A 57671-nucleotide genomic window follows, 5' to 3' on the forward strand; every position below is an offset into this window, starting at 1 on the left:
CTGGCGAAGCACTGAAACCCGGTGCCGTGCCGGTGCCGCTGAGCGCTACTGTCGGTGCAGTCCCAGGAGCATTGCTGTTGATGGTCAGCGTCGCGCTCCGCGCCCCCGTCGCCGACGGCGTGAACGTCACGTTGATGGTTGCAGTACTGTTGGGATTGACCGTAAGTGGCAAAGTGCCGTTGGGCGTCGCTGCAAACTCCGACGCGTTGCTTCCATTAATCGGCACGGCAGAGATGACCAGCGGCGCTGTGCCGGTATTCGTCACCGTTACCGCAGTCGTCGTACTCGTTGTCCCCACCTGCTGGTTATCGAACGAAATTGTCGGTGGGGCGGCGCTGATCCCCGGAGCAGTGCCCGTGCCCGAAAGCGAAATATTGAACGGACTCCCGCCGGGAATGTTGTTAGTCAGCGCTAGAGTCGCCGAACGTGCTCCCGTCGCGGTGGGGGTAAACACGACACCGATCGTGGTGTTCTGGCCCGGCTGCACTGTGATGTTCTGTGCGCCATTCGGTGTGGGCACAAATTCGGACGCATTGGCTCCGGTAACCGCGATGTTGCTGATGTTCAGCGGAGCCTGCCCTGTGTTGGTGATCGCGGCAGTTAGCGCGCTGCTGGCCGTGTCGATCAGCTGATTCCCGAATGCCAGGGTGCACGTATTACCGCAACTGACGCCCGCCACCGTCCCGGTTCCCGAGAGCTGGATCGTGTGCGGGCTGCCACTGGCGCTGTCCACTACGGTTAGAGTCGCTCCCTCGCCTCCAGCCAACGAAGGCTTGAAGGTCATACCAAAAGTGACGCTCCCACCCGCTGCTACATTGAAAGGAACCGCGGGAGCCGATGGGCTGAATGCGAAGTCGCTCTGGTTGTTGCCGCCGAGAGAAATACTGGTTACCGCCAGCGGCGCGGTACCTGTGTTGTTGATGGCGACCGCCGTGACTGCGCTTGTCGTCCCGACTGGCTGGCTGCCAAAGCTAACTGGGTTGCTGCTAAAGACCGGAGCAATGCCGGTGCCCGAGAGTGCGACCGTATGCGGGCTACCCGCCGCGGTGTCGGTAAACGTCAGCGTGGCCGTGCGCGCGCCCGCTGCCGCCGGCGTGAACGTGACATTCACCGTAACGCTCGCGTTGGCATGGATCACGAGGTTCTGTGCGCCACTGGGTGTGGCGGCGAAGTCTCCCGCGTTTGTCCCCGTAATGGCGATATTAGAGAGCGTCAGATCGCTGGCGCCCGTATTGGTAACCGTCACCGGGATGGCCGCGCTCGTCGTACCCACTACTTGCCCCGGAGCCGGAAAGGTCACGGTCGCTGGCGAAACGCTAAACACCGAGCTTGTGCCGGTACCGCTGAGTTGAACCGTAGCGGGACCGACGCTGCTGTTCACGGTCATGGTAGCCGAGCGTTGGCCTGTCGCCGTTGGGCTGAAGCTGACGTTAATCGTTGTGCTGTCCCCGGCGGTCACCGTCGCCGAAGCCAGGCTAGCTTTGAAATCACCCGCATTGTTGCCTGCAAGCGAAACACCGCTGATCGTGAAGTCAGCGCTCCCGGTGTTGTTAACCGTAACCGTCTGCGCGGCGCTGGTGGTGTTCACCACCTGATTGCTGAAAGACAACGAATTCGGGTTGACCCCGATGACGCCCGCCTTGGCTTTTCCAGTGCCTGATAGCGCAATCGAATGCGCCCCTTGTGCCTGATAGCTGAGCAGCAGGTTGGCCGAGCGGTTTCCCACATCCGAAGGTGTAAACGTCGCATTGATCGTGGTTGTGCCACCGGCGGAAACCGTCACTGGTAGATCCGGCTTGGTGAAAGCAAAATCCGATGCATTGCTGCCGCTGAGCTTGACATCCGTGAGACTCAGATCGGCATTGCCATTATTCGTGATCGTGATCTTCCGACTATCAGTTGTTGTCCCAACCGTAACTGTTTCGAAATCGAGGCTGCTCGGATCCACACCGGCCGCCGCCGTCGTTCCCACCACCAGCACGGTGCTCGGCAAGCTGCTGAGCGGAACGCTATCGGTCACGATCAATTGCGCTACATAGTCACCCGCCAGATCGGCGGTGAACGTTGGGTTCGCGCTGGTCGCTCCTCCCAGACTGGCTGCGCTCCCAGCCGGCTTCGCCAGCATCACCCACGAATAGTTCAATGACAAACCGTTGGGATCGGACGATTGGCTGCCATCCAAGGTGACGTTCGCCCCCGGAGCCACGAATTGCGACGGCCCGGCATTGGCAAAGGGAAGAATGTCGTCGGTGCTGACCAGCACCGTCGCAGTCGAATTCCTGTTGTTACTGTCGCCAATCTGCAATTCCAGCGCGTACGTGGCCGACGCGTCGGCCTGAAATGTCGGATTGGCAATGTTTGGATTCGACAAAACCGCCTGGCTTGACGCCGGCAGCGCGGTGAAGCTCCAGGCATAGGTGAGCGCCTGCGATCCAGAACCATTCGCCGCACTTAGTGCGGATGATCCATTCTCGCCGGTAACTGTCACAAACGCCGATTGGCTGGCATCGAGTTGAACGGTAGCATTGGGCGCGATTTTCTGATTCTGCCCGGCATTGGCTATCGGCGGCACAGCGCTCGTACTGATCGTGACCGCAGCCGTCGAATTGTTTCCTTTGCCGTCATTGACCGTCAGTTCCGCCACATAGTCGCCGGGCAGATCAGCAGTAAACGTCGGTGTAACGATCGCGGCGCTTGAAATTGTCGCGCTGCTGCCGGAGGGCTTGGTGACGAGCACCCAACTGTAGCTAAGGGCATTTCCGGAAACATCGGTAGATCCGCTGCCGTCCAGTTGTACCTTACTGGCGGCCGGCACGACCTGATTGGGTCCTGCGTTCGCCAACGGTGGCGCTAATATCGTCGACACCAGCACCGCTGCTGACGTACTACTCCCGCTGCCATCACTGACCGTCAGCTTCACTATGTAATCGCCAGCTTTGTCGGCGACGAAGGTTGGATTCACGGCTCCCGTGCCGGTCAATGCCGCTGCGCTGCCGGAGGGTGTGCTCAGCAATGTCCAGGCGTAGGTGAGTTGTTTGCCGCTGGGTGTGGTTGAGCCGCTTCCATCCAGGTGAACTGTGCTGCCGACCGACACCAGTTGGTTAGGGCCCGCATTCGCCACCGGCACCGGACTGGAAGAAGTAACGAAGAAGGTGGCGGCAGAGTTATGGCTGCCCGTGCTGACGATGATGAACCGCGGTCCCGGTGCCGCAGATGTGCCAATTGTGACCTGCGCCGTGGCGCTGGTCTGGCTATTCACAGTAACCGCTGTGAAAGCAGCATCTCCGCCAGAGCCGACGCTGGTGCCGGGACCGAAGCTGGCCGTGGTGGAGCCGGCAACAAAATTCGTCCGGTCACCCGTGATCGTTACGGTGACCGTGCTCCCGGTCGCTCCCGTATTCGGACTTAATGAGACATTGGCCGCCGGGTCCTGAGTGAGGTTTGGAGGCGGTGGCGGAGGAGGCGGCGCTTGCTGCTGCTGCTCAGAACTGGAGGACCCGCAAGCTATAAGGCCACATATAAGCAGACTTAGGGCGAGACCCGTAGCCGCTCGAACCCAACTTTTGGTCATGAAGTGGCACCTCGGCGCAGAGGCCTAACATCGGCAGATACCTCCTTAACCGCCCGCAGGCAGTGTTTATCGGCCGAGAGTAATTGCCGAGGAGACTACATCGTGAATCGAGGCGGGATAATTGCCCGGAAGAATTAAACCATCGGGTTAGTCAGGCGGCGTAGTTCACTGGCCCCATGAAGGTTAATCGACAGAGTTCGTACGCGCACACACTTGCGGCCGGAAGTTCCAGCGTTCACGCTGTCCGGCTGTTCAATAGCGATCCCAGCTGAAAGCTGTTGCCATCATCGGACCTGAGATGTTCAAGCTGTTCGCGATTTGTCGATCGTAGTGCAGTGTGCTGGCGCCATTTATGCTCACAGTGTTGCCATAAAGCGCACCCATCAGCCCTGCACTGCCGGTTACGATCACATCCGAATTCGGCGCATAAAAGACCACTTGCGCAGTTCCGTTCCCCACGATGCTGGAGCTGCCGCCTCCCCCGTAGAGGATCTGGAAATTTACCGGCGCATCGCCCGTCCCGATATTCGAAATTCCATTGCCGGCAATAACGGGTCCGCTGCTCCCCAGGATATACATGACAATGGCAGATCCCGGCGGGCTAACGTGAATCTGTGCCTGATTTGAAACCGAAAGCCCATCCAGGTAGTACGTGCCGCTGCCCAGCGTAAGCAGTTGCGTACCGCTCAACGCGATGTTTCCGTAGTGCGTGCCGGGGGTAAGCGTGCTGCAGGTGCCGCCGCACGGCACGGCTGCGCCTAACCCCGTCGGAGTGGGCACGGACGGCAAACTAAGCTGCGATATCTGAATCACGTTACCTGCATTCGGACCAGATGGGGCCGAACAAGTTCCGCCCACGTTGGCGTAGGCATCGTTTCCGTGGATCACCGCTCCCAGTAAACTCACCGAGCCATTACTCCCCACGTTTCCCTGAGTATCCGAGTGATTTGTGCTGGCATTCCACGGACCCTGGCTGGAATCGTAGCTGTCCGTTCCGGCAAGACTCCCCATGGAAATGGCGCTACAGGCACTCGAGTTGCCGAAAGCACCATAGCTAAAGATCGGACTCGGAAAATTCTCGACCGTCAAACTCACTTGCGCCTGCGCATTGTGAATGCCGCTGACGTTTCCCTGAGAAGTAATTTTCCACGAGTGCACCAGGCTGGTGCCGCCGCCCAGCAGCTTGAATACTTTGACGTTCATCATCTGCGCTTGCACGTTATAGTTCCCACCTGGCATATCGGTGATCTGGTTCCCATTGCTGCTGGAGTTGAAGAAATTCGAAAAACTGGCCGCCGCAGTCGAGTCCACCGAACTGTAGGTTCCACTTCCCAGTCCGGCTGATAAAACGACGCACCCGGATGTGTCACTAGAACTGCAGGTTCCATTCTTGAGCGTCGCCGGGTACTTGGTGAGATCGAGCTTCGTGGTGTCCGGTGCCGGAAGATTGTTCTTCAGCCAGTCCACAGCCGCTTGCGCACCCGACTCCGCCACATAACGCGCCTGCGTAGTCTGTCTATAGGTAGAAGCCGAGGAAACCTCGATTTGGGTTACGAACACGAGCGACGCCGCCAGCGCCGACAACACCGCCATCAAAATCAAGGCGATTATCAGCGCAGATCCCCGCTCCCTCGGATGGCTTTTAGACACTAAGAACCCAGTCAGCATGACTCCGCTCCTGAACCTGGGTTTGAGGATTTTCTGTTAGAAGCCCGGTCTTGTCAATTCATCCCTGAAGACTATCTAGTGTCATATTGAGCGTGAACAGCACTCTGATCCAGTGGGTGAGAGGCCGATCGGCTGGGAATCGCGCACCTCAGCCTATGACGTCGACCTTGTTTGAAACCTCGCCATTTGAAACTTCGCCGAACTATTTGAACCGCGCGCCTCCTAGGTTTGACACTCCTCTCCGTCGCTGTTATCACTCCATGACCATCATCTTTGGCCTCCGGAGCTGCACTTGGTATCTTCCCGATTCTCCCGAGTTCCGTCCCTGCTCGTCTTGCTGATTCCATTTTTCTCCGTCACTTCCCTCTTCGGTTGGGGCAACGAAGGCCACACTGCCATCAACAAGACCGCTGCACTCAAGGTCCCGGCCGACATCCCTTCTTTCCTGCGCAAGGCCGCTGACCGGATTGCCTACCTCGGGCCCGAACCCGATCGCTGGCGCGAAAGGAGCGAATACGCCCTCAAGAACGCCCAGGAACCGGATCACTACATCGACCTGGAGCGCGTGTCAGACATTCAGGAATTCCCCCAGGGGCGTTACGAGTTTTATCAGCTGTTGTACGCCAAGCGGGCTCGTGCCGGCGAACATGCCGATGACTACCTGCCCGAACATGTCGGGTTGCAGCCCTACATCACCATGGAGATTTATGGCCGCCTGAAGGCCGCCTTCCGCCAGTATCGTCAGCTCAAGCAGGAGCACAAATCAACTTCGGCGGTGGAACAAAATATCGTCTTCTATGCCGGCTGGCTAGGTCACTACGTGGCCGACGCCTGCAACCCTCTGCACACCACCATTCACTACAACGGCTGGATCGGCGACAATCCCAACGGCTATTCCACCAGCAAAGACATTCACTGGAAGTTCGAGGGCACCTTTGTCGCAGACCATCTCTCGCGCTTGAAGTTTGATGATCTGCTCTCGCCTCCGAACCGGCTGAGCGATCCTTTTCACGACTACCTCGGCTATCTGCGCCATTCCAACACACTGGTAGAACGCGTCTACCAGATCGAAAAAAATCACGGCCTGGAAGGAGACGGATCCGCGGAGGCCATCGACTTCATTCGCCATCGCCTGGCCGCAGGCTGCCAGATGCTGCTGAATCTCTGGTACACGGCATGGCTGGAGAGCGGCGAGCCTTTACCCGAAGCGAACAAGACTCCTTGATGAAGCGGAATGCAGTACATGACAGTGGAAGCCACTCAAAGATCGTCACCACGAGCAGCCACGAGGCTCCGAGGAATCTGCGGTAACTAACTGAACGCTAAGAATCTATCTCATAAATCGGTTTTGAAAGGGCGCGGCTTCAGCCGCGCCGTCCGGAGCCGCATAAATCCTGGGCTTTAGTCCCCGAGGGAAACACCACTTACCCGATTACAACTTGTTGTGTCATCGCCCGTACTTGCCCATCACCTCGGTCTGCGCCAGCACTCGTGCTTGCTTCATGGCCGCGTCCACTTCTTTGCGCGTGGCGCCGGCCTTCAAACCCAGCGGTGCTTCCAGGGCGAACAGTTTGAAATAGTAACGATGCGGTTTTCCTGGCGGCGGGCAGGGACCGTTATATCCGATCTTGCGGAAATCATTTTGTCCTTGACGCCCGCCGTCGGCCAGATCGCGGTCTTTGGGGAAGCCCTGCTGCAATTGCCGCTTCTCGGCCGGAAGGTCGTAGATCAGCCAGTGTGTCCACAAGCCGACCGGAGCGTCCGGGTCGTCTGCGATGAGCACCAGGGCGCGAGTCCCCTTCGGCGGCTCACCCCAGGAAAGATCGGGGGAGATATCGGCTCCATCGCAGGTGAACTGTTTGGGAATATTGCCCTGGGGATTGAAAGCAGTGGTCGAAAGTTGAAGACCAGTGGAAACTTGAGAGCTCATCGTCGATGCTCCTTTCCAGTGCGGTGGTGGAAGTTGCGAATGGGTGGAGGGGACGGACGAAACGCAAGCCAATACCAGCAACACAAGCTGGGAGAACCTTGGAGTAACACTCGCGCGGCTCACCCGCCTATTGTCACCCGGAAGCTTGGCCAATTCCAGGGGTCCAATCCCGCAGGACAGCGGAAGAAATCCGGTAGAGGCGAACCACCAGGAAACTCCCTCTTCGCGCACCGCAACTGCCTTCCGGTTGCGGCTGGCGGATTCGCCATCGCCTGGAACCGGAAAGTCAGCCCGCTCACAACTACATGTGAGATTGATCACAGCTATCCCTTCCAGCCCGGCGGACACTAACCTCGTGATACTGATCACAAGTGGGTTGCCCGAGCGGAAAAATCCTGCGCGCCGGCCTCGCTGCGGCGCGGCGGGATCTGCTTCGTCGCCTGCTCGAGTTGGACTCGCTGGCCTTTATTACGGAACGCGTGGCTGTCCTCGGGCGTTAGTGTCACAGGAGGTTGTGCCGTGCTTTCACCTTACGGACTGGACATCATAGAGAGTTGTTTTACCTGTAAGCTGCGGGCCGAGCGGCTATTCTGCGACCTTCCCACCGCTGCCCTGCAATCCTTTGAGGCGATCAAGTATGCGACGGCCTACCCCAGAGGCGCAGTGTTGTTTGTGGAAGGCCAGGCTCCCCGCGGAATCTACGTGCTGTGCAAAGGCCGAGTGAAACTTTCCATCTGCTCCACCGATGGCAAGACTCTGATCCTCAAGGTCGCCGAACCGGGAGAGGTCCTGGGACTGAGCGCTACCGTTTCCGGCAAAGCCTACGAGCTGACCGCCGAGACCCTGGACCCCTGCCAGGTCAATTTCGTGAAACGGGAAGATTTCCTGCGCTTCCTGCGTGAGCATGCGGACGCTTGCTTCCGCGTGGCCGAGCAGTTGAGCGACAAATACAATGCCGCCTGTCACGAGATTCGTTCTCTGGGCCTGTCGCATTCTGCAGCGGAGAAATTAGCCAAACTGTTGCTTGACTGGACCTCCAAAAATGGCGAGCAGAATAAACAGGAGCCCCGTCTCAAGCTGGCGCTGACGCATGAAGAAATCGCGCAGATGATCGGTACCTCACGCGAGACGGTGACTCGGCTGTTTGCCGATCTCAAGAAAAAGCAGATTGTGCAGGCGAAGGGCTCAACCCTGCTCATCCGCAACAAGGGCGCGCTGAAAGCGCTGGCCAGCAATTCCTGACAGTTTTCTTCCTCAAGTGGGCTGCCACGGTCCTCGTGGCGCCCTCCTTTTTTCGCATCACGAAAAATAGTGACTGCAGTCACTGTGTGGTTACCCCTAGGGGACTATCTACAAGTCATGGAAAGCGCAAATCAACCCAGCTGTTTTGCATGTGAGCTGCGCCCGACGCGGCTGTTTTGCGACCTTCCGGCCAATGCACTAGATGCCCTTGACCACATCAAGGACATCTGCAGCTTTGCGCGAGGAGCTACTTTGTTCCAGGAGGGCCACCCCGGCCGAGGCGTTTTTCTTCTATGCCGGGGACGGGCTAAGCTCTCCATCTCCTCCGATCGCGGACAACGTCTGCTGCTTCGCATCGCGGGTCCGGGCGAGATCCTCGGCTTGAGCGCCAGCCTGGCGGGTCTGGATTACGAACTCACTGCCGAAGCCCTCGACCCTGTCCAGGTCGCTTTCATCCGGCGCAAGGACTTGCTCAACTTCCTTCGCCAGCATCGACAAGCCTGCATGCAGGTAATCCATTTCCTCAGCGAGGATCTGCACTCCGCCTACGAGCGAGTCCGCTCCATGGGCTGGGCTCACACCCGCATTCGCACGTCCCCCTCCACGATGAGAGTGCAGTAATGCGGGCTCTGGCATCTCATTCCTGAAGCCTAACTCCTCGCGGAATCCGTCCCCTCAGCCGTCTCGGCAACGCAAATTGCGGGCTCAAATTTCCACAATGCGGTGTGTACCAGACATGTACGCACCTGCAGACGTGTGATCTACGTCACAACCAAAACATCTGCTTCTGGCGCAAACTCCCGGCTTCATTCCATTTCCTGCTCTGGCTTTTCGAAGAACCCGAGAAGGCACAGCAGCGCATTCCGGGATCCCATGCCTCAGCCCTTTGGTCGAGATGTGACGGTCAGACACGCGAAGGTGATTCATTTCACCTGCAAATGTGAGCGTTGCCGTCGCCTAAAGCACACCGTTTCAAACAGAGTGCTCCTCACTCGTGAGCGCCCAGAGCTGTTTTTTAGAACCGCCGGGTAGGCCTCGAAAGGAGGTCAGATAAAGCCGTATGACTTGGAAACGAGCAGTTCTTGTCGTTGCCATGCTGGGTATCGCCTTCACTGTCGAGGCTCAGCTCAATCCTGCTCCCTCAGCGGGCGTTTCACTGAGGGCCAATGCCGTCAACCAGAACTTGGATAAAGCGGCTTCCCCACCGCAGCAGGCAAAAGCACCCGCCAAGCCGGACGGCGATTACGTGGGCAGCGATACCTGTATCGCCTGTCACGAAGATCAGAACCACCGCTTCCAGAACACGGTCATGGGGAAGGTAATGGCCCATCCGCATACCGCGGATGAAGCTCGCGGCTGCGAGTCCTGTCACGGTCCGGGCAAAGCGCACGTGGAAGCCGGGGGCGGCAAAGACACCATTCCCGTCCGCTTCACCAGTGATTCCAAGAACACCGTGGCGGAGAAAAATGCCGCCTGCGTGCAATGCCATGCTCGCGGCAACCAGCTCTTCTGGAAGGGCAGCCCGCATGACTCGCGCCACATGGCTTGCGTGGATTGTCACCAGGCGCATCAAGTGGTGACCCAGACTCTATCTCAGGAAGCCCGTTTCCTTTCGCCACTCAGCACCAACCGAGGCTTGAAGAAGGTGCAGCCCGAACTCTGCCTGGACTGTCACCAAATGCGCCGCGCCCAGTTGCAGCGCTCCTCGCATATGCCGTACCGCGAAGGGAAGGTGACCTGCACCAGTTGCCACAACCCACACGGCTCCCCCAATCCCAGCCAGCTCAAGCAGAGCACGGTCAATGAGAATTGCCTCGCCTGCCACACCGAGCGGCGTGGTCCATTCCTTTGGGAGCATCCGCCGGTGATGGAGAACTGTGTCAACTGCCATGAAGCGCACGGCACCAACAATCCGCAATTGCTGAAGATGCGCATGCCCAGGGTGTGCGACTCCTGCCATGACTCCAGCCGCCACCCCACGACTCCAACCCTGCTCAATTCCGTCCGCGACTTCAATCGCGGCTGCACGAATTGCCATTCCTACATCCACGGGTCGAACCACCCGTCGGGGAACTTCTTTCTGCGCTGAGAGAGGAGAGCGAAATGAAAATTCAGAGATCAAGACAATCTGCATACCTGGCAGTGTTCGCCCTCCTTTTCTGCTCGCTCGCCCTGTTCGCTGAAGACAAAGATAAAGACAAGGACAAGCCCGCCGAGGAGAAGCCTGCCCAGTATGGTGTCATCGAATTCGGAGCGCGCTACTCCTGGGGCAATGTCGACGGTCGTCAGGACCTTCTGCTGGGTCCCGGCGGTCCAGCAGCCACTGGAAATCCGTCGCTCGCCCCAGGCTGCCTGGGTTGCGGAACTTCGTTGGACCCCGTGCTGCGTTTCTCCAAATACGGAGAGTATCGCGATATCCGCAATGGTTTCTTCGTTCGCAAACTCGATGCCACCTTCGATAACCTGCTCAACACCAAGTACTACGCGATCCTGCAGTCGCAAAAGTCGATCTACCGCGACCAGAGCTATCTGGCAACCTTCGGACAGTACGGCAAGTTCAAGGTCCAGTTCCGCTACGATGAGATCCCACACGTCTACAGCGACGTTACCCGCACTCTCTTTACCAAGACCGCCACGGGTGTTTGGAGCTACCCCTCAGCAATCCGCTCCACCTTACAGGCCAGCACGACCGCCAATCTCCCCTCGCTGATCGCCGGCACAGGCACCAATGCTCAGCAGGGAGTGGTAACAAATTCCAGTCTCATCACCCCGAGCATATTACGCAAAGCGGGCACCTTCCTGGCTTCCTACGATCTCAGCGAGAATCTCAACATCAACGGTTCGTTCTTCCGCGAAGCGGAGGATGGCTACCGGCCGATTGGGCTGATCATGAACTCCAGCCCCAGCGCCAGCGCCACTTCCGGCTTCGGTGTCGAACTGCCGGAGACGATCAGCTACTTCAACAATCTGGCGCGTATGGGGGCGGAATACGGCAAACACGACTGGGCGGTCCAGGGCGCCTTCGTGGGTTCCTTTTTCGAACAGAACATCCCCTCGATGACCTGGGACAACCCCTTCCTGCTGACGCAGCCTGCCGGCTCTGCTGCCATCTCCAATCCCACCACCGGGCGCATGACGCTATATCCCAACAACCAGGCTTACTACATCAATCTCGCCGGCGCCGCCGACTTGGGGAAGTGGGTACGCTTGATGGCCAGCATCAGTCCTGGCTGGCTGCGTCAGGATGATTCCTTCCTGCCTTACACTACCAATGGCGCGATCACCGGATGCGGCGGGGTGACCGGTGCGCCCTGCACGACGACTGCCTCTCTCCCAGCTCCGAGTCTGGAAGGCAGCAAGCAGACTCTGGCCATGAACTATACCTTTGTCACCCTCCCCTGGAAGCAATTCCAGATAAAGGCCATGTATCGTCACTACGACTACAACAACAACACCCCGGTGCGTACTTTCACTCCGACCGAAGGTGATGCGGCCTCGCCGGTTGTCGCCGGTGTGGAAAACACTCCTTTCGGCTTCAACCGCAAGAACTTCGATTTAACCGGGAACTGGTACTTTGCCAAGAAGAGTTCAGCCAAGATCGGCTACCAGGCCGAATGGATGGATCGCTCACACCGCGACGTCGAGCACTCATTGGAGAACACTATCCTCGGCGCCGTCGACGTCGCCTATTGGAAGAACCTTCTGTTCCGGCTGTCTTATCGCCACTCAAGTCGCAAGCCGGATGAATATCAGGACGATAATTCCAGTGACCCGGTCACTGGCGCTCCCATTACCTGCACTGATCCCAGCGTAGCCTTTACCGCCGACCAACGCTGCAGCCGCAGATTCGATGAGGCGCACAGAGTGCGTAACCGCGCCGACGGCCTGATCGAGTACACTCCCCTGGGTTCGTTGACCCTCTCCGCTTTCGGCGGAACTATCCAGGATGACTACAACCAGCGCGGCGATACTAACAGCCCCACCGCGCTGAACTTCCTCACTGGAAGTGCGGCGACCACGAACCCCTATTACCTTTATGGAATCCTGAAAGACATCTCCTACAACTATGGTTTCGGCGCAGATTACGCCTTTTCGCCGCGCCTCTCGTTTTTCGCTGAGTATTCTCACGAGCACTACTACAGAAGGCTGATCTCTCGTAACCGCACCCCAACCAGTGGCACCCAGACCATTCTGACCTGCACCGGCTGCGATACAGCCAACAATGATTGGGAAAGCACAACCCCGGAAAAGGTCGACATCTGGACGGTGGGAACCGACACCAATTTGAATAAGAAGGCGTATTTTTCGACCTATTATTCGTTGTCGGCGGGACTCGCTAACACCCTCTCGCGGTTCCTGGGCGATCCCACCATCACCACCGGTCCGAACGCGTTCGTGTTAGTGGGCACCAGCGCCGCCGTAAGCTACCCAGAGTCAACCGCCCGCCAGCATGAAGTGGTGGCGGTCTTCAAGTACAAGCTCACCAACCATCTCATGCCCAAATTCGAGTTCCGCTATCAGCAATTCGACAACAAGGACTTCCAGACCTCCCCCATGTCGCAGTACATGGGCTGCGCTAGCGCTGCTACGGGGACCGCGGTGCCGGGATGTCCCATCCGAGTGGTCAGCAGTACGACCTCGCCCACGCCGGTCCTGAGCCCCAACGCGCCTATCAGCTTCTACCCATATTTCCAGGTCGTCGACAACTCGTCGGCGCGGTACTTGTTCCTGGGCGTAGACCAGCCGTCCTACCATGCCTACTACGTATCGGCGACTCTGGAGTTCCACTTCTAAACAGCGCTATAGCCATCGGGAGCGGTAAACTGCCGCTCCCCCTCCTTTTCATAATCTCCATTAAGCACAGTATCGTGTGACCTCCGACACACTGCCGTTCGCCACGCCCGGGCAAGTCCACCGCAGTCTCAACTCCCGCATTCAGAAGGGCTTACGCTCCAAAGAGCAAGAATCGCACTATCGTGCTTGCGAGCACAGCCCTGCGGTTCGGACTACCCAATGTGCTCCCGGTCACATCGCCACGTGCGGGCATTCACAGCCCCTTGGGACATAAATCTGCGATGTATAAGAAGGCGCAGCTGGCTCGTTCTTCCAGCGCTTGAGCCTGGTCGATCGATGCCACGCGCGCCACGCGACTCGGTATCGCATCCTGCTCGCTTGAGACAGGGAATGAAAAATTTCATATTCGTCCTCATATCTCTACTGCTTTCGATCACGACGGTTTCGGCCGCAAGTAAACCCGCTCCTGCGGACAAAAGCGCCGAGTGCCTCGCTTGTCACAGCGACGTAAATCTGGTCAAAGAAGTAAACGGGAAAAACGTCAGCCTGCGGGTGGATGAGCAGAAATTCAAGAACTCGATTCACGGCAGCATGTTCGGCTGTACCGATTGCCACACCGACGTCAAGGGCTTCCCGCATGATCCGGCCCCGGCGAAGGTGAGTTGCCAGACCTGCCACGCTGACCAGGTCACACAATACGAGAACAGCCTGCACGCGCAGGCTCGCAAGAATGGCGACACCAAAGCCGCCACCTGCCTCGATTGTCACGGCAGTGCTCATGAAATTGTGGTCGCCAGCGATCCCAATTCACCGGTGAACCACGTCAATATTCCCAAAACCTGCGGAAGCTGCCACGGCCAGAAGTTCGTCATGGAAGCCAGCGGTCACAGCGCTGCCCAGTTCGTCTCCTATGAGGAGAGCGTGCATGGTAAGGCGGTGGCTGCGGGTTCGGAAAAGGCCGCCGTGTGCACCGATTGCCACGGAGCGCATGAAATCCTACCCGCCGGTAATCCCAAATCGCCGATCTTCAAATTCAACGTGCCCAATACCTGTGCCCAGTGTCACAGCGGAGTGAAACAGGAATTCATGGGCAGCATTCACGGGCAGGCAGTCAGCCGCGGAAATTGGCAGGCTCCCGTGTGCACCGATTGTCACGGGATCCACGCCATCAAGTCGCACGTCGATCCTAATTCTTCCGTTTCTGCGCAGGCCCTGGCGCGAACCACCTGCGCACGCTGTCACGAGGGAGTGCGGCTCTCACAGGAATTCGGAGTCGCCGGACGCCGCGCTTCGACTTATCTGGCCAGCTATCACGGACTGGCATCGAAGCTGGGCTCCAATGTGGTTGCGAACTGCGCCAGTTGCCACGGGGTTCACAACATCCTGCCCTCGTCCGACCCCAAGTCCACGATCAACCAGGCCAACCTGGTCAAGACATGTGGCCGGTGTCACCCTGGAGCGAGCGAAAACTTCGCGCGTGGCAAGATCCACGTCGGTGCACCCCTCTCCGCCGATATGGGCAGCATCGCTGTGCGCTGGATCCGCCGCTTCTATCTCGCCATGATCTTCGCGGTGATCGGCGGCATGGTGTTGCACAACTTCCTGATCTGGAGAAAGAAGGCTGTCGAACACCGCAAGAATGGCCACCGAGCAGTCACGCGCATGGACAAAAACCAGCGCATACAGCACCTGCTGCTGCTGTCTTCCTTCTTCGTACTGGTCATCACCGGCTTTGCTTTGAAATATCCCGATTCCTGGTTCGCCAGCATGCTGGGACTAGGCGAAAAGGTGCGCGGCATCGTCCACCGTGCCGCCGGCGTGGTGCTGATCGGGGTATCCCTGTACCACCTCGCCTACCTGATTGCGGACCGCAAAGGCCGGCGCATTATCTCAGACATGCTGCCCGAACCAAAAGATGCCTGGGACGTTGTGGGGGTGCTGCGCTATTATCTCGGTCTCGGCAAGCACAAACCTGAATTTAAACGCTTCACTTATGCGGAAAAGGCAGAGTACTGGGCTTTAGTCTGGGGCGCGGTGGTGATGGCCACAACCGGACTGATGTTGTGGTTCAAGATGACCGTGGGCCATCTGCTGCCGCGCTGGTGGCTCGACATAGCTACGGCTATCCACTTCTATGAAGCCGTGCTGGCCACGTTAGCTATTCTGGTCTGGCATTTTTACCAGGTGATTTTCGATCCGGATACGTATCCAATGAACTGGGCCTGGTATGACGGGAAGATGTCGCTGGAGCACTATTCAGAAGAACACAATCTGGACCGGCAGACGATTTCCGAGGCGATCCGAGCCGAAGCCGCTGAGCAGCCGGCGCAGGCGGAAGACGAACCGGTTCACTCGGGCAGCGTTGAAGAATCAGCACCGAACTTGAAAAACTGAATATCGCAGAAGACTGAGAACCTACTCGGCTGACATAGTCCCTGCAGGAGAACTGCATGAGTGATGCCAATCCGCCGCAAGCAGGCGAGTCCGTTCCGTCGCCGCCCCCCGCACCGTCTTCTACCAGCGGTTTGTTTCGCAATCCCATCAGCCTGATTGGCGCCGCCATCGCCGCGGTGGCAGCGGCCAATATTATCTTTTTGGTCATCATCGACCTGATGTCCGGACATCCCAGTCCCTACATCGGGATTCTGGCCTACATGATTGCGCCGGCTTTTTTGGTGCTGGGCCTGGTGCTGATCGCGGTCGGCATCCTCCACGAGCGCAGTCGCCGGCGCAAGGGGATTGCTGCCGCACTTCCTCGTTACCCGCGAATTGATCTCAACAATCCTGCCCAGCGCAGTGCTTTTGCTTTTTTTGTTACTTTCACCCTGGTATTTGTCCTCATCAGTGCGGTGGGAAGTTATAAGGCTTACGAATTTACCGACTCAGTGCAGTTCTGCGGCCAGCTCTGCCATAGCGTCATGCATCCGGAATTCATAGCCTATTCACAGTCCCCGCATGCCCGCGTGGCCTGCGTCGATTGTCATGTGGGAGCGGGCGCCGGTTGGTATGTGCGGTCGAAATTATCCGGCGCTTACCAGGTCTACGCGGTTGCTTTTCATAAGTACCCGCGTCCTATCCCCACTCCGGTCTCGAACCTGCGCCCGGCACCGGAAACCTGCGAGCAATGCCACTGGCCCAAGAAATTTTATGGCGCACAACTGAAAGTCTTCACCCATTTCGGGACTGACGAAAAGAACACCCCGCGGCAGATTCGCATGCTCATCAACACCGGCGGCGGCGATCCCAATACTGGTTTGCCGACGGGCATCCACTGGCACATGAACATTTCCAACGAAATCACCTACATTGCCACCGACAAGCAGCGCCAGACTATCCCCTGGGTACAGGCTAAAGACGCCCAGGGTCGGATCACGGTTTATACAGCAAAGGACGGTGGCTTGACCCCGGAGCAGGTGCAGAAGGGGTCTCGCCGTCGCATGGATTGCGTGGACTGCCATAACCGTCCCACGCACATTTACGTCCCTCCCGACCGCTCCGTGGATGAGTCCATACTGGCGCGCAGGATCGATGCGTCCTTGCCTTACATCAAGCAACAGGCCGTCAATACGCTCACCGGTCAGTACAACACCACGGAACAAGCCCGCGAGGCTATCGCCACTGATTTACAGAAGTTCTATCAAACCAAATACCCTGATATTTACTCGTCCCGCCAACTGGAAATCCATAACGCTATCTCCGAGCTCCAGCGTATCTACAGCTCCACCATCTTTCCCGAGATGAAGGTGGACTGGCGGGTCCATCCCAACAATATCGGTCATTTCTATTTTCCGGGATGCTTCCGTTGTCACGATGGCAATCACGTCAGCGCGGAGGGCAAGGTCCTCAGCAAAGAATGCAACATCTGCCATACCGTTATTGCCCAGGTTGAAAGTGGACAGCCTGTGATCGGCAGCGCTCAGGGGATCGCCTTCAAACACCCCGTGGACCTCGGAGACATGACTGCGGTGAGCTGTAATGACTGCCATACCGGCGGCGTCGGACCGTGAGCATCCATCTGTCATCTTGGGGGAGGACGGGGCTGGTTTGTCTAGGACAGGCAATCTTGCCTGTCCCGTCCCCGTGAGTGGCCTCACACCTAGAAGTGACGCATATCACGGCCCGATGTATGGGCCTCCCTTACTCTCCTGATACGGAAACCCCAAGCGGAGCGGAGCCGCCAGAGGAGGTTGGGATGAATTCCGATAACAGCGGTCATACAGCAAACGCCCTTAAGCCACGCCTGGTTTTTTGGGAGGTCACCAAGGGCTGCAATCTGCGCTGCATCCACTGCCGCGCCACGGCCACGGAATTGAGCTCTCCTACCGACCTTCCCACCGCGCGAGCCCTCGAGATCATCGATCAGATCGCCAATTTCGCCAATCCCATCCTGGTTCTCAGCGGCGGCGAGCCGCTGTATCGGGCAGACATCTTCGACCTCGCCTCGGCGGGCGCGCGGCGCGGCCTGCGAGTGGCGCTGGCGACCAACGGAACGCTGGTGACCAAAGATGTCGCGCGGCGTATCGTCGATGCCGGCATCAAGCGTGTTTCTATCAGTCTCGACGGCGCCGACGCTCTCACCCACGACACTTTTCGTGGCATTCCTGGCGCGTTTGATGCGGCCGTGTACGGTCTGCGCAATCTGAAAAAACTAGGCATGTCGGTGCAGATCAACATGACCATCGCCCGACACAATGCCCGCCAGCTTCCCCAGGTCCTCGAACTGGCTCGCAATCTCGGTGCGGATGCCCTGCATACCTTCCTGCTGGTTCCAGTAGGCTGCGGCGTGGATATCGCCGCCGAACAGATGGTCCCACCCGACGAATATGAGGAGATGCTGAACTGGTTCTACGATCGCTCCAAAGACGGCGACATCGAACTGAAAGCGACCTGCGCACCGCATTATTTCCGCGTCGTGCGTCAGCGTCGGGCGGAGGAGCGGCGTGCGGCGATGGCAGCCGGGGCGACTTACCTGCAAGCCGCCAATCCCAGCGCAATCGGCCCGGACGAGATGAGTATGCCGGGAACAAATGCCGTGGTGTTTCGCCCCAAGGGCAATCACACCGGCCACCCCACCACTCATCCCGCTGGGCACCCTGACGGCATGAATGCCATGACCAAGGGCTGCCTGGCCGGCACCGGCGTGTGTTTCATCTCCCACGAGGGCGAAGTGTTTCCTTGTGGATATCTGCCGGTTCTTGCCGGAGACCTGCGTAGGAAATCATTTGCTGAAATTTGGAACGACTCTGAGGTCTTTGAGCAGTTGCGCGAAACCAACAACCTGAAAGGTAAATGCGGCTGCTGTGAGTTCCGCAATGTGTGCATGGGATGCCGCGCTCGCGCCTTTGCCGCCACCGGCGATTACCTGGCCGAGGAGCCATTCTGCGTGTACGAGCCCAAGTTGCCCGTCCTCAACAATTCGAAAGTGCCAGCGGCTCGTTGATCCTTCTTGAGCTGCAGCCCGCCACGCCGGAATCCGCTTCCACCTCCTCGCGGATTCCGGCGCGGCATTTTCTTATTAACCTCTGTCATCTTGAGCGAAGACCGGCCAAGGACCGTATAGGACAGGCGATCTCGTCCTTAAGATTCATAGAGTATGCTTAGGAATTAATCATGGACCAGGTAAAGCTCGTTCGCGAGTGGGACCCAGACATCTTTCATGCCAGGGTGCTGGAGCTGGAGCGCCAGGGATGGGAATCGCGCCGCGAGACCTATCGCGTCACCGCTGAAATGAATCCTGAGACTGGCATCATTTCGCACGTCTACAGCATTGAGCTACGCAAATCCGCACGCAGCAATGATACATAGCAGATCTTTTTTGGAAACCCGCTGAGCTCAACAAACTGGACCTGCGATTACCGTCGGGTCCGCGGTGGGGCTCACTGCGAAATCTCCTTCCCAACGGGCGATCACCACGGTCGCAAGGCAATTGCCAATCACATTGACGGAAGTGCGGGCCATATCCATCAACTGATCGATTCCCAGCAGAATGAACACAGGTTCGACCGGAAGGCCAAACATACCAACCGTTCCCAGCAGGATCACAATGGCCGCGCGCGAGACTCCGGCGACTCCTTTACTGGTAAGCATCAGAGTGAGCAAGAAGAAAAGTTGCTGGCCTACGCTCATATGCACCCCGGCCGCCTGGGCTACGAAGATTCCGGCAAGCGATAAATACAGGCTGGAACCATCGAGGTTGAAGCTGTAGCCGGTGGGGATGACAAAAGCCACAGTTGGGCGCGGAATGCCGAGCCCTTCCATGGCTTCCATCGCACTTGGCAAAGCAGCTTCGGAACTACTCGTACCGAAAGCGATAGAAGCGGGCTCGGCCACCGCCCGCAGAAATCTGCCGAGCGGCACACCCACCAGCAGTGCGATCGGCAGTAGTACGCCTATTAGGAAAACAATGAGTGCGACGTAGAGCGTAGCGAGAAGCTTCGCAAGATTCAGCAGCACACCCATTCCGGTGTGTCCAACGGTGTAAGCAATCGCCGCGCCGACTCCGATGGGCGCAAACAGCATCACCAGGTTGGTGAACTTGAACATCACCTCCGCAAGGCTCTCCGTGAACGCCAACATGGGGCGGCGCTTGTCTTCACGCACCATGGCCAGCGCGATGCCAAACAGGATGCTGAAGATCACGATCTGCAGCACCTGCCCTTCGGCCACCGACTTAGCAAGGTTCTCAGGAAAAATGTGGAGGATGAGCTCGCTGCTAGTTGGCCGGGGGACCGGAGCCGCCTCGGCCACGCTGGCAGCGGGCAGATGAACTCCAACTCCAGCCTTGCTGATGTTGATCGCCGCCAGGCCGATGAACAACGCCAGTGTGGTGACCACCTCGAAATAGATGATCGCCCTCACTCCCATGCGGCCAACTTTCTTCAGATCAGCATGTCCGGCAATTCCACTCACCAAGGTGCCAAACAGCAGTGGAGCAATGATGGCTTTGATCAATTGCAGGAAAATCTGAGCGAGCACGCGGAGATGAGTGGCCAGTCGTGGAAAATCATGGCCGACCTCGGCCCCGACAAACATGCCGAAGACAATCCAGGTGGTAAGCGAACGTCGTACTACGGCATACGCCAGCAGAGCGGCCAGGGAAATCCAGCGCGATGTTGTCAGCAGGATTGGACCGATTCGCACCCAGCCCAGGAGGTCGAGGACATTCAGCAGAGCGGCAATTGCCAGCAGAACAACTGCCGCGATCAGAAGTCGTGGCTTCATAGAGAGGAGCGTGGAGCTCCAGCTAGCGAAGAATGTCTTCCAGTTCTACGTTGCGATCGGTTTTCTCGTCGCGATACTTAACAATCACCGGCGTATAAACCGAGAGGCCCCACTCCGCCGCTTTCCCTCGATTCACTGACCGCGATCCCGGCACCACCACCGCTCCCTCGGGCACGCATAGAGGCTTCTCTGCTGTGGCGCGGTAGACCTCTCCCTGCACCAGGTCAAACAGAGGCGTAGAGCGTGTGAGTATAGTTCCTGCTCCTAACACCACCCGCGCGCCTACCTGGGTTCCCTCATACACGCCGCAGTTGCCCCCGATCAGCACATCATCCTCGATGATCACCGGCGAAGCATTCACCGGTTCCAATACGCCACCGAGCTGGGCAGCGGCACTGATGTGGACGCGTTTACCTACCTGGGCGCAGGAGCCCACCAGTGCATGCGAATCCACCAGTGTCTCTTCATCCACGTAGGCCCCGGTATTGATATACATGGGCGGCATGCAGACCACGCTGGGGGCAACATAGGCACCGCTGCGGATCGAGGAACCTCCTGGAACCACACGCACCTGGTCTTCCACGCGAAATTGACGCACGGGAAAAGTATCCTTATCGACGAAGGAGAGCTCGAAGTCGCCCATCTCCTGGAGTTCGCCTAGTCGAAAACCCAGCAGAATTCCCTGCTTGACCCAGACATTCACTTTCCAGCCATTGTCCGTTTTTTCGGCAGCGCGCACCTCGCCGCGAGAAAGGGCTTCCCGGAAGTCGAGGAACACATTGCGCGCCCCCGATACGTTTTTCGCCTCCGTGCCCATAGCATAGAGACGTTCAATTCCTGCTTGCAGCGGATGCATTTGCAGCCAGTATAAATGGCGGAAGGTCACAGCGGGCAGCGAGGCCGCGTCAGTTGCTGTTTGCTCTTTTTGGGAATCCTCGGGACCAGCACCCTGGTGTTCCGCAGGCGCTGTCGGCAATGGGTTACAATCGCCTGCGATGGGCTCATCGGTTGTTCCTCTCGCCGCGGCAAAGGCGACCAAACTGGAGTCTGCGCTTCGTTCCGTTATCCGCGGACAGGATCAAGTGATCCGTCTCGCTCTTGTCTGCCTCTTTGCCCGCGGCCATCTCCTCATCGAAGGCGTGCCCGGTGTCGGCAAAACCACCCTCGGTCATGCCATCGCGCGGGCTCTGGACTGTACCTTCCAACGTATCCAATTCACCAGCGACATGCTTCCCAGCGACGTGGTTGGCATTTCGGTTTATTCCACCGTCGAGCAGAAATTCGAATTCAAGCACGGTCCTGTTTTTACCAATGTTCTGCTGGCCGACGAAATCAACCGCACCACTCCCAAAACTCAATCCTCGCTGCTGGAAGCGATGAACGAGTCTCACGTCACCGTCGATGGTCGCTCCTACACGCTGCCCGAGCCTTTTCTGGTCATCGCCACTCAGAACCCCGTCGAGCACCACGGCACCTATCCTCTACCCGAGTCGCAGATGGACCGCTTTCTGATGCGCGTGCATATGGGCTATCCCGCCTATGAAAGTGAGAAAGAAATCTTGCGCTCCGAAGCGGGAGCGGCGCGTCTGGAAGAGCTCTGCCCTGTGCTGAGCGGGGCCGAGGTCCTCGCCATTCAGCGGGATGTCACCCGCGTGCGGGTGGACGAGTCTCTCGTTGAGTACGCGCTCGCCATGGTGAACCGCACTCGCGAGTCTGCTCTGCTTGCATTAGGAGTCTCGCCCCGTGGCTCGCTTGCTCTCTATCGCGCGGCTCAAGCTATGGCCTACGTGGATGGCCGCGATTTCACCACCCCTGAGGATTTCAAGACCCTCGCGATTCCCGTATTTGCTCATCGGGCCGTCGTGAGCGGACGTTACTCTTCTACTCTGAAGAAATCCGAGCAGGCGGAAACCGTTTTGCGCGAAATCGTGGAAAGCGTTCCCGTTCCTATCTAACGATTGCTTTCCTCCACCACTCGCTCCGGAATCGCGGATACCACCGCCGGCAGCGCTTCTTCCCGCAACAGATACGCATTGCCGACGTACTGCTGCACCATGCGCTGCGTGTTGAAGAAAGATCCGTTGAGTGCGATTGCCGAGCGCATCACGTTGGCGAAACTCTGCGGACGTCCATAGAAGGTTGGCACGATCTCGCGCTCCAGCTTGTCATAGAGCGTGGCTACCTCCACTTCCGGATCTTCCGTGATCTCGCTGCTGCCGATTGCCCAGCCCGTCACCCCTTCAATGAGTCCTTCGAACCACCATCCATCCACCACGCTGAAGCTGGGAACTCCATTCAGCGCCGCTTTCATCCCGCTCGTGCCGGAAGCCTCCTGCGGGCGGCGCGGCGTATTCAGCCAGATATCCCCTCCGCTGGTGATCTTCCCTCCCCAGTCCATGTCGTAATTTTCGACATACACCGTCTTGATCACGTCGGCCAGCGAAGCCGCGCCACCATGTACCTTGCGGATAATATTCTTGCCTCCATCATCTCTTGGATGCGCCTTCCCTCCATACACCAGCTGCAAGGGTCCCACGTTTCGCGCTATGAAGCGCAGTTTTTCCGGATTGTGAAAGATCAAGTCTCCCCGTTTGTACGTGCTGGCGCGGCGTGCGAAACCCAATGTCAAGACTGCCGGATCAAGCACCGCTCCCGTCCTCTCGCGGATAGCCAGAAACAAGTCCTTTTTGGCTTCCTCATGCGTTGTGCGGATTTCTTCCAGGGGAATGCTGATCGCGTAGCGCAGATAATTGTTGTCATACCGCCAGGCGGGAATGTAGCGGTCGAACAGCCGCCGGAACGGTTCGCTCGTCCACGTCACCGCGTGCACGCCGTTGGTGATGGCGCTGATCGTGTAGTTTGGGAACATACCCTGCGACACCTCACCATGCCGCATCGCGACTCCGTTCACATACCCGGAGAAACGTAGCGCCAGGTAGGTCATGTTCAGTGCACCTTCATGCCAGGCCTGGGCCTCATCGAGCAGTGCCACTTTGTCGGCCCCCAGGATTTGTTCCACCATTGCTCGCGGGAATTGGTCATGGCCCGCAGGTACCGGCGTATGCGTAGTGAAAATGCACATCCGGCGGACGCTGTCCATATCCACTTTCTTTACCCTTCCCGAAAAACTCTGATCCAGCCTGCGTTCCAGCAGCCCCAAAGCCAGCAGAGCCGAGTGGCCTTCGTTCATGTGATAGCCCTGAATATCAGTGTGGCCGACTTTCCTCAGCAGCTGCAGACCGCCAAAGCCAAGTATCGTCTCCTGACACAGCCGATAGTGCTCGTCCGCACCATACAGATAGTCGGTCAAGCTGCGGTCTCCAGGCGTGTTCTCTGGCAGATCTGTGTCCAGCAGATAGACAGGAACCATGTCGCCATTGATCCCCATTACCGTGAACTTCCATGCGCGCAGCGCTACCTGGCGGTCCTCGATCGACACACTGACCCGCACATCCACGGGTTGCAGCGTCTGCTCCGGGCTCCAGTTTTGCGGCTCTTCTCGCTGGTTCCCCCATTCGTCCAGACGCTGCCGGAAGTAGCCCTTGCGATACACCAGAGTCACGCCAATCATGGGCACGCCCAGATCAGCAGCAGAACGCAACGTATCGCCGGCGAGAATTCCCAGCCCCCCGCTGTATGTCGGAATTTTCGCCTCCAGGGCAATTTCCATGGAGAAATAGGCGATCGTTGGCAGTTTCATCCTTGTGGTCATCCCGTACTCCCGTACCTATGTGTACGTGCGAACGAAAACTTAATCAAGTCTCCCATCTTGCCGAAGAATCTCAAAATTCTTTGGGTCATCCTGAGCGAAGCGAAGGATCTTCTGCATTTCTTGTTCATCTAGGAGGGGCCCGCAGCTTCGGAGCATAATGTTCGCATGGCTCTGTTTCGTTTCGCTATGCTCCTCGCTCTGGTTGTTTGGATTGGCGGCATCATCTTTTTCGCCTTCATCCTCGCTCCCACCGTGTTTTCGGTTCTGCCGACGCGCCATCTTGCGGGACAAGTGGTGAACCGCTCTCTCCATCTGCTGCACTGGACCGGTATCGTCTCAGGCATAGTCTTCCTCGCCGCTTCGATGTCCTACTCCGCAACGACCCTGGGGTCGGCCCATCCTGCAGCGCTAAAACACGCCTTGGTGTATCTCATGATCGCGCTCACTGTAATCTCGCTCTTTGTCGTATCGGCAAAGATGGATGCCCTGCGCACCAGCATGGGCATTATCGACGACGTTCCCCCCAGCGATGCCCGCCGCATCGAGTTCAATCGCTTGCATCACTGGTCAACCCGCCTGGAAGGCGCGGTTCTTCTGCTCGGACTCGCCACTCTTTACCTGACCGCCCGCCAGCTCCAATGACGCACCCGCTTGCGCCACCCCGGTCGTCCGCTTTAGTGTGTGGACCGTGAAATTTCCTCGCTCGAGCGGCATCCTGCTTCACATCACATCCTTGCCAGGACCGGATGGCATCGGTGACCTCGGCCCGGCCGCCTACCACTTCGCTGATTTCCTGGCAGAGTCCAGCCAGAGCATCTGGCAGGTGTTGCCTGTAAATCCCACCGGCTACGGCGACTCTCCTTACCAGTGCTTTTCCGCATTCGCTGGGAATCCCTTGCTCATCGACTTGGCCCAACTCCAACCTCAGGGACTGCTCACTCCCTCGCCGCCTCCGCCATTTTCCTGCTACATCGATTACGGCACGGTCATCAACTACAAACTTGCGGAACTTCGCCGTGCAGCCGAGGCTTTCCTCTCCCTCCCATCGCATCCTCTGCGCGGCGACTTCGAACTCTTCTGCCGCACTCATTCTGCCTGGCTCGATGACTACGCTCTCTTCATGGCCTGCAAGGACGCTCATCACGGCGCCATGTGGTCAGAGTGGGACCCACCGCTTCGCCGGCGTGATCCGGATGCGCTCCGCCATGCACGCTCTCGCTACTCCCGCGAACTCGAGGTTTTCAAATTCTGCCAATTCATATTTTTCCGCCAATGGCAGGCGCTGAAAGCCTACTGTCAGAAACTCAAGATTCGCATCATGGGTGACATTCCCATTTACGTTGCCCATGACAGCGCCGACGTCTGGGCGCATCCGGAGCTCTTCCATCTGAACCAAAATGGCAAGCCTACTGTAGTCGCCGGCGTCCCGCCCGATTACTTCAGTGCTACCGGCCAGCTCTGGGGAAATCCCATTTATCGCTGGGATGTGCTTGCTGCCTCCGGGTACAGCTGGTGGATCGATCGCTTCCGCGCGTCGCTGCGCCTCTTCGATATCGTCCGACTTGATCACTTCCGGGGATTTGAAGCCTACTGGGAAATTCCTGGCGGCTCGCCAACCGCACAGACCGGCCGATGGGTCAAGGGACCCGGATCCGCCCTGTTTCGCGCTCTGCAGTCCGAGCTGGGCGATCTGCCGATCCTCGCAGAAAACCTTGGCGTCATCACCCCTGAGGTTGAGGCCATTCGCCACGAATTCGGCTTCCCGGGCATGAGCCTGCTCCAGTTTGCTTTCGGCACCGATCCGCAGGGGCCATCTTTCCGCCCCCACAATTATTCGCGCGACCTGGTCGCCTACACCGGTGGGCACGACAACGACACCACCGTGGGATGGTGGACCAGCTCCGGCTCCCAGGACAGCACTCGCAGCTCCGACGATGTGCGCCGCGAGCGCGAATTCGCCAAAGCCTATCTTGGGTTCGATACTCAGCCGGTCAATTGGGTCTTCATCCGTGCCGTCCTCGCGTCAGTGGCCGGGATTGGAATGATTCCTCTGCAGGATGTCCTCGCTCTGGGTAGCGAGGCTCGCATGAATTTGCCCGGATCGCTTAGCGGAAACTGGAGATGGCGCTATCAGGCAGGAGATCTTACCAGTGAGCTGAGCCATCGCCTCAAAGTTCTTAGCGCCACCTACGATCGCTGAGTGGGCACTCCGCAATCAGCGCTCAGACGGTTTTGTCATCACGAGCGGGCGAAAGCCCGCGAGGGATCAGCAATTCTGCAATTTCCGGATGAACCTCCGACAGACAATGGAAGGCCAATTAGCGGGTGCCCCATCCTAGCCTGCCGTTGGCTAGGGTCGGCGGTCGAAGTGCAGCTTCGGCTATATTGGCCCATGCTGATTACTGACTGCCGAGTGCTATAGCGGCGACAGCTCGTCTTCTTTCTCTTCCTTCTCCTTCTGGGCGGTCCCAAACCGTCGTTCCAGGAACTCTCGCGCCAGATCCTTTCCGCCCAAACCGAAGGCAATCGCCAGTCCCAGCATCAGCGCTCCGAACACAATCCCGAATGCTGTCAGAATCGTTACATCCGCGACTCCCAGCTCTTCAAACGCCATTGCCAGCGTCAGGATCACCAGCATGCTGCGGATCGAGAGCCCAACCAGCCGTGGTGATCGCACGTTGGCATTCACCGCTGCCAGTAGCGCCGCGCGCGAAAAGAAGCTCGCCGCTGCCAGGCCCAGAAACAGAATCACCAGTGCCACCAGCAGCCGCGGCAGCAACTGGAAGAATCTGGCAACGTAGTCCTCCAGGCCTACGATGCCCAGAACATTCACTCCCAGCAGAATGAAACCCAGCCACGCCACCCAGAAAACAAATCGGGCCAGCAGCTCACTCGAAGACGGCAACGCCGCCTGATGCAGGAACTGCGTCGCTCCTGCGCTCTCCGAGAGGCGGTCGAACTTGGCCAGCCTCAGAATGGCCCTTAGAATCGATCGCAACAGCGCTGCAATCGCCCAGCCCACGAATGCGATGATGATCATCACCAGCAATCTGGGCAGCAGGTGGGCAAATCCACGGGCGATTTCCTGCCAGGCTTGCGTCAGCTCATTCACTACCAGATCTCGCATGGCTACTCACTTCCCGCCGTTCCAGCGTTCCAAAAGGTACGGCTTTTGCCGCTCAAATTCGCGGCACACGACTTCGATGTTCTTCTCCACCTGTTCCGCCGACGCGTTGCGGTTTTCCATCATGAACGTACACATTCTTCCCCGGTACAGTGGAACCAGGGCCTGGATGATGTGATCCCGGTTCATCACCGCCTTGTGATAGGAAGCCGCAAATTCATAAACCGTTCTTGCCCACAACCCCTCTGGATAGCAGAATTCGTCTTCCTGAGCCTTTGCCAGCCGCTGCAGGTCAGCCATCGTGCTGTCGGAAAGAATGGACCGTAAAACCGAGTCCAGTTCAACCACGCCTGAGCTGAACATATCCCGCAAGCTCTTGCGGTTGACCCGTACTGGTTCCAGCGTGACCTCGTATTCCTTGCCTAGTGTCGGCACTGGCTGCACCTCGGAGTTGTTGCTCCACGCGGAATACCTGGCCTCCAGCGACCAATACAGCGCGCCCACGGTCTGCCGCATCGCCCCCACCAGGTCGCTCGAGCGTCGATCCGCTAGAACCTTGGTTCCCAGGAAAGCCTGGCAGATGCGGTAGCCGCCGGTGATCGCGCTCAGGCTCAATGAGATTTCCGCTCCGCTCCGCCCCACTTCGTGCTGCCACACTTCTTCTCCCAGGAACTGCCCTCCCAGCCGGCCTGAAAATCCGAATTCCGACGCATACGGCTCGCGCAGATCGCGAGCATATAACGCTCGCGTCATCGGATACACCAAATTGGTCAGCAATACACCTTCGTACTTATGCCGGCGATAGGTAGGCGCGACAAAATCGTAATTTTCGCTATAAATCGGCCGCAGCAGCCGCTCTATCCACTCCGGCTGTGCGTTGGTCGATTCCGGCGAAATCACCGCGCATGCCTTAGCCCGCAGCAGATCCGCCGCCGCCAGGATCGTGCGCAGCGCGGTTCCCGTCGACGGTGTGTGCGAATACTGAGTGCTGATCGAGTGCAATGTGCGCAACGTATACAGGTTAGCGACGTGGCGTACGTCGCTGATCGATGCCTCTGCCACTCGCTCGCGCGTCCCATCGTTGGATCCGCCATCGGGATTAATGATCGCCGCTCGCTCGCGCGGAAAGCTCTTCAGCAATCCCGCTACAATCGCTTGCGTGACCGGCACCACCGTCTTGACGTTGTTGTACGTAGGAAGGCCTACCAGGATGTCCACCTCGCCTACATTCATCAGCTGGCGAACTAGATCATCGGTAAGTACGCTCTCCTCCACCCGCTTCACTCTCCACGAAAATTACAGCCTCGCCTGAAACGATCGCTGAGAATTGACGAACCGCACCAGTGCTCTCACAACCGCCGCAGGCGGAACCAATAGAACTGATAGGGGCCCATAGTCAAAAGATATGGCAGCTCACCAATACGGGGAAAAATGTTTCTTCCGAACATCTCGATCAAAATGCTCCCCTTGTACCGCCGCAGATCCAGTTCCACGGCTTGTGCCGAGCTCGACAGGTTGTTTACCACCAGCACCGTGTCGTTGCCCAACTGCCGCACGTAGGCCAGCACCCGGTGGTTGGCCGGATATAGAAACTCAATCGATCCCCGCCCGAATACCTGCGAAGAGCGTCGCACTTTTATGATCCGTTGCGTCCAGGAGAGCAGCGAATGCTCCGACCGCTTCTGCGATTCCACGTTCACGGCCTGGTAACCGTAAACGGGATTCAAAATCAACGGGGAGTAGAGACTCTCCGGATCCGCGGCGGAAAAGCCCGCGTTCCACCCTCCATTCCACTGCATTGGCGTACGCACACCATTACGGTCGCCGAGATAGATGTTGTCACCCATCCCGATTTCGTCACCGTAGTAGATAATTGGCGTCCCCGGCATCGACAACAGCATGCCATTCATCAGTTCGATGCGGCGGCGATCGTTCTCCAGCAGCGGCGCCAAACGCCGCCGGATCCCCAGGTTCAGCCGCATCGTCTTGTCGCGCGCATACACGTCGTACATATAGTCGCGCTCGATGTCAGTCACCATCTCCAGAGTCAGTTCATCATGATTGCGGAGAAACAACGCCCATTGGCAGGAGGAGGGAATGGCCGGCGTCTGCTGCAGAATTTCGCTGATCGGCTTGCGGTCTTCCAGCTTCAGCCCCATGAACATTCGCGGCATCAGCGGGAAATGGAAGGCCATGTGAAACTCTTCCCCTTCGGCAAAGTACGCTCGCAGATCGGCGGGCCACTGGTTGGCCTCTGCCAGCAGCATTCTTCCCGGATATTCTTTGTCCAGCCTCGCACGAAACTCGCGAATCACGGCGTGAGTTTCGGGCAAGTTCTCGCAGCTGGTCCCTTCGCGCTCCACCAGATACGGAACTGCGTCCAACCGGAAACCGTCTACACCGATCTCCAGCCAGAACTTCATCACGTTCCACATTTCTTCTCGAACTGCGGGATTGTCGTAGTTCAGGTCAGGCTGGTGACTGAAAAAGCGATGCCAGTAATACTGCTTGGAGATCGTATCCCACGCCCAGTTCGACATCTCCGTGTCGAGAAAAATGATCCGCACCCCGCGATACTTGGTATCGGTGTCGTTCCACACATACCAATCTCGTTTGGGGTTGTCGCGCGAGCTGCGAGATTCCAGAAACCACGGGTGCTGATCCGAGGTGTGGTTCAGCACCATCTCGATAAGCACCCGCATCCCGCGTTCATGCGCACCGGTCAGGAAGCTCTTGAAATCATCCAGCGTTCCATAACTCGGGTGAACCGATTGGTAGTCGGAGATGTCATAACCATCGTCCCGCAGCGGTGAAGGGAAAAAGGGCATCAACCAGATGGCTGTTATCCCCACGTTCTGTAGGTAGTCCAACCTTTGTGCCAGTCCCCGAAAATCGCCAATTCCATCGGCATTGCTGTCGCAGAACGTGCGCACGTGAACCTGGTAAATAATCGCATCCTTGTACCAAAGTGCATCCGGCTGGACCTGCAATGCACTTCCTGCGCCTTTGGATCCCGTCACTGTTCTTGGAGGGGTTTCCAGCATTTGACATCCCCGGCCGAGGGCGGCGTGCCAGTCTCTTCCATAAGTCCGCCGCCCGACCCTGCTCACAACAATATAAACTCCCCAGGTGGCAACCTGCAGCCATCGCCCTCATCCAACCTCACGCTACTGGGGGGACTATGAGCATCTTCACCATTCTGTTCATTGTTTTGATTTTGGCTTGGCTTTTCGGGTTCGGCGTGTTCCACGTCGCCGGTGGGTTGATTCACATCCTGCTGATCCTTGCGGTGATCTCTCTAATCCTGCACTTTGTTCGGGGAACTGCCAGGACGGTTTAGAAGACCGTTCGGCAGGCCCGCAGGCGCGAACGGCTTGCCCCAGCGCTGCTGAACATCGCTCTTCGCACTTTGATCCGAATTTTGAGCGTTTTCGGAATTCTGAGAATTTGTCTGTCGTCCCCAGGCTGCCAGCGCCAAAAACAACACAAGAACAGCTATGGCCTTACTCATTTAAGCTTCCCTATCCTGTTTGGTTGCCAGAAGTCACAATCCGCTACTACCCTTCCGGTAGTAGCGGATCGCGAGTTTCAAGGTTGGACTACCCTACTCTGTGTCGTTCTACGTCGGTTTCAGGCACGCGTCCGGCAGGCACCTTCCAATCGCTCACCTGACGCTCCGCCTCCGCTCGCGTAATCCCGTACCTCTCCTGGATTTTCCCAATCAGTTGGTCTTTCTTTCCGGCAATCACATCAAGGTCATCATTGGTGAGCTTGCCCCATTTTTCCTTCACAGCGCCTTTCATTTGCTTCCACTTACCTTCCATCTGGTCCCACATTCCACTTCTCCCTTCGTTGTATTCTTGTGGCGCGGTCGTGCTCTCGTACTCGGTCGCATCGCTATATCCCGCAGATGGGTCCGAAGCTACATATGCCGGGCCGGGATAGACTCGTTCTTCCCGCACCGGGCCTTCAGCGTCTTCAACCTCCTCAACAGGTTCCGGGTAAGGCCGGTCAGAAGTGGCGAAGTCCGCCGAACTCTCTCCACTGGAAGAGATGTCTTCTGCTCCCGTCGATTCCAGGACCTCTTTCGCGCGCTTTGTCCAGTCGGAATCATCGCAATGCACCGAAAGTAGAATCCCTCCCTTTCGAATGCGCCCCTCGTAACGCTTCGCCTCAAACTCGGGGATGCCCATGCCTACCAGCGCTCCTGCAATCCCTCCCGCCGCTCCTACTGCTCCGATTCCAGCCAGTGCGGCCAGGACCGGGCCCGCCGCCATAAATGGGCCCACTCCCGGAATGGCGAGGGCTCCAATTCCAGCCAGCCATCCCAAAGCACCGCCCACTACGGCGCCAGTGGCAGCTCCAGCGGTGGCTCCTTCCGGCGCTTTGCTTGCCTTCGTGGTGGCCAATTCTTTCGACCCAAGATTCTCAGGCAGCAGCACCGATACGTCCTCGTAGCGGTAGCCTGCTGTCCTCAGCTTTTCTAAAGCCCCGTCCAAATGCAGTCTGTCTTCGTAAATTCCGAATACGGCTGTATTCTTTCCTGCCATTCCTCCCCCTTGGTTGCCTGCACTACCAATCCCTGACTGTTCCGATACCTACTTTCTCGACCTCAGCCAGTCTAGGTTTGGCAAAGCTGTGCAGCCATCCGGCAATGCCCCTAGTTCGAATGAAAAACCCATTAGTATTTGCTGCAAGCGCGGGGATGGAGTCGCGTTTGTCAGAGTTCTCATCCCGGATCTGTACCTAATTTGCTTAGACAGGACACGCGTGCTCGTGCAGGACGCGATTCCACACTTCATGTTCAGAGTTTGCAGGTATCCTGCTGACGTGTCAGCCCGAGTTCGGAAGTATGTTGAGCTAGTATTCGCGTCTGTCGTCCTGATCTGCGCTCTCGTCAATCTCTTCGGTTCCGTTGCGCGAGCGCGCGTCTCGTATCAGCTCAACTATGAAGAAGGCAACATCCTCAACACCGCCGACCGTATTCTCCAGGGCCTTTCTCCCTATCCCGATCCTCACGGATGGCCGAGTGTCATCAATCCTTACGGTCCTATTCCCTACTATCTCGTTTCTGCGGTCGTGCGGATCTGGGGTCTTTCCTTTTTCCCTTCCCGGCTGTTGATCGTACTTTGTACTTGCCTGATCGCGATTGTGATCGCTGCCCTGGTACGGCGCTGGGGAGGCTCATGGCTGGCAGGAATAGCTTTTGCCGCCCTTTACCTCTGCGACCCGGTAGTACAAGACTGGACTGGCTTGTTGCGTGTCGACTTGATTGCCTTGCTATTCACTTTGGCGGGCTTGTTTGTCTTCGCCACTCAACCGCGGCGGTGGTGGCCGTCCGCCTTGCTTTTTGTTGCCGCCCTCTTCTGCAAATACACCATGCTCGCCGCCCCTGCCGCCTGCGTAACCTGGCTTCTGTTTCAACACGACTGGCGCGGCGCTTTGCGCGCCGTGGTATTCGCCTCTGTTCTCTCCGTAGCTGCTTTCGCTGTGATTCAGTGGGCCACGCACAGTTGGTTCGCTTTCTACATGTTCCACACCCACCCTGATCCCTTCCTCCTGCGCCAATACCTTGACGGCATCGCCGATGCGGCAAAAGGAAATGCGTTGCTCCTCGTGCTTTGCGCCGTGCTTCTCGTGCACGACTTGCGTCTACGGAGACCCTCGGTGCCGCTGCTCTATCTGTTGTTTTCTGTAATTGGCGCAGTCACGATGGGAAAGGCTGGCTCTGACACCAATCACCTGCTGGAATTGACCGCTGCCACTTGTCTGGCAGCCGGTGCCGTCTGGAGTGTGCTCTGGGAGATTCCAGCACCCAAACCGCGCTGGGCAGCCACTGCGCTGGCGTTGCTGCTCGCCATTCTAGCCATTCGTCATGCCACCGAAGTGGGATTCGAGGGACCTTACCCGGGCTGCGAGCCCGCGTACGCCTTCGTGCGCGCGCATCCCGGTAAGAATTTTCTGTCTGAGAACCTCGGGGCCGTCGTGATGGCTCATCACCCACTCTTGATTTCCAACCCCTTCGTCTACACGCAGCTTGTTGAATACGGCGGCTGGTCCGACCAGTCTCTTCAGCAGCAAATCCGCGATCCCTATTACGACCTGATCATCATGAATACGGAACCTGCGCAGGAGTGGTCGGACGAAGTGATCGCAGCCTTGCGCGAGCATTACGTCCCGGTGGCACACTTCAACTGTGAATTAGCGGAACAGATGTGGGAGCCGATGCGTCCAGTCGAGAAGCGCCCTTGACCATCTGGCCATCCGGCCTCAGGTTCAAGTTGGCTCTGGAATCCGGCCAGCCTCAGCTTGTCCGCATGCCGCGAAGCAGATCGCTCAACCGGTGATGGTCTTCATCTTCCAAGGCGACAAACCGAAACCCTTGGGCGGTGGCTTTGCGATCGGGCCGCAGAAACTCGACTAACCCGCGGATCGGGCCATCGGCGCTATCCAGCACTACTTCGCCAAAACTGCCGTTTCCGATCGGCTTGCCAATTTCGACCAGGCCGCCAGTCAGGGATACCTTCAGCAGCATTCCTTGCATGCGCTTGCCTTCCACTGCCAGACGTACCGGTTTGGGATGTGAAAGATGGACGCGGGGAGCCCGCACTTGGCCATGGGGATTGGGGAAATTAGCCATGGCATAGCCTCCCACTCTCGGCCCTGTTCACCAAGATGCCACGTGGCACTGCCCAATGGTACACATCTCCCGCTTCCCATTCTTGGCCATTTTCCTGGTCTGGCATCCGTCCGGCGCTCATCCTCTCCTGCCGTTTCGTACATGTACTGGCGTACTGGCGAGAAAACACTTTGGTAACACTCCCTTCTCGGCCCCTGTGAGTAAAGTGTTCTGCACCAGCAGTCACACAGACGGCCAGCAAGCGCTTCCCGTCAGACCCTCACAGTCAGACCCTCAGTTCGGCCAGAACCAGCCGCTGGCCTCCCCGGACATCTCCCGGAGCAAGGCGTCAGCGCTGGCAGCTCATTTGAAATACGAGGCTCGCGTCAACCATGCCAGAAACAGCGCCGGAAAAAATGGAAACCGTCTCTTACGCGCAGCAGCGCAACAGTCAGCGCCGGGAAAAAATTGTCGATCAACACTTGATCAAAGCCAAAATGGGCGGAGCCGGGGAGGCCCTGGTCATTGACCTCAGCGAAACCGGAATGGGAGTTCAACTCATGATTCCCATTCAGCCCGGCAGTAAGCTTACCGTCGATTTCGAACTACCCGGCAACGCTGGCCACGTCCGCGCTGATGCCCAGGTGGTTTGGTCCAATGCCGCCCGCCGCGCCGGCATTCGCTTCTTGCGGATGTCCGATCCCACTCGTGATCGCCTCAAGCGTTGGCTTGACCCCCTCCGCGCTTCTGCCGCCAGCAAGAGCGCAGGCGAGGGTAGCGCGGCTGCCCCTACCCGCGAATTTTCTGACCTGCTCGAGCACATCCAACAACATAAACTTGATGTGAACTCCGGCCTGGCCTTGGTCCTGGAGCGCGCCTCTCAGATCACCGGTGCTACTGGAGCGGCCATCGCTACCGGAACGCCAAACGCGGCCATATGCCGCGCCAGCCTCGGGGATGCTCCGGAGGTCGGCTCTCCCATTCGCTCCACCTCCGGTCTCACCTCTGATTGTTTCCGCACTCGTCAGACTCTGCGCTGCGATGATGCGCAAAACGACCGTCGCCTTGACCCGCAAGTTTGCCGCCAACTGAACCTGCGTTCCGCAGTGTTGGTGCCTCTGTTCTCCGACGACCACGGCCAGAATCTGGCTGGCGTGCTCGAAGTCTTCTCCTCCAAAGCCAAGGCTTTTTCCGATGAACACATGGCCAAGCTGGAGACCCTGGCAGAAATAGCATCCTCTGTGGCCTTCGGCATAACCCGCCCATCAGATTCCAAGGCGGCCTCAAATGCCGGCAGCACCGTGGAACTCGATCTCACTGATGCTTTGCAATCCGCGTCTGCCGGCAATGGCGGTAGCAATCCCACGGCATCTGTAACTCTCATCAGCGAAGAGGAATTGGAAAAGCTGCTTAATCCTTTTATCTCCGGCTTGGAGCTCTCTGCGGTGGCCCCACAATCTGCTTCCGCCTCGCAGGCTCCACGTCCGGAGGATCTCGGCGATGATCCCCTCGCGCTGGAACAACTAAAGTCACCCGCCAGCAGCAAGCCCGCACCCCCTGCGCCGCCATCACCGCCGGTTACTGCGCGGGTCAATCCGGTTGAAATCCCCAACAAGGCCGCTGAATCTGCTGTCCTGACACTAAGGCCCGAGCCGGAGATTAAGCCGCAAGCTTTGAAACCCGAACCAAAGGTGCAGGAAGCAACGAAGAAGCCAGAATTCTCTGCTCCGCCTCCCAGACCGGTCGCTTCCAGCACACTCAACCGCGACTCCAAACCTGCTTTCGATCCCCGCACGGTTGTGGCTGCCAGGTCTGCGACTCTCTCCGGAAACAACCGTGAAATCACTTCATCGGTCTTCCCCAAGACTGCCCCGGTCAAAGCTCCAGTTCCTATCAAGCCAGCAGCTCCGGTCACTGGATCGGGGAAAGATCAGGACAAAACCAAAGAGCAAGATAAAACCAAAGACCTCGCAACTCTCGAGTTCAAACCCTTCGAACCCGTCAAGCGCGAAGAAGCAATCGTCCCCGTTGCCGAGGGAATGGCGATCACTCCGCCCCTTGCCACTTCAAACAAGTCGGTGGCCGAGTTCTCCTGGACGCCCTCATTGGCTTCTGAGACTTCCGGCCAAAGTCCAATTCGTTGGTTCGCTGGCGCCGCTGTACTGATTGTGGTCGCCGGAACGGCCTGGTTCTTTGCCGGCCGAGCCGCTAAGCCCGCTGCCCAACCCGAGGCTCGTGCTGTTCTGGGACCACCCATGACTCCTCCGGAAATTCCGGCGCCCACTCCCCAATCCACCACTCCTGCGCCAACGACAGCCGCGCAGTCGGCTGCGCCAACCGGAGCATCCTCATCCCCGCTGCCAACTGCTCACAGCACGCCGAATTCTGCGCCGCCCTCTGCGCCCTCCAGTTCCGCTCAACCTAAGTCTTCAGCGCGCGTGGTAACTTCGGAGCTGAACCAACCCACTCCGGCCGCGACCCAAACATCGTCAAATACAACTCCGGCGCTCAAGACAGCACCGGCCGCAACTGCCAAAACCCCCGCAGCTGTTCCGGAGGCTGCCAGCGCCATGTTGCGCGATGCCGAACCCGCTCAGACTTCCGTGACACGCCCCATTCATGTTCCCAGTAACAAGCCTGCGGTTTCTGCTTCGGAAGCATCACCTGCGGTCGCACCAGAGCCCGTTCCGCAAAGCAATGCCATCGCATCCTTGACCCTGCCTTCCATGGCCGCCCAACCTTCTTTGGCAAAGCCACGCCAATCAGAAGGCCTGACCGGGGGTGCAATCATTTACAGAATCGAGCCCAGGTATCCGGCAATGGCGAAGGCCAGCAAACTGGAAGGGGAGGTCGTACTCACTGCTTCGGTGAGCGCCAGTGGCAAGGTGGAAAAGGTATCGCGAGTCAGTGGGAATCCCGTGCTGGCAGACGCTGCCATCGAGGCTGTGAAGCAGTGGCGCTACGAACCCTTTAAACTGAATGGTGTACCGACGGCTAGTGACACGACCGTACGTGTGAAATTCTCACGGCCACAGTAGAGCCATTGCACACGGCCCACATCCAGGATAGTTGGAATCAAACCCGAAGCCAGCGACCCAGACAAAAGACTTCGCTCTCTGCGACCGCGTTCCTAAGCGGCAGCCGGACTCTGTCTCTCCCGGTTGGCCACAGCCGGTTGTCCAGCTGCGGTGAGGCAAAGATCAAACATCTTGACCACCGGGTCGGTCTCTAACAACGGCTGCAATACCAGAGCCACCCGGGGGAACAAGCGCCGTTCATAGCGCTTTGCGTCCGATTCCGCTTTCCATAGCGAGATCGCCACCGCCACTCGATGCTCTCTCTCCAGTTGCATCACCAGACAATCCACAAAACCTGGCTGTGTGCTCAGCAGCGGGATCACGACGGTCTTCACCAGCCGGCAAAATTCTTCCGCCCTGCCAGGTTGCACGATCATCTCTGTCACTCGCGCGACCATAGACACCTCGCTCCTCTGTTTCTACTGAGTGATCCGATTGTTCGGTGGCGCTGGTTTCAGGCGTGGCGCGAACGACTGGAATGATTTGTTGCCGACATTCTGCTCCCAGCTTTGGGAATGTCAAGCACTAAAGCACCAAATGAGTTGCAATCGGGGACCCTTGAGATTGCTGTTTGCAGCAAATGGCGGATTAATAGCGGCTGATTGCCAGCTTAATCGCTGACCTTGACGGTGAACCCCCACAGCTTTAGCAATGCGGGCGGAACGTATTTTTGATCTTTATTAATGCGCACCCATTCCTTCAGCTCCCGCGAATCCTTAAGCTCTTCCGGCGAAAGTTTCAAGGTTTTTACAACCTGCTCGAATGTACTTAAGCCAGCTGTCGTCCTGCCCTGAGGCTTTCCCCAATTCGGATTTCCACGACGTTTGATCAAGCCTGCCTTCCTTCGCCAAAGCCTCCTTGCGCTTCGACCTGAAGATTCTACAAACTAGCCCTCTAGCTTACCAGCTAATCTTAATCCGACCGTCTCAGCCTCTTATTCTTTGTCCCGATCTGCGCCCCTTCTGGCACAAACCCGAGAATCCTTGTGCTCGCGCGAGCTTATCTCCACACTCGAAGCTCCAGCAATCCGGCACCTACTGTAGCGCGGCTTCGCAGAAATCCCTAGATAGCTAGGGGGCAATCGTGTAAGAAGAGATCTTTTCTTCGACTTGGGAATTTCCAATAGAACGTATCGAATCTTGTGATGGTACCCGCGACCAGCTCCCCTAATTCTGCTCTGGGTATTACCGATTGCTGATTGCACGGACCCCCTCTCTCCCCGCGCGAAGTGATGGCGGCGAGTCGCGACGAACCCTCGACACCTCAGCCGGGTTGCCGAGAGCGACCCGCGGTCGGCGTCCGGGGCTGTCAACGGGTTGACGAACTTTCGACAATTTCGTCACTCGCGCCGCCGCTTAACCCCGTAAATCCTCCGCCCATCACAATTTAGCAATACAACCGTTTGGCGGACAAGTTGCTCCGTATAAATGCAACAACGCTGCCCCTGCGTTGAAAGGAGCGTGGCCATGGACAACGTCCTTGTCATATCAAGGCCCCGGGACGCATCGCTGGCCTCCACCTCAGCCGGGCGGACTCCCTCTCCGCCCCCGCGTTGCGTGACGGCGTACGTGTGCATTGCAAGCACGCCCTGGCCACGCCCTATTCCTCTATAAGGAGCAGAAGGGTCTTTATATGTTTGTGGAAATCGTTTTCATCGCCGTGACCGTCCTCGCGGCCGCTCTGTTCGTCGGAGGCTGGTCGCTGCTCTTCTTTTTCTGGCGAGCCTTTGAGGATGGCAATGATATTGACCCCATCTACCTCAAACCGGGCGACCCAGTGGCCCAGGGCCCTGTGGTGAAGGCTGTTAAACCGGGGCCGCGCACTTCCGGTCTCTCCGGAAAAGCCGCGGCGTAAGCCTGCTCGCTGAGGCTAGTTGCCGCGGCCAGCTGCCCGCAGATGCCCGGGATTCTTGGGGCAAGAAAGGAGTAAAAGAAGTGAACTCGAAGGATCGACACCTCTGTCTTCTGGCAACAATTTGTCTCTTCACTCCGCTCTTGACCCAAACCGTTTCGGCTCAGAATAACGCCAAGCCTTCTGCCGTCATTCCGTTCGATTTTTGGGTCGCGGGCACGCATATGGCTGCGGGTGAATACACACTCGATTCCGAGATACCCACGCTGGTGCTGATCCGCAGTCTGCGAGGTGGCCCAGTCGCACAAGTTTATTTGATTCCGACCAATGATCGAACGAATGCTATTCCCGGCAACAATCAGGTGCGTAACGATCCCAAATTGGTTTTCACTCTACGCAACCACCGTTACGTGTTCACTGCGATTTGGACTCCCGACGGTGAGCAGGTTGTAAGCTCGGAATTCGGATCGCCTGCCTCTGCTGAGCAGCAAACACGCGACATCTCTATTTCATATTCCGGAGTTACTGTCACCCCCGTCGCAGCAACAGAAAATTAGGTGTCGGCTCAGATAGAAAGACGTTGCTTCTCCGCCATAGGCGCCCCATCCCACCCGGGTTGTTGGGCAGGATGGGGTTTTCATTCTGCTGATGCTGAGTGCTGACTGCTGAGCTACCGGGCAAACGTCCCCACAAAAGCGCTGCGTTTGTCGCTCACCGACCAGGTCTCGCCCAATCCCGGTCCCTTGTACTCATCTCGGACCGCCACCGCGGCCATGGCGTGGGTTGTGTCTGTAAGCGGCGGATAGAAAGTAACCTCGTTGCCGCATATGTGATCGTGATCGTTCAGCGACCGCGTCTGGACCGTCGCAAAATTACCCGCCCGCAGCAGGGCCGCCGTGGCATGTGCCTGCTGGCGAACCACCTCAAACGCTACCGGAGCAGTGATTACGCGTTCCACGTTATCGCTCAGCTTGCCACTCATGTGCTTTGCGAACGCCACCAGCGCGGTCTCTTGCTGGGGCGTGGCCTGATCATCCACGACAATCACGGATTTTGCAGGGTACGGCTCACCGTAGGGATCTCCTAGCGTCGCGTTTGCCCGAACCGCAAGCACCACGCTCAGGCCATCCAGCGGCGTCCCCTTCCAGCTTCCGCGATCGACCCGCCACGCCAGGATCGCTTCATTTCCTGTCAAACCCACTTCACCATTGGCAAAGCATTGCCCGGTATACACGTCGGCGCTACGAGTCTCGAGGTAGTCGCCCGATATTTGCTGCGCAGCCGACACACTCACCAATACCAAAAGACCGATTGCCATTCCTGCAATGAATTTTTTCACGACAAAACTCCTCACCCTTCCTTCGCTTCCTTTTTCCTATTCTCTTACATTCCGATGCCGGCCGAAACTGTTCCGCTTCACAGATAGCTAGCCGACGGACTTGAGGGGGCGCCACCTTAGCCGCCTTGGGCCAGGGCGGGAGGTCGAGGCGCAGCCTCGACAGTTGACTGATTGTGGACCGGCCACCGTCCCGCTGTCCTTCACCCGCATCTGCCCGTGCCGTGACACGACCGTGTCTTGCACGTGCACTCTCCCGGTTCTGCCAGATGACCGTCCGGTCCGATACACGTCTGCGTGTATTCGCACCAGAACAGCCCATCGTTGCTCGGCTGCACCGTGGGATCGTGTTCGGCCAGAACGAACTGTCCTTTCCAGCGCAGCGCCGGGCACAGGTCCGGCGACCGGGTATCAAATCGCGGATCAACCTCGAATGTCATGCCTGACCTCCTTTTGCCGCCGCCAGCACTGCGCGCCTCACCGCCACTCGTGTCAACTGGATCTTGTACGCGTTATGTGCGAGAGAGCGCGCATTCTGCACCGCTGCCGCTCCCGCCGCTTCGGCAGCGGCTGCATCGAGCTTCTTGCCTGCCAAGGCTTGCGCAGCTTCCGTCGACACCCAGGGCACCGGCGCCACTGAGCCCAACACTACCCGCGCCGATTGAATCGTGTCCCCATTCATCTTTAGGACCACCGACGCCAGCGCCAGCGGCCAGTCAAACGCCTGTTTCTGCCGAATCTCATATTGGGCGCTCTTCACCATTCCGTCTGGAGGCGGAATCACAATCTCGGTTACGATCTCATTGGGCTTCAAATCGTGCTCACGATCGGCGGCGGTCTTCGGAATGACGTAGAACTTCTCCAGCGGAACTTCCCGCGCTCCGCTGGGACCGAAGATCCGAATGCTAGCCCCGTGCGTAATCAATGCCGGTGCCAGTGTCGACGGACTCACGAACTTTGCCGGACCATCATTGCCCAGGATCGCGTGATAGCGGTTTTCACCCGCCTCCACTAACGATTTGCCACTTTCATCCTGGCCCAGCAATCCAAATCCGCCCCGGAAATACCAGCATCGCGGGCGCTGGCACAGGTTCCCGCCAATGCTCGCCATGTTGCGGATCTGCGGGCTGGCTGCGTCATCCGCTGCATTCGCCAGCACCGGATAATTCTTTCGCACATCAGCGTTGTCCGCGAACGCTTGCAGTTTCACTAGCGCTCCCACTTTCAAACCGGCTCGCGGTGTATAGGCGATCGCATCCATTCCTTGGATTGCCTTCAGATTCACCACTCGCTTGGGCGCGACCACATCATCTTTCATTAGCGCCAGAAGATCGGTGCCGCCCGCCATTGCTTCCGCCTGCGACCAACTCGATCCCAGCAGTTGCACCGCCTGCTCCTTGGTTGTCGGTGAGGTGTACTCAAAGGCTCGCATCAGGCTCCTCCTTTCTGGGCTCCCAGAGCCGCTAGCACGCGATTTGGCGTCAGCGGCAGCGGCGCTACTCTCACCCCGATCGCATTAGCTACGGCATTCGATAGTGCTGCCCCCGGCGAGATCACCGGTGGCTCTCCCAGCCCGATCACTCCTCGTTCGTCATATCCCGGGCCGGTCATCATGTGGACCACCAGTTCCCCAATATCTCCGATCCCCGCCAGCCGGTAAAACTCCATATTTGGATTCAGCATCCTGCCCGTCGTGGGATCCATGATTTTCTCTTCATACAGCGAATACGCGATCCCCATGATCAGCGCTCCATAGCATTGGCTCTCCGCCGTCGTTAGGCTGACGATCAATCCGCAGTCCTGCACCGCCACCATTTTGTTCACCCGTACGATGCCGGTGTCGGTATCCACGGTGACGTCGGCCATCTGTACGCCGCCCACTCCGCTGTTCGTGAGGTCAGGTTTGTTTTTTGCCGGCGTTGAATCATTGTGACCGTGCGCCGTGATCGCTACCGCGCCAATCTTGGCGCAAGCTTGTTTCCAGGTCAGGCTTCGCTTCGGATCTGCTGCTACCCGGATCGTTCCTTGCTTCGCTTCCAGGTCCTCGGGTTTCGCATTCAGCACGGGGGCAACGTTGGCGAACAACTCGTTCACCGCATCCACGGCAGCGCGCCGTGTGGAGGAGCTAACTCCCCCGATCGTCGTGCTCCCTCCCGAGCCGCCCGACTTGGGATAATTCGTATCTCCGATATTCAATTTGATGGCCTCGATCGGCAGCCCCAGGGTTTCTCCCGCCACCATCAGGATTGCAGTTCGCGTGCCTGTGCCCAGGTCCTGTGTTCCCATCTTGATATCGACTGACCCATCGGGATAGATCGCGAGATCGCAATCGCTGGCGTGCCCGCGGCCTCCCCAGGTATGAATGGAAAGCCCCATGCCGCGCTTCAGCGGCCCTGCCGACTTGTCCCCTCGTGCGTGCCAGCGCTGCTTCCACCGCATCAGCTCATCCGCTTTTTCGAGCTCCTGGCGGTAGACATCGGCGCGGGCTGTCAAATCCAGGTTCTTCATCCAGAAATCGTAAGGATCCATGCCGATCCGCGCCGCCGCATCATCCAGCGCACACATGGTGATCGCCGCCGCCTGTGGGTGATTGGGCGCCCGCCAGGCTCGTGAGGGGCCGGCATTGGTGGAGATGGCGGTGTGCTGCGTGCGCACATTTGGAATCTTCGTAAAAACATACGGAATCGGTGGCATTCCACCCCCGCCTGGCCCTCCCGTGCCCCATGACTTTGAATCCCAACCCACAATCGTGCCTTCCTTCTTGACGGCGACGCGAACTCTGGAAAACGCAGAAGGTCTGGCGCCGGCCACTTCCAGTTCTTCCGCACGCTCCAGCATCAGCTTCACCGGTTTACCATCCGCCTTCTTCGACAATTGCGCTGCAGCTTTTGACCATGCATCGGGCGCGAACTTGCTGCCAAACCCGCCACCCACATTCTGCTGATGCATGTGTATATTCGCAGCCGGCATCTGCATGAGAGTGGCCAATTGTGCAGGGATGCCCGACACGTTCTGGGTCGAAACCTGCACATCCAGGTGCTCAGGATCGGTCCACATCGCCACCACTCCATGCGATTCCAGGCAGCAATGCGTGATCACCGACGCTCCATACAATCCTTCTGAAATCACGATTTCCGGATCGGCAAAAGCCTTGTCCGGATCACCCTGCACCCTGGCGTTCTGTAGTTTGTACGGCGACTTGGGCTGATTTTCGGCAGGCTTGACTTGAGCGCTCTGCAGCGCGTCCAGTACAGGCTTGGGAGCCCCTTGCTTTGCAGCCTGATCCACAAACGGACCCGGCTGAAACGTGATTCCGCGCGACTTGATGGCAGCGATCATCTCCGGTTCGGGAACCTGATTGCTGAACATCCCAATCACATCATCCTGCGTCAGCGGACTGGTATCCGCCTCCACGTTGCCCGGTTCGGTGAAATCGTCCACGAAGTGAGGCAGTACTTCGTATTCCACCTTGATGGCGCGCAACGCATCGCGAGCCGCCTCTTCACTCGTAGCAGCCACTGCCACGACCTGATCCCCGGCCCAATGAATCTCTTTCCCGGGCTCCTGCATGATTTCGATCGCCTTCACACCCGGCATCTTCTCCGCCGCACTGGTATCAATACTCTTGACCCGGCAATGGGCGTATGGTGCGGTCACTACTTTGCTGAACAGCAGACCGGGGGGATTCGCATCAAAGGTGTATTTAGCCCGGCCGGAAACTTTATCGGGACCATCCACTCGCAATTCCCGCTTACCGATCTCGCTTCGATGTTGCGCGTCAGGCCACTCGTAGCTCACCATGCTATGCCCCCTTTCCATGCGCCATCTCAGCAATGGCGGCGCGAATCCCCGCGTACGTCCCACAACGGCAGAAGTTGCCGGCCAGTTCTTTGAGCATCTGTTCCGGCGTCGGATTCGGATATTTGGCCAGCAAGGCTTTGCTGGCCATCACGAATCCCGGGGTGCAGAACCCGCACTGCTGCCCATCGTTGTCAACGAATGCCTGCTGGATCGGATGCAATGTCTGGCCCTGCGCCAGGCTCTCTATGGTTTCGATCTTCTGTCCTTGCGCATCGATGGCAAGAATGGAACACGCATATACTGGTTTCCCGTTCATCAGCACGGTGCAGGACCCGCACTCGGCGCGATCGCAGACCTTTTTAGCTCCAGTCAGATCGAAGTTATTCCGCAGCGCGTCAAGCAGCGTTACCCGCGGCTCCAACTCTGCCGTAAGTTTCTTTCCATTTACCATCAGCGAAACCGGAGTCGTCCCCGGGCCATACACTGGAACCTCAGCGCCGTCCACCTCGACGACCGTCGGCCCCACTACCATGGGAACTGCCACGGAAATCCCTGAAATTTTCAGGAAGTCGCGTCTCGATACTCCGGAAGACGCGGAAGGCTCTTCTTTGACTTTCGACTCTTCCTCGCGTTTCATCTGCCCTCCATCACCAACCGCAGTGTGTCAGAGAATAGTTCAAAGTCGATTGCCCGCGCTGAATGTCGGCTGACCCGAATATTCAACTCGAGTGGGATAACAGATTTCCTTGGACAACGAAGCGAGTACTAGTTACCAGGTTCTTTTTGACTTATTTGCGAGGGCCAGGTTGCATCTCGGCATAGATTTTTTGGAGAAAAATCTTCTCCGTTAATCAGTATGAGCCTGAAGAGCGCCCCGAGATATAAGGGAACTAAGATTCGAATGCTATTCACCCATTCTTCGATTCCCGGTCAACTGCGACCGGCTCAATTTCTCGTGAGGCGTCTGCAGTTCCTCTGGCGTTTAGCCGGTGCCCCACCCTCAGCTGGTTTTGGCTAGGGTGGGAGGTCGAGGCGCAGCCTCGACAGCATTGGCTTGTTGCTGAGTGCTTCCTACTTCATAGTTGGGAATAAAGGTGCGGATGCGCGAGTCGTATTCGCCAAGCTTCATGCGGAGGTGCCGCGATACGCCCATCGGCACATCTTCTATCACAACCTTCGCAATCTGCCAATTTGTGGCCGGCGCCGCAGCAAAGGCCGTTCAGTCCGGCGCGCATACCACGTTCAGGACACTACCCCTTACTCGCTCGAAAGTCATGTTGTCTGAACAGGCGTAGAATATACGACATTTCGATCCCAGCCTCTGGAGATCAACATGACCTTCCCCAAAAGCTACGTTGTGATCGGCGGAGTGCTTTTCGTAATCATTGTGGGACTGATCATTGGAGCGATTCGTCCCTACAGGCATGCCTTGGGAGCACAACCGGCCGCTTCGCCGGATGTCGAGGTAGTCCAGGTTCACCAGGAGGATGTTCCGATTTATGGGGAATGGATCGGCACTCTTGACGGCTTGGTGAATGCCGACGTCAGGGCGGAAGTTACAGGGTACCTGCTGAAGCAGGAGTATCAGGAAGGCTCCTTCGTCAAGCAAGGCCAGCTTCTCTTCCAAATTGATCCGCGACCTTTTCAGGCAGCGCTGGATCAGGCCGAGGGACAACTCTCACAGGCTAAGGCCACGCTGGCAAATGCCGAAGCAGTACAAGGCAAAACCGAGCTCGATGTAAAGCGCTACACGCCATTGGCAAAGATGGAAGCCATCCCCCAGCAGGATCTCGATAACGCTGTGCAGGCCAATCTCGCGGCGAGAGCGACCATAGAAACGGCCAAAGCTCAGATCAAGACGGCGGAGGCCGCGGTCGAAACCGCGAAAATTAATCTTGGTTTCACTCGCCTGGTTGCGCCCATTGACGGCATTGCCGGCCAGGCCCTGTTACAAGTCGGTGCTCTGGTAACCCCCGCCAGCGGCGTAGTCACCTCTGTCTCTACCGTGGACCCGATCAAAGTTTATTTCACCGTCAGCGAGCCCCGGTATTTAGCATGGCGGAGGCGATTTCCGACAGAAACCAGCCGCCTGGCAGCTGACAGAAAGCTACGTTTGCAATTGATCCTGGCGGACGGCTCTACCTATCCATTCGATGGGAGCTTTTACTTTGCAGATCGCCAGGTAAATGAGAGCACGGGTGCAATTCGCATTGCCGGGTTGTTCCCCAATCCCAACGAAGTTCTGCGGCCCGGCGGCTACGCGAAAGTGCGCGCGGTGATCGACATGCAGCATGATGCTCTGCTCGTTCCGCAACGCGCTGTGTCAGAGCTCCAAGGCGGATACCAGGTTGCGGTTGTAGACAGCGATAACAAGGTCACGGTTCGAACCGTCAGCGTTGGCAACCGCGTTGGGAATCAATGGATTATTGCCAGCGGTCTAAGTCCCGGAGAAAAAGTCGTCGCTGAGGGAGTTCAGAAGGTGCGGACAGGTATTCGCGTGAGTCCCAAGCCATTTGCGGTGGAAGCCAAACAGTAATATCCCATGTCGAAGTTCTTCATCAATCGCCCCATCGTCGCTATGGTGATCTCCATCGTCATGGTGCTGGTCGGTTCACTCACCATACTGACTTTGCCGGTCGCGCAATTTCCCAATATCGTTCCGCCTGAAATTCAGGTGCTGGCTACTTATGTCGGCGCGGACGCGCAGACTCTGGAGCAAGCGGTTGCCACCCCCATCGAGCAGCAAATGAACGGGGTGGACAACATGAATTACATGTATTCCCTGAACGCGACCGGTAACTCCACCACCAGCCTGATTGTGGATTTTGATGTAAGAACCGATCCCAACACCGACTTTATTCTCACCCAATCGCGGGAAACTCAGGCCGCTTCTCAGCTTCCGGTAGACGTCAACAATTATGGAGTCACCGTTCGAAAATCGGTGACGGCGCCGCTGATGTGGATTGCTCTTTACTCTCCACGTGGAGCCTATGATGCCGGGTTTCTCGCCAACTACGCATACATTAACCTCACCGATCCCATCCTGCGCTCGCCGGGCATCGGCAACGTTCAGGTATTCGGCTCTGGGCAATACGCCATGCGGCTTTGGGTCAAACCTGACACGCTGGCAAAACTCGGCCTTACCGTCCCGGAGATTGTCAGCGCCATTCAGACGCAAAATACCGTGAATCCAGCCGGCAAAGTGGGCGGTGAACCCGCTCCCAAGGGTCAGGAATTTACCACCACCGTTCTCGCGCAGGGCAGACTCATTTCGCCGGAGGAGTTCGGCAGGATCGTCCTTCGCGAGACTCCCGATGGTGGAATCGTAAGGGTCCGCGATGTGGCCCGCATCGAACTGGGCTCGCAGGACTACAGCGTTCAAGGCCGCTTCAATGGGAAACCTGGCGCCATCATAGCGGTCTACCAGTTGCCCGGATCGAATGCGGTCGATGCGGCTGCCGGCGTCAAGAAGCTGATGGCGCAAATGAAGCAGCGCTTCCCCGAGGACATGGACTTCGCCATTTCCCTGGACACAACTCTTTCCGTGACGGAAGGAATCAAGGAAATTGTTACCACCCTGGTGATTGCACTGGTCCTCGTAATTTTGGTCGTCTATCTATTCCTTCAAAGCTGGCGTTCTACCCTGATTCCGCTCCTCGCGGTGCCTGTTTCACTCGTAGGGACGTTCGTATTCTTCCCGCTGTTCGGTTTTTCCGTCAACACACTCTCTCTTTTTGGTTTGGTGCTGGCGATTGGTCTCGTGGTGGACGATGCCATTGTCGTCGTCGAGGGTGTGGAGCGGCACATCGAGGAGGGGATGACTCCAAAGGATGCGGCCCTTAAAGCAATGGAGGAGCTCTCGGGCCCTGTCGTGGGAATCGCCCTGGTTCTCTCCGCTGTATTCGTGCCCACCGCCTTCATTCCCGGAATTACCGGCAGGCTCTATCAGCAATTCGCCGTCACCATCGCCATCGCGGTCATTCTTTCTGCCTTCAACGCGCTTACCCTCAGCCCGGCGTTGGCCGCGCTTCTGCTTCGCCGGCGCGAAGAGAGCCATGGATCGCTGCGGAGATTCTTCAATTGGTTCAACCGTGTTTTCGAGCGAGCCAACGAACGCTATGTTCGTTGGAGTGGCGTCCTGCTCAAGAAAACTGTCGTCATCGTTGTATTGCTGATCGTGTCTTGCGTCGCAGCCGGATTCTTTGGTAGTCGTGTGCCATCGAGCTTCCTGCCCGATGAAGATCAAGGCTATGCCTATGTCAACCTGCAACTGCCCAACGGGGCTTCCTTGGAGCGAACCTCGAAGGCCGCGGCGCAAATAGAAAACATCCTCGCCAACACGCCTGGGGTCAGGTACACGACCACAGTCGTAGGCTTCAGCCTGCTCAGTTTTGTTCGTACCAGCTACAACGCTTTCTTTGTGCTGACCCTGAAGCCGTGGGGCGAGCGCACGACCAGAGCGGAACAGTTTCAAGCGATCAAGGCGCATCTCACTCAGGAGCTGAGCAAGCTCCCAATGGGAATCGCTTTCAGTTTCTCTCCGCCCGCCATTCCGGGCGTCGGCACCGCAGGAGGATTCACATTCATCCTCGAGGACCGCTCGGGAGGTGATATTCAGTTCCTCACCAAGAACGTAAATACTTTTCTAGCGGCGGCGCGGAAGCGGCCTGAGATCGGCAGCATCAACACGACTTTCCTGCCCAGCGTTCCCCAGGACTTCGTCGACGTGGACCGCGACAAGGTTTTGAAACAAGGTGTCAATCTCAGCGATGTCTACCGCACGATCCAGGCCTTTATGGGAGGCTATTTCATCAACTACTTCAACCGCTTTGGCCGCCAGTGGCAGGTGTACATCGAAGCGGAAAGTGACGACCGCGCCACCGCGGAGAACGTAGGTCGATTCTACGTGCGCAACAATAAGGGCGAAAACGTCCCGCTTTCGACACTCACCACGATCAACCCGCGTCTCGGTCCGGAATTTACTATGCGTTTCAACGAGTACCGCTGCGCACAAATCAACGGCGGCGCTGCGCCCGGCTTCAGCGCCGACCAGGCGACCGCAGCTCTTGAGGACGTTTTCAAACAAACGATGCCGCGCGAGATGGGCTTCGACTACTCCGGGATTTCGTTTCAGGAACAGAAAGCTCGCCAGGGGGTTCCACCGGCAGCGATTTTTGGGCTGTCGCTGCTGTTTGTCTTCCTGATTCTTGCCGCTCTCTACGAAAGCTGGACGTTGCCCTTCAGCGTACTGCTTAGCACGCCTGTAGCCGTCTTTGGTGCTTTTGCCATCCTGTGGTTGCGCCGCGTGCTGATGGGCATTTTTCTGCCGCCATACATGGTGCAGATCGAAACTGACATCTACTCGCAGATCGGTCTGGTCATGCTGATCGGCCTGGCGGCCAAAAACGCGATTTTGATCGTTGAGTTCGCCAAGGATCAGTACGAGTCCGGAAAACCCTTGGACGCAGCCGCGCTGGAAGGAGCCCGACTGCGGTTGCGGCCGATCTTAATGACCTCCTTCGCGTTTATTCTCGGCTGCGTTCCCCTCTGGACAGCCACTGGCGCCGGCTCTGTGGCCCGCCAGATCATGGGAACCACCGTGATCGGAGGAATGATCGCTGCCAGCGGCATAGGAATCTTCTTCGTGCCGGGAATCTTTTATATGGTCGAGAAGTGGTCTGGCGCCCCCAAGGAGGCTGAGTCCGGAGCCTTGCCAGCTACGCCTTCACCAGCGCCCGGAGACTGAGCGGCCGATCGCTCCTGAATCAAGTGACTGGGATTTTCACCGGAGGATTCCTCAGCAGAATGTCAGGCGACTAACTCAAAACCGCAATCGTACCCGGGCTCACAGAGCGCCAGGCGGATGTGCCCAAAGGCAAGAGTCAACGCAGACAGATAGGCTGAATCCATGCCGCAGTTGCGCTCCGGCGCGCGCAGCATCATAATTTTCGTCAGCATAGCTAGCTCTATCCCACATTCTTTTCACAACTCAATCACATTCCACGAGCAAGTATGCGTTAGCCGAGAGGTGAAATCATGCGCTGGACACCGGGTGGACGAAGCCAAAATATCGAAGACCGCCGCACTGCCGGTTCAGCAGGAATTGGTTTGGGTGGAGGCGGGCTGCGCCTGGGCATCGGAGGCGTGATTGTCCTGGCCATTCTCAGCATCGTCTTCAAGCGCGACTTCTTTTCGCTGGTGGGAAGTTCACCTGGCGGTATAGCGCCCGCTTCTGCCACCTCTTCCAACCCCGCGCTGGACGCCCGTGAGGAACCCTTGGTGCAATTCGTCTCCTTTGTCCTGGATGATGCCCAGAATACCTGGAAGCAGATCCTGCCGGCCAACGGCGCCCAGTATCGTGATGCCAAGCTCGTGCTGTTCCGTGATGCTGTGAATTCGGCCTGCGGGTTTGCACAGTCTGCTACCGGTCCGTTTTATTGTCCGGCTGACCAGAAGGTGTACATCGACCTGGGCTTCTACAATGAGCTGAAAAATCGCTTTGGTGCTTCGGGAGACTTCGCGCAAGCCTATGTCCTGGCTCACGAGATCGGACATCATGTGCAAAACCTGCTGGGAATCGACGCCAAAGTGCGGCAGGTGCAGCGTGCCAATCCTGGCGCGGCAAATCAACTCTCCGTGCGTCTCGAGTTGCAGGCGGATTGCCTCGCGGGGGTATGGGGCCATTCCACCGCACGCCGCAACATCCTTGAGCAGGGCGATCTCGAGAAAGCTCTCAATGCCGCGGCCGCGATTGGCGATGACCGCTTACAACGCATGGGCACCGGCCGCGTCAGTCCGGAATCTTTCACACACGGCAGCTCGCAGCAACGCATGCAGTGGTTTCAGACCGGCTTTAACAGTGGAACTCTATCTGCGTGCAATACCTTCGCCCAGTAACGTGCCTGGCGGTCCCGTGAAGTGCGATTAAGTCCAACCCCGGTGTTTGGGGTCTGGAGCCCTCGATGGGACTGGAACCACCCGTGCAGAGATATTTCCCGAGCCAAGGAAAAAGGCGGCCGCAGCAGCCGCCTCTTGTATTCCTCCAAAATACACCTGATTGACTGTGTTTACTCGTGTTCGCTGTCGCGTTCCTTTGACCCCTTGTAATGCTCCTTGGCCTCCTCTTTCATTTGCTTCCATTTGGCCTGCTGTTCGGGCGTAAGCACACCGTTAATCTGGGGCTGGAACGACTCGTGAATGGATTTCATTTTGGCCCGCTTCTGCTCCTGGGAAAGAGAAGAATCGTCGCGGACTGCCCTCATCTGCTGGGCTTCATCTGTTAGAAGGGGTTTCAGCTTGGCCTTTTGATCGTCGCTGAGATTGAGTTTCTCGGAGAGCATCTGCAGGTGCATCTCTGGGCTGCCTGCAGTCTGGGCGCCCATTGCACTGCCCTGTTCGGGTGCTGACGTTTGCGGTGCTTGTGATGTCTGGCCTGTCGCCAGAATACCGGTAACAAGCACCATCAGAATTACAAGAATTAGCTGGCGGAGATATGTCGCCATCTTGCCTCCTTTCGAAAAACCTCAATTTTCGAAGTGGCGGCCTTGGCGAAGTTGGCTAACCGCATCCTACTCTCAATCGCCTTCGCATCCAACTGGCGAACCGCGTTAGGACGAGCACCAAGAACTTTTGGTTCCTCGCAGGCGGTCGGTTTACTTGTGATAGCGGGATATTTCACTGGGGACTTAGGCCACATTTGCTTTTAAGGCAAACAAGGGGCGAACTCCTTGCGCGAGTGGAAAAACGCACCGCAATAAGAGGCGAATTGCGCTTGACCGGGTGCCGCACGTTTGGTTCAATTGGCACCTACGGCGGCTCTCTCCCGCCGGAATTTCTTCGCGGATGATGGCGCTCGGGTTCGAAAAGCCATTGGCGAATGGTAATTGTCTGCAGTCCCCGAACACCGCCGAAATTAGCGATCGAGACGTGTTCGGGAGTCGATAGCGTTCAATTGAGGTACTGAGCGCATTCGACGTTCACAAAATCCACATCGCAACCATTAATCGCGTTCACCATCTCAGTTCGTACTGAAAACCCTGATATAGCGGCAGGCACCAGGATATGGGCCGGTCATGTGCAATTTATGCAGATGTTTTCCCTTTTAGCTCCGCTACTCGACTCGTTCCCAACCAGCTCGCAAAAGGCAGCAGTTCACCTCGTGAAGCCCAAAGGCTGTGCAGGACCTGCATCCTGCACAGCCCCGCTATTCTGCAGACTCTCTTCCTCAAGAAATCTCTCAACCCATCATCAAGCCATAACCCGAAAAAAGGAGCACACCATGCCTCTTACGCCCGAACAACGCGATGCTGTTGCAAGTGAATTGAAGAGGTTCGGAGGAGAATTGAATCTCTCCGAGGATCAGAAACAGAAGCTGCACACCTTTATGGCAGAAGCCTCCGAAAAGTTGCACGACTACAAGCAACAGAACCCCAATGCGTCAAGAGAGGACCTTATCAAGAAGGTCAGTGAAAATAGGGCGGCCATTCGTCAACGCCTGGTGAATTTCTTGACACCCGAGCAGCTCACCAAATGGGACGCGGAGGTGGCAAAAGCTAAGGAGTTCCTGGGACAGAAGCTAGCTGCCTAGTCTGTGGAACCATTGTTTCATGGTCTTCAACCCGCCGATTCTGCTAATCGGCGGTTTTTTTCTGGATCGTCTATCCGCGCAACCGTCTTCGGCGGCTCGTTGCCGAGGCTTACGAAATAGTTGTGCCAAAAGAGCTTACCGATACCTGCGGTAACCGCCATCGCGAAAGCACCCCAAAACGCGACGCGTCGGCTACCGATCCACGGCAGGGTTCGGAGAATGGAAAAGGCGTCGCTTTCGTTAGGAGACACAAATGCATCGGACGCGCTTGACTCTTCGCAGCCAGTTTCACTAGTTCACCGAATAGCCGCGCGGGTTGCTCGGAAAGATTGGATGAGTTGTGTATCGCGCTAGTCGGTCGCACCCTCGGAGAGATCCGCTTTCACCTCTCCACGACGAATAGCGTCAACCAGCGCTGCGTGATCCTCTTCTGTCTGATCGCCATAAGCTTCGGCCCAGCTTGCAAGCGCTTCGTCCAGCACGGTCGAGTTTCCGCAATAACCGGAGATACGAGCTGGATCACCCGTGCGGGCATGTGCGCGGGCCAGGATCGCGCCGCATGCCCAAGCATAGAAGTTGAACGCGGAGCCGGTCAGCCACTCAATCGGCACGGATGCCTTCAGGTTCTTCATCTGCCGAACGTAAAAGTCTCGGCCTTCGATCTCGGTGTAGCCGAGCATCGGGTCAGATGATGCCTGCAGCGCTCGCTGGCCTACTAGTACTCGCTTGCCGTTGTGACGAAATTCTTCCAGCATTGGAGGTACAAAGGGTGCGTGCGCTGCAGCAGCGGCCTCCTTTACCTGCAAAAACAGGGGATCGTCATCGCCGTTTCCAAACAACAGAACCAGGTATGCCCTCGTGCCCACAGATCCGACCCCGACCACTCTGTGGGCTACGTCGGCAGCATAGTAGCGACCCAGCATTACTCGCCGCTCTCGCGACAACGTGAGCGAATATTGGTTGAGGGCCTTGATCACCTTCTGTTTCGTGGTTTTATCGACCTGAGTTAATACGGGCGGGGCTTCCCTGAAGGTCCATCTTCCATTCCGCCCGCGATCGGCCACTTTTGGCAGCAATCCGCGGTTGTCGGTACGCATCGCCTTGGCCACTGTCTTATCGAAGACAGCCTTCGATTTCGCATCCATCTTCGCAACGGGGTTGTCCTTACCGGGGTAGGCGTGAAGATACCAGACGTCCAGAACGCCCATGCCCTGCAGTCGATGAGCGTTGAAGCGATATCCTTCCACACAGCGTCTTACTGCCGCAGCTCGTTCGCGGCGATTCAGACCATTTTGGCGTCCGGCGACGTTGACGCTGGCCGCCAGACGTTTCAGGTCCCACTCCCACGGACCAACGATGGCTTCATCAAAATCGTTAAGATCGAAGACGACCTCGCGTTGCGGGGTTCCATATAAACCGAAGTTGTTCAAGTGAGCATCGCCGTCCATTACTGTGGGAATGCCGCTAATCGGTGTATTGGAGAGATCGGCCGCCATCACACAAGCCGAGCCGCGTAGGAACGCGAATGGCGATGAGGCCATTCGCCCCATACGAAGAGGTATGAGATGTTCTTGCCGTCCCTTGTTGCTCGCCATGACGGTCTTCACCGGATCGGTCCTATGCCTCGACGGTTTCCACTCGGCATGAGACTCCCGCGGAACAGAGTGACGCAGTGCCTTTCCTTCGGCGCGGCGCTTCTCCCACGAATCCGTCTTGTGGCCGAGATCAAATAGCGGTAGCTCTTGAAGCTTTGCGACTGCCATGTCTTGCTCCTCCTGCCCATCCAATTTCCTGATCCTGATCGCCCGGGCCAATCGCTGATCACTTTCTCACTTCACAGCGTTCAGCAACGCCTTCAACACGACAGCTAATGGGATCTCAGCCAGGACAACCGGAATCATCGGCAAGGCGACAGCAAGAGCGAGCACTATGAATGCGCCTTTGTCGACGGGGAAAGGCTGCATCTTCTCTATGTTTTCGTAACTGCTTCCGTAATCAATCAGCGTGCTGATTTCAGGTGCGGTGAGGAATTCCTGCTCGTGGCCCGCGCGATTGAGAATCCATTTCAAATGGAAATCCATGCTGTGTATCTGGCCGAGCGTTCCGTAGTCGAGGATGCCTTGACGCCGCAGCTTGGCCAATCGCGGAACGAAAAACACGAGTGGACCGATAGCTATGAGTAAGATTATGGCCAGCAGGACTGCAGCCTGCAGCCTAAAGCCAACAAGGTGCGCGCCCTGATCGAGGATTTGATGGCGCCAATTAGAGGCAATTGCCGCCGAGATTGCGAAGGCAAACGGAGCATTGCCCATTGGCGAGAGACCCAGGAACCCAATTCCACCGTGGCGGTCTGGATGGGTGGCAATGAGCTGCAAATCCAATCGCGACAGGCGAAAGAGGAAATACGACCAAAGCAGCCATTTCCAGAGACTCAGACCAACCAGAAACTGGTAAATCAGCTGACTGACCAAAGCGTAATACCATCCCGCGGGAAGAAGATGGCTGGCGCCTTCACCGGCAAGAGCCCAGGGACGAGCTTCGTGAACACGAGAGGAAATATTGAGAGCCACAGAGATGTAAACAGCAGCGATGATGGCGAGTTCCGGCCACACTGAATCGCGCCAGCGCAACAGGCTGTTGATGACGAGATCCAGGTCGGCTAGTCCTTTCGGTTTCAATAGTCCAGCGTCGCGCAGGTGCTGCACAATCAAACGAAATCGCGATTCCATCAACACCTGCCCCAGCAGCAGGACGGGCACCGCGATCAGCATCCGACTGGTTACCCGGTAGTCGGTAAGCAGGCTTCGCAAGGCGGCGGGGTGGAAGAGCGCGGTCATAATCACCAGCGGCAGCCATCCCACCGCAATGGCAAGAATGATGCGTCTTCCCAGATTCCAGTGCGTGGAGTCAATCAGACGAGTGGTTTGCTGGGCGCGATAGAACGGTCCTCCGCGGATCAGGGAGGCATCCTCAGAGACGATGGCGGGCGACACCTGCTGCTCCGGAAGGAAGGGCACGGGGTTCGGCTGAGCCATGGCAGCTCCTGCGATTCTCACTCCGGGCTACTGGATGAAGTAGGACCAGAGCGAGTAGAGTCCGAGAATAGAAACCAGCACAGCGATGGCGACGCTAAGCGGCCATTTTGCCACTACTGGGGTTTCCCCAAGACGTAACCGGCGCAAAACGAGCCAATGTGAAATCGCGGCGATAAGTGTAGCAACCAATCCGATCAGTACAAGTGCCACGCCCATGCGAATGGCTGCCTGATGAAGGCGGGCCGATTGTTGGGTGTGGGTGAGCTGTTCGAGCGCGCGAAAAAAGCCGATCATCCCGAAGCCAAAGGTGGCAAACGCCAAGGCGGTGCGAATCCAGGCTAGAGTCGTACGGTCGAGCGCAAGAGAGGTGCGAAACCTGGCGAAACTAGTGCGCTGGCCGGCCAAAGCGGTTTTCGCGTCGGCAACTGGCTCCTGGCTCACGCGAGCTCCTTGATCAGTTTCCCGGATACGGATTTGAGTGCGCCTGAACGGCAAAAGAACGCAATTGAAATCCGCTTAATTACTGCTTCCTACGGGCGCCTCCATCTTCCTCATCGCCTCGTCGATGGCCTTCTTCATGCTGAGCGTGTCGGCGCCTTGCCGTGGAGGATAGTCCTGCAGGCTCTTGAGATGAGCTGCTAGAAATGGACCAGCGGCGGTAGGAGCCCAGAGCTTGTGAGCGAAAAATTCGCGCCCGATGTAGCCGAACTCCTCCGAGTCGGGCGTCATCTTTTCCATGGGATCCATCAGGAGGTTCACGACATATGGGACGCTGGGATAGCTCTTTGGATCGAACCAGTTGTTATGCATCTTGACGCCGATATGCATCTTCCAACCATCGACGCGAATGGCCATGAGATCGGTTTCGTCGTAATAGAAAATTTCCCGGCGTGCAGATTTCTGCGATTTTCCCGTCCAGTAATCGAGATTGTTGTATCCGTCCAGGTGAACCTTGTAGGTCGTCGAACCCATCTTGTACCCGGTTAGAAGGTTCTGCTTCAGATCCGGCAACCCGGCGGCGGCAGCGAGCGTAACGAAGAGATCTTCGTGGCTTTGAACACCATTGGAGACGGTGCCGGCGGGAATATGCCCGGGCCATTTGATCAAACAGGGTACACGCAGGCCACCTTCCCAAGTTGTGCCCTTTTCGCCACGGAAGGGAGCGTAGCCACCATCCGGCCAGAACATCAATTCGTTGCCGTTATCGGTGGTGTACACCACGATCGTGTTGTCCGCAACTCCCAGTTCGTCGAGTTTCTTGAGAATGGCGCCAACATGCTCGTCATGTTCAAGCATGCGAGCGCGGACTACATCCTCCTCCGCTCGGCCTTCGTTCACCGCCATCTGAACGTACTTGGGATTGGGATGCGACCAGATATGGATCGCAGTGGAATTAAACCAAACGAAAAAGGGCTTGCCTCCTTTGCCGTTTTTGTCCATCCATTTCAGGGTTTCGCCCAGGACTTCGGCATCGATAGTCTCCATGCGCTTGCGGGTGAGCGGACCGGTGTCTTCAATTTTCTGTCGTCCGACTCTTCCGAATTTCGGATCGGTGGTGGAATCATCCGTATCCATTGCCCAGGTGTGAAGCACGCCACGCGGTCCGAACTTTTTCAGATAGTCAGGATTCTTGTGCGCAGGGTAATCGAGCTCCTCAGGCTCCTCTTCCGCATTGAGGTGATACAGATTGCCGAACCATTCGTCGAAGCCGTGGTTGGTAGGCAGAAATTCGTTGCGGTCACCGAGGTGGTTTTTTCCGAACTGTGCGGTCGCGTATCCTTGCGACTTCAATACTTCTGCGAGAGTTGGATCTTCTTTTTGAATTCCGCGTGTTGATCCAGGAATGCCGATGGTAGTCATACCAGTGCGGATGGGCATCTGTCCCATGATGAAGGCGGCGCGACCGGCAGTGCAGCTTGGCTGTCCATAGTGATCGGTGAAGAGCATGCCGTTCTTGCCGATGCTGTCGATATTCGGGGTCCATCCCATCATGCCGTGCGTGTACGCGCCCACGTTCCAGTAGCCGATGTCATCGCCAAAAATCACGACGATGTTTGGTTTTTGTTGAGCTGAGACGGGCAACAAGGAAAGCGTGAACGCAAG

At 57.5% G+C, this 57671-nt stretch carries 46 protein-coding genes and 1 pseudogene (1 of these 47 running past the window's edge); 21 read left to right on the top strand and 26 right to left on the bottom strand.

The window, feature by feature from the left end; translation table 11 throughout:
- Positions 1 to 3571: choice-of-anchor D domain-containing protein (locus VEG30_16320; GenBank protein ID HXZ81494.1), on the bottom strand; the 3571-nt coding region annotated here is incomplete at its 3' end.
- Between the two features lie 252 nt (positions 3572 to 3823).
- On the bottom strand, positions 3824 to 5239 hold the full coding sequence (locus VEG30_16325) for a PilX N-terminal domain-containing pilus assembly protein (protein ID HXZ81495.1): 1416 nt from the start codon (positions 5237 to 5239) through the stop codon (positions 3824 to 3826).
- Positions 5240 to 5531: 292 nt separating this feature from the next.
- Here VEG30_16325 and VEG30_16330 point away from each other — a divergent pair, with 292 nt between their 5' ends.
- Positions 5532 to 6464, top strand: a complete 933-nt coding sequence (locus tag VEG30_16330; protein HXZ81496.1) for a nuclease — start codon at positions 5532 to 5534, stop codon at positions 6462 to 6464.
- 222 nt (positions 6465 to 6686) lie between these two features.
- Here VEG30_16330 and VEG30_16335 read toward each other — a convergent pair whose 3' ends face one another.
- Positions 6687 to 7169: a YbhB/YbcL family Raf kinase inhibitor-like protein gene (locus VEG30_16335; GenBank protein HXZ81497.1), complete on the bottom strand. Its 483-nt coding sequence runs from the start codon at positions 7167 to 7169 to the stop codon at positions 6687 to 6689.
- Positions 7170 to 7688: 519 nt separating this feature from the next.
- On the opposite strand from VEG30_16335, the gene VEG30_16340 reads away from it, so the two are divergent.
- From VEG30_16340 to VEG30_16375, 8 genes are all read left to right on the top strand, one after another.
- A complete protein-coding gene (locus VEG30_16340; GenBank protein HXZ81498.1) occupies positions 7689 to 8411 on the top strand; it encodes a Crp/Fnr family transcriptional regulator in 723 nt (240 codons plus the stop codon).
- Between the two features lie 117 nt (positions 8412 to 8528).
- Positions 8529 to 9032 (top strand): cyclic nucleotide-binding domain-containing protein, encoded by a 504-nt coding sequence (locus VEG30_16345; GenBank protein ID HXZ81499.1) that lies wholly within the window; start codon positions 8529 to 8531, stop codon positions 9030 to 9032.
- 439 nt (positions 9033 to 9471) lie between these two features.
- Positions 9472 to 10500 carry a DmsE family decaheme c-type cytochrome gene (locus tag VEG30_16350; GenBank protein ID HXZ81500.1) on the top strand — a complete coding sequence of 343 codons (1029 nt, stop codon included), beginning with the start codon at positions 9472 to 9474 and terminating at the stop codon, positions 10498 to 10500.
- Positions 10501 to 10514: 14 nt separating this feature from the next.
- Positions 10515 to 13205 carry an MtrB/PioB family outer membrane beta-barrel protein gene (locus VEG30_16355; protein HXZ81501.1) on the top strand — a complete coding sequence of 897 codons (2691 nt, stop codon included), beginning with the start codon at positions 10515 to 10517 and terminating at the stop codon, positions 13203 to 13205.
- A gap of 390 nt (positions 13206 to 13595) precedes the next feature.
- Positions 13596 to 15599: a cytochrome c3 family protein gene (locus VEG30_16360; protein HXZ81502.1), complete on the top strand. Its 2004-nt coding sequence runs from the start codon at positions 13596 to 13598 to the stop codon at positions 15597 to 15599.
- Positions 15600 to 15655: 56 nt separating this feature from the next.
- The gene (locus tag VEG30_16365) at positions 15656 to 17212 is read left to right on the top strand and encodes a NapC/NirT family cytochrome c (protein HXZ81503.1); all 1557 of its coding nucleotides are present in this window, start codon (positions 15656 to 15658) and stop codon (positions 17210 to 17212) included.
- Between the two features lie 185 nt (positions 17213 to 17397).
- Positions 17398 to 18645 carry a radical SAM protein gene (locus VEG30_16370; GenBank protein ID HXZ81504.1) on the top strand — a complete coding sequence of 416 codons (1248 nt, stop codon included), beginning with the start codon at positions 17398 to 17400 and terminating at the stop codon, positions 18643 to 18645.
- A gap of 170 nt (positions 18646 to 18815) precedes the next feature.
- Positions 18816 to 19010, top strand: a complete 195-nt coding sequence (locus VEG30_16375) for a hypothetical protein (protein ID HXZ81505.1) — start codon at positions 18816 to 18818, stop codon at positions 19008 to 19010.
- Positions 19011 to 19037: 27 nt separating this feature from the next.
- Here the strand turns inward: VEG30_16375 and VEG30_16380 are convergent, their stop codons facing one another.
- Positions 19038 to 20426, bottom strand: coding sequence for a cation:dicarboxylase symporter family transporter (locus VEG30_16380; GenBank protein HXZ81506.1), 1389 nt, complete (start codon positions 20424 to 20426; stop codon positions 19038 to 19040).
- 22 nt (positions 20427 to 20448) lie between these two features.
- Positions 20449 to 21282 (bottom strand): 2,3,4,5-tetrahydropyridine-2,6-dicarboxylate N-succinyltransferase, encoded by an 834-nt coding sequence (locus VEG30_16385; GenBank protein HXZ81507.1) that lies wholly within the window; start codon positions 21280 to 21282, stop codon positions 20449 to 20451.
- 139 nt (positions 21283 to 21421) lie between these two features.
- Between VEG30_16385 and VEG30_16390 the strand changes: the two genes are divergently transcribed.
- A complete protein-coding gene (locus tag VEG30_16390) occupies positions 21422 to 22381 on the top strand; it encodes a MoxR family ATPase (protein HXZ81508.1) in 960 nt (319 codons plus the stop codon).
- Here VEG30_16390 and glgP read toward each other — a convergent pair.
- Positions 22378 to 24138, bottom strand: coding sequence for an alpha-glucan family phosphorylase (gene glgP / locus VEG30_16395; protein ID HXZ81509.1), 1761 nt, complete (start codon positions 24136 to 24138; stop codon positions 22378 to 22380). The genes VEG30_16390 and glgP overlap by 4 nt on opposite strands.
- A gap of 165 nt (positions 24139 to 24303) precedes the next feature.
- Here glgP and VEG30_16400 point away from each other — a divergent pair, with 165 nt between their 5' ends.
- Complete coding sequence (locus VEG30_16400; protein ID HXZ81510.1) at positions 24304 to 24780, top strand: DUF4149 domain-containing protein; 477 nt, start codon at positions 24304 to 24306, stop codon at positions 24778 to 24780.
- Positions 24781 to 24826: 46 nt separating this feature from the next.
- Positions 24827 to 26338 carry a 4-alpha-glucanotransferase gene (gene malQ, locus VEG30_16405; protein HXZ81511.1) on the top strand — a complete coding sequence of 504 codons (1512 nt, stop codon included), beginning with the start codon at positions 24827 to 24829 and terminating at the stop codon, positions 26336 to 26338.
- 216 nt (positions 26339 to 26554) lie between these two features.
- On the opposite strand, the gene VEG30_16410 is transcribed toward malQ, so the two are convergent.
- From VEG30_16410 to treS, 3 genes are all read right to left on the bottom strand, one after another.
- Positions 26555 to 27265, bottom strand: coding sequence for a hypothetical protein (locus VEG30_16410; protein ID HXZ81512.1), 711 nt, complete (start codon positions 27263 to 27265; stop codon positions 26555 to 26557).
- A 6-nt stretch (positions 27266 to 27271) separates the two neighbouring features.
- Entirely contained in the window at positions 27272 to 28546 is a 1275-nt protein-coding gene (locus VEG30_16415) for a hypothetical protein (GenBank protein HXZ81513.1), read from the bottom strand.
- Positions 28547 to 28611: 65 nt separating this feature from the next.
- Positions 28612 to 30306: a maltose alpha-D-glucosyltransferase gene (gene treS / locus VEG30_16420; GenBank protein HXZ81514.1), complete on the bottom strand. Its 1695-nt coding sequence runs from the start codon at positions 30304 to 30306 to the stop codon at positions 28612 to 28614.
- Between the two features lie 137 nt (positions 30307 to 30443).
- On the opposite strand from treS, the gene VEG30_16425 reads away from it, so the two are divergent.
- Entirely contained in the window at positions 30444 to 30602 is a 159-nt protein-coding gene (locus tag VEG30_16425; protein HXZ81515.1) for a lmo0937 family membrane protein, read from the top strand.
- Positions 30603 to 30861: 259 nt separating this feature from the next.
- On the opposite strand, the gene VEG30_16430 is transcribed toward VEG30_16425, so the two are convergent.
- Positions 30862 to 31098, bottom strand: coding sequence for a CsbD family protein (locus VEG30_16430; protein ID HXZ81516.1), 237 nt, complete (start codon positions 31096 to 31098; stop codon positions 30862 to 30864).
- Positions 31099 to 31323: 225 nt separating this feature from the next.
- Positions 31324 to 31812, bottom strand: a pseudogene (locus VEG30_16435) (DUF3341 domain-containing protein).
- Between the two features lie 280 nt (positions 31813 to 32092).
- Here VEG30_16435 and VEG30_16440 point away from each other — a divergent pair.
- The gene (locus tag VEG30_16440; protein ID HXZ81517.1) at positions 32093 to 33514 is read left to right on the top strand and encodes a glycosyltransferase family 39 protein; all 1422 of its coding nucleotides are present in this window, start codon (positions 32093 to 32095) and stop codon (positions 33512 to 33514) included.
- A 52-nt stretch (positions 33515 to 33566) separates the two neighbouring features.
- Here the strand turns inward: VEG30_16440 and VEG30_16445 are convergent, their stop codons facing one another.
- Positions 33567 to 33902, bottom strand: a complete 336-nt coding sequence (locus VEG30_16445; protein HXZ81518.1) for a PilZ domain-containing protein — start codon at positions 33900 to 33902, stop codon at positions 33567 to 33569.
- Positions 33903 to 34273: 371 nt separating this feature from the next.
- Between VEG30_16445 and VEG30_16450 the strand changes: the two genes are divergently transcribed.
- Positions 34274 to 36919, top strand: coding sequence for a TonB family protein (locus VEG30_16450; GenBank protein HXZ81519.1), 2646 nt, complete (start codon positions 34274 to 34276; stop codon positions 36917 to 36919).
- 92 nt (positions 36920 to 37011) lie between these two features.
- Here the strand turns inward: VEG30_16450 and VEG30_16455 are convergent, their stop codons facing one another.
- Positions 37012 to 37356, bottom strand: a complete 345-nt coding sequence (locus VEG30_16455; GenBank protein ID HXZ81520.1) for an antibiotic biosynthesis monooxygenase — start codon at positions 37354 to 37356, stop codon at positions 37012 to 37014.
- A gap of 212 nt (positions 37357 to 37568) precedes the next feature.
- Positions 37569 to 37700: a hypothetical protein gene (locus VEG30_16460; GenBank protein ID HXZ81521.1), complete on the bottom strand. Its 132-nt coding sequence runs from the start codon at positions 37698 to 37700 to the stop codon at positions 37569 to 37571.
- An 890-nt stretch (positions 37701 to 38590) separates the two neighbouring features.
- On the opposite strand from VEG30_16460, the gene VEG30_16465 reads away from it, so the two are divergent.
- Together VEG30_16465 and VEG30_16470 are read left to right on the top strand one after the other, a co-directional pair.
- Positions 38591 to 38812, top strand: coding sequence for a hypothetical protein (locus VEG30_16465; GenBank protein ID HXZ81522.1), 222 nt, complete (start codon positions 38591 to 38593; stop codon positions 38810 to 38812).
- 80 nt (positions 38813 to 38892) lie between these two features.
- Entirely contained in the window at positions 38893 to 39366 is a 474-nt protein-coding gene (locus VEG30_16470; GenBank protein HXZ81523.1) for a hypothetical protein, read from the top strand.
- 113 nt (positions 39367 to 39479) lie between these two features.
- Here VEG30_16470 and VEG30_16475 read toward each other — a convergent pair whose 3' ends face one another.
- The 6 genes from VEG30_16475 to VEG30_16500 all read right to left on the bottom strand — a co-directional run bounded on the left by VEG30_16475 (position 39480) and on the right by VEG30_16500 (position 45099).
- Complete coding sequence (locus VEG30_16475; GenBank protein HXZ81524.1) at positions 39480 to 40148, bottom strand: DUF1326 domain-containing protein; 669 nt, start codon at positions 40146 to 40148, stop codon at positions 39480 to 39482.
- Positions 40149 to 40348: 200 nt separating this feature from the next.
- Positions 40349 to 40585 (bottom strand): hypothetical protein, encoded by a 237-nt coding sequence (locus VEG30_16480; protein ID HXZ81525.1) that lies wholly within the window; start codon positions 40583 to 40585, stop codon positions 40349 to 40351.
- Positions 40582 to 41577 carry an FAD binding domain-containing protein gene (locus VEG30_16485; GenBank protein ID HXZ81526.1) on the bottom strand — a complete coding sequence of 332 codons (996 nt, stop codon included), beginning with the start codon at positions 41575 to 41577 and terminating at the stop codon, positions 40582 to 40584. Before VEG30_16485 ends, VEG30_16480 begins: the two co-directional genes overlap by 4 nt.
- Positions 41577 to 43964: a xanthine dehydrogenase family protein molybdopterin-binding subunit gene (locus VEG30_16490; GenBank protein HXZ81527.1), complete on the bottom strand. Its 2388-nt coding sequence runs from the start codon at positions 43962 to 43964 to the stop codon at positions 41577 to 41579. The genes VEG30_16485 and VEG30_16490 overlap by 1 nt, the downstream gene beginning before the upstream one ends.
- The gene (locus VEG30_16495) at positions 43948 to 44583 is read right to left on the bottom strand and encodes a (2Fe-2S)-binding protein (GenBank protein ID HXZ81528.1); all 636 of its coding nucleotides are present in this window, start codon (positions 44581 to 44583) and stop codon (positions 43948 to 43950) included. The genes VEG30_16490 and VEG30_16495 overlap by 17 nt, the downstream gene beginning before the upstream one ends.
- 363 nt (positions 44584 to 44946) lie before the next feature.
- On the bottom strand, positions 44947 to 45099 hold the full coding sequence (locus VEG30_16500; GenBank protein HXZ81529.1) for a hypothetical protein: 153 nt from the start codon (positions 45097 to 45099) through the stop codon (positions 44947 to 44949).
- 180 nt (positions 45100 to 45279) lie between these two features.
- Here VEG30_16500 and VEG30_16505 point away from each other — a divergent pair, with 180 nt between their 5' ends.
- Both VEG30_16505 and VEG30_16510 read left to right on the top strand, forming a co-directional pair.
- The gene (locus tag VEG30_16505; protein HXZ81530.1) at positions 45280 to 46482 is read left to right on the top strand and encodes an efflux RND transporter periplasmic adaptor subunit; all 1203 of its coding nucleotides are present in this window, start codon (positions 45280 to 45282) and stop codon (positions 46480 to 46482) included.
- Between the two features lie 6 nt (positions 46483 to 46488).
- Positions 46489 to 49692, top strand: coding sequence for a multidrug efflux RND transporter permease subunit (locus VEG30_16510; protein HXZ81531.1), 3204 nt, complete (start codon positions 46489 to 46491; stop codon positions 49690 to 49692).
- A 62-nt stretch (positions 49693 to 49754) separates the two neighbouring features.
- On the opposite strand, the gene VEG30_16515 is transcribed toward VEG30_16510, so the two are convergent.
- The gene (locus tag VEG30_16515) at positions 49755 to 49904 is read right to left on the bottom strand and encodes a hypothetical protein (protein HXZ81532.1); all 150 of its coding nucleotides are present in this window, start codon (positions 49902 to 49904) and stop codon (positions 49755 to 49757) included.
- Between the two features lie 78 nt (positions 49905 to 49982).
- Between VEG30_16515 and VEG30_16520 the strand changes: the two genes are divergently transcribed.
- On the top strand, positions 49983 to 50843 hold the full coding sequence (locus tag VEG30_16520; GenBank protein ID HXZ81533.1) for a neutral zinc metallopeptidase: 861 nt from the start codon (positions 49983 to 49985) through the stop codon (positions 50841 to 50843).
- Between the two features lie 170 nt (positions 50844 to 51013).
- On the opposite strand, the gene VEG30_16525 is transcribed toward VEG30_16520, so the two are convergent.
- Positions 51014 to 51448 (bottom strand): hypothetical protein, encoded by a 435-nt coding sequence (locus VEG30_16525; GenBank protein HXZ81534.1) that lies wholly within the window; start codon positions 51446 to 51448, stop codon positions 51014 to 51016.
- Between the two features lie 776 nt (positions 51449 to 52224).
- Between VEG30_16525 and VEG30_16530 the strand changes: the two genes are divergently transcribed.
- Positions 52225 to 52533 (top strand): hypothetical protein, encoded by a 309-nt coding sequence (locus VEG30_16530; GenBank protein HXZ81535.1) that lies wholly within the window; start codon positions 52225 to 52227, stop codon positions 52531 to 52533.
- 350 nt (positions 52534 to 52883) lie between these two features.
- On the opposite strand, the gene VEG30_16535 is transcribed toward VEG30_16530, so the two are convergent.
- The 4 genes from VEG30_16535 to VEG30_16550 form a co-directional block, all read right to left on the bottom strand.
- Positions 52884 to 54296: a DUF2252 domain-containing protein gene (locus VEG30_16535; protein HXZ81536.1), complete on the bottom strand. Its 1413-nt coding sequence runs from the start codon at positions 54294 to 54296 to the stop codon at positions 52884 to 52886.
- Between the two features lie 66 nt (positions 54297 to 54362).
- On the bottom strand, positions 54363 to 55568 hold the full coding sequence (locus VEG30_16540; GenBank protein HXZ81537.1) for a hypothetical protein: 1206 nt from the start codon (positions 55566 to 55568) through the stop codon (positions 54363 to 54365).
- A 27-nt stretch (positions 55569 to 55595) separates the two neighbouring features.
- A complete protein-coding gene (locus VEG30_16545) occupies positions 55596 to 56009 on the bottom strand; it encodes a DUF202 domain-containing protein (GenBank protein HXZ81538.1) in 414 nt (137 codons plus the stop codon).
- A gap of 75 nt (positions 56010 to 56084) precedes the next feature.
- Positions 56085 to 57671 carry the 3' portion of an arylsulfatase gene (locus tag VEG30_16550; GenBank protein ID HXZ81539.1) on the bottom strand. 36 nt of this gene lie beyond the right edge of the window, so the window shows 1587 of its 1623 coding nt (coding positions 37–1623); its start codon lies off the right edge, out of view; its stop codon occupies positions 56085 to 56087.

This window comes from Terriglobales bacterium, assembly GCA_035624455.1.
Taxonomy (GTDB): domain Bacteria; phylum Acidobacteriota; class Terriglobia; order Terriglobales; family Acidobacteriaceae; genus DASPRM01.

What these genes read in the sequence shown, in the direction of transcription:
- VEG30_16325 (HXZ81495.1), bottom strand. Translation starts at nt 5,239, where the DNA reads ATGCTGACTGGGTTCTTAGTGTCTAAAAGCCATCCGAGGGAGCGGGGA.
- VEG30_16335 (HXZ81497.1), bottom strand. Translation starts at nt 7,169, where the DNA reads ATGAGCTCTCAAGTTTCCACTGGTCTTCAACTTTCGACCACTGCTTTC.
- VEG30_16345 (HXZ81499.1), top strand. Translation starts at nt 8,529, where the DNA reads ATGGAAAGCGCAAATCAACCCAGCTGTTTTGCATGTGAGCTGCGCCCG.
- VEG30_16350 (HXZ81500.1), top strand. Translation starts at nt 9,472, where the DNA reads ATGACTTGGAAACGAGCAGTTCTTGTCGTTGCCATGCTGGGTATCGCC.
- VEG30_16355 (HXZ81501.1), top strand. Translation starts at nt 10,515, where the DNA reads ATGAAAATTCAGAGATCAAGACAATCTGCATACCTGGCAGTGTTCGCC.
- VEG30_16360 (HXZ81502.1), top strand. Translation starts at nt 13,596, where the DNA reads ATGAAAAATTTCATATTCGTCCTCATATCTCTACTGCTTTCGATCACG.
- VEG30_16365 (HXZ81503.1), top strand. Translation starts at nt 15,656, where the DNA reads ATGAGTGATGCCAATCCGCCGCAAGCAGGCGAGTCCGTTCCGTCGCCG.
- VEG30_16370 (HXZ81504.1), top strand. Translation starts at nt 17,398, where the DNA reads ATGAATTCCGATAACAGCGGTCATACAGCAAACGCCCTTAAGCCACGC.
- VEG30_16375 (HXZ81505.1), top strand. Translation starts at nt 18,816, where the DNA reads ATGGACCAGGTAAAGCTCGTTCGCGAGTGGGACCCAGACATCTTTCAT.
- VEG30_16380 (HXZ81506.1), bottom strand. Translation starts at nt 20,426, where the DNA reads ATGAAGCCACGACTTCTGATCGCGGCAGTTGTTCTGCTGGCAATTGCC.
- VEG30_16385 (HXZ81507.1), bottom strand. Translation starts at nt 21,282, where the DNA reads ATGCATCCGCTGCAAGCAGGAATTGAACGTCTCTATGCTATGGGCACG.
- VEG30_16390 (HXZ81508.1), top strand. Translation starts at nt 21,422, where the DNA reads ATGGGCTCATCGGTTGTTCCTCTCGCCGCGGCAAAGGCGACCAAACTG.
- glgP (HXZ81509.1), bottom strand. Translation starts at nt 24,138, where the DNA reads ATGACCACAAGGATGAAACTGCCAACGATCGCCTATTTCTCCATGGAA.
- VEG30_16400 (HXZ81510.1), top strand. Translation starts at nt 24,304, where the DNA reads ATGGCTCTGTTTCGTTTCGCTATGCTCCTCGCTCTGGTTGTTTGGATT.
- VEG30_16410 (HXZ81512.1), bottom strand. Translation starts at nt 27,265, where the DNA reads ATGCGAGATCTGGTAGTGAATGAGCTGACGCAAGCCTGGCAGGAAATC.
- treS (HXZ81514.1), bottom strand. Translation starts at nt 30,306, where the DNA reads ATGCTGGAAACCCCTCCAAGAACAGTGACGGGATCCAAAGGCGCAGGA.
- VEG30_16425 (HXZ81515.1), top strand. Translation starts at nt 30,444, where the DNA reads ATGAGCATCTTCACCATTCTGTTCATTGTTTTGATTTTGGCTTGGCTT.
- VEG30_16430 (HXZ81516.1), bottom strand. Translation starts at nt 31,098, where the DNA reads ATGTGGGACCAGATGGAAGGTAAGTGGAAGCAAATGAAAGGCGCTGTG.
- VEG30_16445 (HXZ81518.1), bottom strand. Translation starts at nt 33,902, where the DNA reads ATGGCTAATTTCCCCAATCCCCATGGCCAAGTGCGGGCTCCCCGCGTC.
- VEG30_16450 (HXZ81519.1), top strand. Translation starts at nt 34,274, where the DNA reads ATGCCAGAAACAGCGCCGGAAAAAATGGAAACCGTCTCTTACGCGCAG.
- VEG30_16455 (HXZ81520.1), bottom strand. Translation starts at nt 37,356, where the DNA reads ATGGTCGCGCGAGTGACAGAGATGATCGTGCAACCTGGCAGGGCGGAA.
- VEG30_16465 (HXZ81522.1), top strand. Translation starts at nt 38,591, where the DNA reads ATGTTTGTGGAAATCGTTTTCATCGCCGTGACCGTCCTCGCGGCCGCT.
- VEG30_16480 (HXZ81525.1), bottom strand. Translation starts at nt 40,585, where the DNA reads ATGACATTCGAGGTTGATCCGCGATTTGATACCCGGTCGCCGGACCTG.
- VEG30_16485 (HXZ81526.1), bottom strand. Translation starts at nt 41,577, where the DNA reads ATGCGAGCCTTTGAGTACACCTCACCGACAACCAAGGAGCAGGCGGTG.
- VEG30_16490 (HXZ81527.1), bottom strand. Translation starts at nt 43,964, where the DNA reads ATGGAAAGGGGGCATAGCATGGTGAGCTACGAGTGGCCTGACGCGCAA.
- VEG30_16495 (HXZ81528.1), bottom strand. Translation starts at nt 44,583, where the DNA reads ATGAAACGCGAGGAAGAGTCGAAAGTCAAAGAAGAGCCTTCCGCGTCT.
- VEG30_16500 (HXZ81529.1), bottom strand. Translation starts at nt 45,099, where the DNA reads ATGGGCGTATCGCGGCACCTCCGCATGAAGCTTGGCGAATACGACTCG.
- VEG30_16505 (HXZ81530.1), top strand. Translation starts at nt 45,280, where the DNA reads ATGACCTTCCCCAAAAGCTACGTTGTGATCGGCGGAGTGCTTTTCGTA.
- VEG30_16510 (HXZ81531.1), top strand. Translation starts at nt 46,489, where the DNA reads ATGTCGAAGTTCTTCATCAATCGCCCCATCGTCGCTATGGTGATCTCC.
- VEG30_16515 (HXZ81532.1), bottom strand. Translation starts at nt 49,904, where the DNA reads ATGCTGACGAAAATTATGATGCTGCGCGCGCCGGAGCGCAACTGCGGC.
- VEG30_16520 (HXZ81533.1), top strand. Translation starts at nt 49,983, where the DNA reads ATGCGCTGGACACCGGGTGGACGAAGCCAAAATATCGAAGACCGCCGC.
- VEG30_16525 (HXZ81534.1), bottom strand. Translation starts at nt 51,448, where the DNA reads ATGGCGACATATCTCCGCCAGCTAATTCTTGTAATTCTGATGGTGCTT.
- VEG30_16530 (HXZ81535.1), top strand. Translation starts at nt 52,225, where the DNA reads ATGCCTCTTACGCCCGAACAACGCGATGCTGTTGCAAGTGAATTGAAG.
- VEG30_16535 (HXZ81536.1), bottom strand. Translation starts at nt 54,296, where the DNA reads ATGGCAGTCGCAAAGCTTCAAGAGCTACCGCTATTTGATCTCGGCCAC.
- VEG30_16540 (HXZ81537.1), bottom strand. Translation starts at nt 55,568, where the DNA reads ATGGCTCAGCCGAACCCCGTGCCCTTCCTTCCGGAGCAGCAGGTGTCG.